This window comes from Bradyrhizobium sp. AUGA SZCCT0283 (assembly GCF_018130385.1).
GTDB lineage: Bacteria > Pseudomonadota > Alphaproteobacteria > Rhizobiales > Xanthobacteraceae > Bradyrhizobium.
Genome location: NZ_JAFCLU010000019.1, coordinates 1 through 57,671, shown reverse-complemented (window position 1 = coordinate 57,671; position 57,671 = coordinate 1). Strand labels below are relative to the sequence as shown.

Here is a 57,671-nt window from a genome sequence, read left to right as displayed (position 1 = left end):
AGGCCGTCGACCCCAGCCTGATTTTCGTGGTGCTCGCCAATTCCAAACTGGTGCAGGCCGGCGAAGCCGCCAATCTGCCGATGGTGCACGAGGTGTTTGCCGACCGCGCCTATGAGGACACTGGCTCGCTGGTGTCGCGCAAGAAGCCGGGCGCCGTGCTGCACGATGCGAAAGAAATCGCCGACCGCGTGGTGCGGATGGTGCAGGACGGGGCGGTCGTGTCGGTCTCCGGCAAGGTGATCAAGATGCGCACCGATACCGTATGCATTCACGGCGACACGCCGGGCGCGGTCGATATTGCGCGCGGCGTGCGTCAGGCGCTGAAGGATGCGGGGATTGCCGTCGCGCCGTTCAACGTGAGCCAACGCGTGAGTACATAAGTCCAGAAGCACGTCGGAAGTCCGCATCGACGCCTTACGGACCCATTTTGGAATCGCACATGATGCGAAAAGTCGCCGATAAGCGACATGTCGCGGCGCATCAAGTCCTCCAATAACGAGTTGGCTCAACCAAAGGGAGAGGATATCATTATCTGCTCCCTTGGACTAGCCGGCTTCCTTGGAGGGTCAAATGGTCTCCATGTATCTCCGCCGATTGGTATCGGCGACACCGGTCTTTGCACTAATTTTTTCAACAAATGCGACGCAAGCTCAGCAAACCAGCGGCGCGATAACGCTGTTCAACAATGTCAGGGTATTCGACGGCAAGGGCACATCATTGTCCGAACCAAACAACGTGTTGGTTCGAGGCAACCTGATCGAAAGAATTTCCCCGACTCCGATTCCAATCGATCGAAGCGCAACCACCACGATCGTCGATGGAGGCGGCCGCACGCTGATGCCCGGCCTGATCGACAATCATTGGCACGCGATGCTGGCGCGGGCGACGCCGTTACAGGCCTTCGGTGACGTCGGTTTCAACAATCTCAATGCTGGCGACGAAGCGACGGACACTTTGATGCGCGGCTTCACCACCGTTCGCGACGTGGGCGGGCCGGTGTTCGGTCTCAAGAGCGCCATTGATGAGGGTATCGTCAAAGGCCCGCGCATCTATCCCTCCGGCGCCATGATCACCGTCACGAGCGGGCACGGAGACTTCCGCCAGTTAACCGATCTGCCACGGACGATCGGCGGCATGCTGACCCGCATGGAGCAGGTCGGTGGCGCCATAGTTGCTGATAGCCCCGACGAGGTGCGCGTGCGCGCGCGCGAACAGCTCATGCAGGGCGCCTCCCAGGTCAAGTTGACGGCGGGCGGCGGCGTGTCGTCCCCCTTCAGTCCGATCGACGTGACCACCTTCACCGAGGTCGAACTGCGCGCCGCGGTTGAAGCGGCCGAGAATTGGGGCACGTACGTCGTCGCACATGCCTTTACACCGGCTGCGATTCGGGGGGCTATTGCGGCTGGCGTAAAGTGTATCGAACACGGCTTCCTGATGGACGAGGCAACCGCCAAACTGATCGCCGAGAAGGGCGTTTGGCTGAGCATGCAGCCGCTCCCCGAGGACTTGAGGCTGGGCTTTCCGGTGGGTTCCGTCCAGCGAGCCAAGGCGGATGAGGTCTGGCCCGGCATTGCCAGGTCCTACGAGTTGGCGAAGAAGCACAAGATCAAGACGGCGTGGGGCACCGATGTGCTGTTCTCCCGCGCGCTGGCGCAGCAACAAGGGGCAATTCTGGCCTCGCTTGCCCGTTGGTACACCCCCGCTGAAGCGCTGGTCATGGCGACATCGACAAACGCCGAACTGCTGGCGCTATCCGGCAAGCGCAATCCCTATCCGGGAAAACTCGGCGTGGTGGAACAGGGTGCACTCGCGGATTTGCTGCTCATCGACGGAAATCCGCTGGACAACATCAACCTGATTGCCGACCCCGCCAACAACTTCAAGATCATCATGAAGGACGGCAAAATCTACAAAAACACGCTGACCAAGTGAGGACTTGTCAACGCATCCGCACAGGCCAGCCGGCGAGCGCCCGGGGGGGCAATTTTAGAACGGATGAACCGAGAGCGTGCCGAACACGATGGCGGCGATGAGCGCGAAGGCACTGTAGAGCGCGGCGGTATGCAGGCCGGTGCCGGTACGGCGGGACACCGAGCGTGCGTAAAGGTGCAGGCGGGCTTCCGCCGATAATTCGCGCATGGTCGATCTCCAACGCAGCATGGACTGCATATGGAATATCGTTGGCGCTCCGATGCAAGATATCCGCCGAAATAGCGATACGGGCGCTCCGGCACCCTCCATTTCGAGGGGAAAATTCCCCTCCTCCCGACCAGAGCGAGAATTTTATTCGGGCCGATTTGAGCCAGTTGGAACCCGGAATTAGTAAACGTCCTGCTGGAACCGGCCTTTCTTCTTGAGTTCCGCAACGAAGCTGACGGCCTCGTCGGTAGTCCGGGCGCCGAACTGGGCGACGATATCGACCAGCGCGCGCTCGACGTCCTTGGCCATCCGCTTGGCGTCGCCGCAGACATAGATGTTGGCGCCCTCGGCGAGCCAGGTCCACAATTCGCGGCCGACCTCGCGCATGCGATCCTGCACGTAGAACTTCTTGTCGCCGTCGCGCGACCACGCCAGCGACAGCCGCGTCAGCAGGCCCGACGTCTTCAGCGCGTTGAGTTCGTCGGCGTAGAAGAAATCGCAGTCGCTGCGCTGATGGCCGAAGAACAGCCAGTTCTTGCCGGGCGCGCCGGTGGCGCGACGATCGAGCAGGAAGGCGCGGAACGGCGCCACGCCCGTGCCGGGCCCGATCATGATGATCGGCGTTTTGGGATCCTGCGGCAGCGCGAAGCCGTGGGCCTTCTGCACATAGACCTTGAGCTCATCGCCGGGATTGATGCGTTCGGCGAGGAAGGTCGAAGCTAACCCTAAGCGTTTGCGCTTGTTGATCACGTAGCGCACGCAGTCGACCGTCAGCGACAACTTTCCGGGCGTCGCATTGTGCGACGACGAGATCGAATAGAGCCGCGGCTGCAGCGGCTCGAGCGCTTCGACAAAGGCCTCGGGGTGCGGGCGCACGCCGGAGAATTTCTGCAGCACCGCCATCACGTCAAGCGTTGCCGCGTCGCCATCGGGGTCCTCGCCCTGCGCCAGCGCCCTCGCCTTCTCGCGCGTGGCGCCGCCGGTGATGAAGGAGATCAGCTCGAACAGCGAGTCCGGTGCCGGCGAGAGCGAGACGTCGTCGATCAGGACTTCGCGCAGCGTCTTGCCGTTCACCTTGGTGGTGTGGGAGGCGCCGAGCAGCGCGATGATCTGGTCCACCAGCCCGACATCGTTGCGCGCGAAAATGCCGAAGGAATCGCCCACGACGTAGTCAAGGCCGCAGCCGGACAGATCGAACTCGATATGCCAGGTTTCCTTTTCCGAACCCTTCTTGTTCAGGAGGCGACGTGACAGGAAGGTCGCAGCGATCGGATTGTCCCGCGAGCGTCCAGGCTCCGCCACGACCGCAGGCGCAGCCGGTGCCGGCGCCGATGACGGCGCGGCCGGCGTCTTGTCGATCTCCTCATAGAGCGATTTCAGCATCCGGGCGGTTTCCTTGCCGCCGGGGACGCAGAGGTTGAGCCGCGCTTCGCTCTTGCTCGCAATCGCTTCCGAATAATTGTGGCAATCGTAGCCGCACTGGCCGCAATCCTGCTGCGCCATCGCCGCCATAAAACGCCGCCGCAGCGGGCGGCCCTCCGCAAGCTTCATCCGATCGGCGATCGGCATCGTCTGGTCGTGCCACGGCGCTTCGCCGTCATCGCCATCGCCAGCTGCGCCTTGCATGACGGCCGCGCCCTGCTCCGCCGATAGCGGCGTCGGGGCATCCGACAGCAATCCGGCAAAGAACCCGTTCAGCCAGGAGCGCTGCGCCTCGGAGAACGGCGCGCTCGAGGGAATGATCTCGATCTTCGGCGGGGGCGTGATCTGGTTCATAAGGACACCTGAGTTTCAGCGACTTGGGCGTCGGCAAGCTTGCGCAGCGTCTCGCCGTCATGGCGGCGCGCAAACGTCAGGAAGGTTTCTTGCGGAGAGGAGCGATGCGCGAGATAGGCCTTCAGCAATCTCTCGACCGTCTGCGGCGCGTCTTCCGCCTTGAGGTCGTGATAGACCTCCTGCCCGACATCGGCGTCCGGACCAAAGCCGCCGCCGGTGAACAAGTGATAGCCCTCGACGGGATCGACATCCTCGCCGACATCCACCTTCGCGGCGATCAGCCCGATATCGCTGATGTAGTGCTGTGCGCAGGAATGATGGCAGCCGGTGACATGGATATTGAGCGGCGTGTCGATGTTGACGCGCGGCTCGCACCAGTCGCCGATCTCGGCGGCATGGCGCTTGGTATTCGACGCCGCAAACCGGCAGCCGGCATTGCCGGTGCAGGCGATCAGCCCAGCACGGATTTGCGAGGCTTCGACTGCAAGCCCGATCTTCCTGATCGCGGCGATCGCAAGTTCGACATTCGCGTCGCTCACGCCCGGGATCAGCAGGTTCTGCCAGACCGTCAGCCTGATATCGCCGTCGCCGAGATCCTGCGCGATCCTGGCCAGCCCGCGCATCTGATCGCAGGTTACTTTTCCGAGCGGCAATGAGACGCCGATCCAGTTCAACCCTTCCTGCTTCTGCTTGTGCACACCGATATGCGCCATGCGATCGAAGGCCGGCCGCGGGGACAGCGCTTCCGGCGGCACGCGGGTGAAGGGTTGGCCGAGCCGCTCTTCGACGAGGGCGAGGAACTTGTCGTGGCCCATCCCGTCGAGCACATATTTCAGCCGCGCCTTGTTGCGGTTGGTGCGGTCGCCGAGATCGATGAAGATGCGGACGATGGCGTCCGACACTTTGGTCGCATCGGCCGGCTTGACGATGATGTCGCCATATTTGGCGAAATCCTTATGCCCGGTGATGCCGCCGAGCCCCAGTCGAAACCAGACGCCGGGCTCGACACCAAAAGCGTCCTTCACCTCGACCGCGGAAAACGCGATGTCGTTGGTATCCTCCAGCACGGCGATCTTGCCGGCGCCGTCGAAGGCGACGTTGAACTTGCGCGGCAACCCATACAGAGAGCGATCATTGAGGATGTGATAGTGCCACTCCCGCGCATATTCGCGGGTGTCCAACAGTTCCTGCGGATCGATCCCGGCCGTCGGCGTGCCCGTGACGTTGCGGATGTTGTCGGCACCGGTACCGCGCGAGCACAGCCCGAGATCCTGGATGCCTTCAATCAACGCCACCGCGTGCTTCGGCGGAATCTCGCGCACCTGCAAGTTCGCCCGCGTGGTGACGTGGCAAAACGGTCCGCACAGTTTTTCGGCGAGATCGGCCAGGCCCGCAAACTGCCAGTGCTTCAGGATGCCGTTCGGGATCCGTAAGCGGCACATGTAGGAATCCTGCGCCGGCGCCACATAGAACAGGCCGTAATAGCGCCAGCGGAAATTGTCTGCAGGATTCGGCGGCGCATTGTCGAGCGCCTGCTGCTTCAGCCGCGGATAGGCATCGAACGGATGCTCCTCGCGCTTGAATTTTTCCTGGTCGGCGAGCTTCTTGCCGGCGGCTGTGACCTTGTCCTGCGCCTTGATGTGCGCGGCATCCGGTCCGATCGGTTCCGCATTCGCCTTGCCGGCGTTACCGCCGCCGAGGCCGCGCCCCACCCGGCTGATCTGCAGCCCGGTGGTAAAGCCTTCAAGGTAGCGCTTCTGCTCGTCGGTAAAATCGACTGTGAGCGTTTCGATCTTCATGGTGCGCGACGAAGCTCCTGCGGCCACGAGGGGTGGCGTCAACGAAGTTGCGGGCGACCGCCCTGAAACAAGCTTGCCCTTGTGGGCCGGGCCTGGATTGAGCGGTCCGACCAGCTTCGTTGCTGCGGAAATCCATCTTGGACATAGGCCAGCAGGCATCTACGACGACCGGCCGCACTGCAACATACAAGTTGCGTGCCACACCCAGTCATACTAAATATTGTTTTATTTCAAATAGTTCCGAACCTAGCTTCAAACTATGAAGCTTGCTTCACTGCTGCCCTTGAAGCAGATAGTCCAAAATTTAGGCACCGTGGATAGGTGCCTAATATTTCTTCAGTAAAGAGTCCTGTCAGGGCTTCCAGTGGCCGATCTGAAATGCCGCCAGATGGCCTGCGATGTCGGCGGGATCGAATGCAGGACCGGCAAAGGCGCCGATGGCGTCGGAAGCGCCGGGGGGCTTGCCCTGTTGCCCCATGGCGGCGTCGTAGAGGTCCGGCCTGAAGACCCCCATGGCGGTTTGGAGCGCGTCCGGCCGCATCGCCGTCTGGCCCCAGCGCACCATCTGCGCGTAAAGCCAGGCGGCCTGCGCGGGATCGGGACGGCCCGCGCCCTCGCGCCCGACCAGAAGGTAGCGGCCGCTCTCGCGCCGCTGGCCATCGGGTGAAATCTTCAGCCGGCCGTCGAGGGTGCGCTGGATCACCTCGGCGCCGACGCCGATCCGGTCGGGCCGCGCCAGGACATGCGCGGTCTCGGCGCGGTTACCGGGATCCTCGATGTATTCGGCGGCGCGGGAAGCCGCCCGGACCAGGGCAGCCAGCACGTCCGCATTCTTTTCCGACCAGCTTTGCCTGACCGCGAGAACCTTCTCTGCCGCGCGCACCAGGATGTCCGAGACGAAATGCAGGATGTGGCCGACGCCGAGATCGACCGCGACCGAGTTCCAGGGCGCGCCGACGCAGAACGCATCGACATGACCATTGGCGAGGCTGTCCACCATGTAGGGCGGCGGCAGCACCACCAGGCGAACGTCCTCGTCGGGATCGACCCCGCCTGCCGCCATCCAGAACCGAAGCTGGTAGTTGTGGGTGGAGAACGGGAACGTCATGCCAAACGTCAGCGGTTCCGCGCCACTCTTGCGCCTGCTGGCCACGACACGCGCGAGCGCCAGTGCGGTGGCCATGGGATCGACGGCATCGCCCTCGAGCTCGCCCATGATTGCCGCATGCAGCGCCGGCGATACCGTGATCGCGTTACCGTTGAGGCCCAGATTGAATGGCGCCACAATTGGCACCTTGACGTGTCCAAGCCCGAGACTCGACGCAATCGCTACCGGCGCCAGCAAATGCGCCGCGTCGAACAGGCCGATATTGAGCTTGTCGCGGACATTGGACCACGACACTTCCCGCACCAGCTTGACGTCGAGCCCTTCGGCCGCCGCAAAGCCCTTGTCGACGGCGATGATCAGTGCGGCGGCGTCAACCAGCGGTATGAAGCCGATATGCAGCGGTGTCGTCATTTCAGCAACTCCGAAGCGGTCAGGATCGACTGCGCGATCTCGCCGATCTTCTTTTTCTCGCGCATCGCCGTGGAGCGCATGAGTACATAGGCCTCGTCTTCGGTGAGGCCCTTCACCTTCATCAGGATTCCCTTGGCACGGTCAATCACCTTGCGTTCCTCAAGCGCGGACTTGGTGCGGTCGAGCTCGTCCTGCAGCTTCGAGAAGGCGTTGAAGCGGGAGATGCAGAGATCGAGGATCGGCTTGATCCGCTCCTTCTTCAGGCCATCGACGATATAGGCGGAAACGCCGGCATCGACGGAGGCCTGAATCGAGGCCGCATCGCTCTGGTCGACGAACATGGCAATCGGCCGCCGCACCGCGCGGCTGACCTGGAACATCTGTTCCAGCACGTCGCGGCTGGGGTTCTCCAGATCGATCAGGATGACATCGGGGTCGAGTGCATAGATCCGCGCCAGCAGGCTCTGCATTTCGCTGATATGCACGACGCCGGTAAAGCCCGCCTCCCGCAGCCCCTCTTCCAGGATTGCGGCCCGGATCGGGCTTTCGTCGACAATGACGATTTTCGGCGACGATTCAGCGCTCATCGATCAACTCTTAACCCGATCGGGCATCCATAGCACGGAAGAAGCCCGCGCAAAGCCTTGTAATTGTGGGCCATTGGGACTAGTTCGTGCGCATCAATCAGGCAGATTAAATATGCAACAGGCCGCCGCGCCCAAAGTCAGCTTTGTTTCGCTTGGGTGCCCCAAGGCGCTGGTGGATTCCGAGCGCATCATCACCCGGCTGCGCGCCGAAGGCTATGAGCTGGCCCGCAAGCATGACGGCGCCGACATCGTCATCGTCAACACCTGCGGCTTCCTCGACAGCGCCAAGCAGGAATCGCTCGGCGCCATCGGCGAGGCGATGGCCGAGAACGGCAAGGTCATCGTCACCGGCTGCATGGGCGCGGAACCGGAGCAGATTGAGGCGGCGTATCCCGGCGTGTTGTCGATCACGGGCCCGCAGCAATATGAGAGCGTGTTGGAAGCGGTGCACCGGGCCCTGCCGCCGGTTCACAATCCGCATCTCGATCTGGTGCCGCCGCAGGGCGTCAAGCTGACGCCGCGGCACTACGCTTATCTGAAGATTTCCGAAGGCTGCAACAATCGCTGCAGCTTCTGCATCATTCCAAAATTGCGCGGCGACCTGGTGTCGCGTCCGGCCAACGACGTGCTGCGCGAGGCGGAAAAGCTGGTCAGTGCCGGCGTCAAGGAATTGCTCGTCATCTCGCAGGACACGTCGGCCTATGGCGTCGATATCAAATATGCCGACAGCCCGTGGAAGGACCGCCAGGTCCGCGCCAGATTCTTCGACCTCGCGAAAGAACTCGGCGACCTCGGCGCCTGGGTGCGGCTGCAATATGTCTACCCCTACCCGCATGTCGACGAAGTCATCGGCCTGATGACCGAGGGCAAGATCCTGCCCTATCTCGATATTCCCTTTCAGCATGCAAGCCCGGACGTCCTCCGCGCCATGAAGCGTCCCGCCGCGCAGGAAAAGACGCTGGCGCGGATCCAGAAGTGGCGCGCGGAATGTCCTGACCTGACGCTGCGCTCGACCTTCATCGTCGGCTTTCCCGGCGAGACCGATTCCGATTTCGCCTATCTGCTCGACTGGCTCGAAGAGGCCGAGATCGATCGTCTCGGCGCCTTCAAATACGAGCCGGTGGCGGGTGCGGCTTCCAACGCCATCGGCAACGCCGTGCCCGACGAAATCAAGCAGGAGCGCTGGAACGCGCTGATGGCGCGGCAGCAGAAAATCTCTGCACGGCGTCTGAAGCGCAAGGTCGGCACCAGGCAGCAGATCATCATCGACGAGGTCGGGCCGACGGTCGCAAAGGGCCGCTCAAAGGCCGATGCGCCGCAGATCGACGGCGCGGTCTATCTCTCCAGCCGCCGCCCGCTGAAGGTCGGCGAGATCGTCACCGCGAAGATCGAACGCGCCGATCAATACGACCTGCACGGCAGCGTCGCCGGGTTCTGATGCATCCGCTCCATGTCCACGTCCGTCAGGACGATGCAGGCACCTTATGGACGATCGCCTCGTCGCGAACGCGATGAATTCCGGCACCGATGGATATTTGCCGCGATGGACCGGCTGCCCTTGGCGAACGATCGGTCCGGCCGGTTCAATTCGCCTCGCGGGATTTCCGAGGCATCCGTCGGGCTTTTGATCCAGCTCAATGCCCGCACGACATGTGCAGGGCAACGCTCGGCCGGTCGACGCCAGACCGACGAACTCGCGCCTCTGAAAATTCAGCGACGGTTGGCGCGACGCGCGGCGCAAGCCCATCAGACACCCGCCCCCTCATCATGACAACTTCATGTTGTCATGCCCCATTCATGGACTCGCCCTATGGCTGGCTCGCATTCAACCTGGAGAGGGAATGATGAGCCGTTTTTCTGAAACACTGCGATCGCAGCGGTGGGACGACTACCGCTACTACCATCAAAGCCGGATTAATCAGACGCTACACCTGATCAGCGCCATCATATTCCTTGGCTGCTATGTGCTGCTGTCCACCGATGCCGCGCTGGCCGGCCTCGTCGGCTGGCTCGCGATGTTGACGCGGCAGACCGGACACTTCTTCTTCGAGCCGAACGGCTACGACGACGTCAACGAGGTCACCAACGAATACAAGGAGGCGGTCAAGGTCGGTTACAATCAGCAGCGCAAGATCGTCTTGCTGGTCGTCTGGGGCCTTGCCCCCCTCACGCTGTTCGTGTTCCCGACCTTGTTCGGCGTGTTTGCGCCACCAACTGATCGGCTCGACTTTATTCGTCATGTCGGAGCGGTCTGGCTCGTGATTGGCATTGGAGGCGGGCTGTTTCGCATGATCCAGCTGTTCATCGTTCGCGATGTGCCGACGGGGCTGATATGGGGCTGGAAGGTCCTGACGGATCCGTTTCACAACGTTGCGCTGTACTACAAGTCGCCGCTCGCCTTGCTGCGCGGCGAACTGATCGATGCATCCATCGCCGACGCGCATTGGGGCGAGAAGGATTCCGAGGAGGTGCCGCGCGCGACCTGACGAGCCGGTAGGGGCGGTGCCGTCAAGCGTACCGTCTTGACATCCACTGCCATCAGGCTGTATGGGCCATCGCCATGAAACTGAACCGGACCAACCGCCGCGCCTGCCTGCGTCGTCGCTCCAGCGACGATGGGTTGCGCCGTGTCCGACGACAACGCTGATCAACTAGTTCAGCCACGTTTTCGAGAAGGCCGCACCCTCAAAAGTGCGGCCTTCTTGCGTTTCGGCCTGCCCTTTCATCCCAGCACCACCCAGAGGAGATCGACATGACTGACGCCACCCATCCGTTCGACGCGCTGATGGAGATTACCGCTCGCCCGCCGGTGGTATTCGTCCGCGGTGCGGGCTCCTACCTCTGGGACGACTCCCGCAAGCGCTATCTCGACTTCGTGCAGGGCTGGGCCGTCAACGCGCTCGGCCATTCGCCGCCTGCCGTTGCGGAAGCGCTTGCCGCACAGGCCAACCGGCTGCTGACGCCAAGTCCCGCCTTCTACAACGGTCCGAGCCTCAAGCTGGCGCAGGGGTTGGTCGAAAAAAGCTGCTTCGATCAGGTTTTCTTCGCCAATTCCGGTGCGGAGGCCAATGAGGGCGCCATCAAGCTCGCGCGGAAATACGGCGCGAAATACAAGAACGGCGCGTTCGAAATCATTACCTTCGAGGGCGGCTTTCACGGCCGCACGCTCGCCACCATGTCGGCATCGGGCAAAAAGGCGTTCGAGCCGCTGTTCGAGCCGAAAGTATCAGGCTTCCGGAAAGCGCGGCTCAACGACCTCGATTCCGTGAAGGCGCTGATCTCGGACAACACGGTCGCCGTGATGCTGGAGCCGATCCAGGGCGAAGCCGGCGTGTGGCCGGCGACCGATCAATTCTTGAAGGAGCTGCGCGCGCTGACCAAGGAGCACGGCCTGCTGCTGATCGTCGACGAGATCCAGACCGGCATGGGCCGGACCGGAAAACTGTTCCACTACGAACATGCCGGCATCGAGCCCGACATCATGACGCTCGGCAAGGGCATCGGCGGCGGCGTGCCGCTGGCTGCCCTGCTCGCGACCAAGCATGCGTCCTGCTTCGAACACGGCGATCAGGGCGGCACCTTCAACGGCAATCCGCTGATGTGCGCCGCAGGGCTTGCGGTGCTCGAGCAGGTTTCCAAGCCGGAATTTTTGAAAGCTGTGGCGAACGCCGGCCTGTTCCTGGAAAGCGAGTTGCAGAAACTGTCGGCGCGGCATGGTCTTGGCGAGGTGCGCGGCCGCGGCCTGTTGCTCGCGCTCGATCTCAAGCTGCCAATCGGCGCCACGATCGTGGCCGAGGCGCTGGCGGACGGCGTGCTCATCAACTCGCCGCAGCCCGATGCGCTGCGCTTCATGCCGGCGCTCAACGTCACGCGCGCGGAGATATCGCTGATGATCGATTGCCTTGATGCGATTTTGGTCAAGGCGGGTGCGGCACGAAGAGTAGCGTGACCATTTCGATCGTCGTTCCGGGGCACGCGTAGCGTGAACCTCAGATGCGCAATTGCGCATCGGGGAACCTCGAGATTCCGGGTTCGATGCTGCGCATCGCCCCGGAATGACGAAGGACCCTACGGCCTCAAAATCGCCGCTCCCGTGGTCGCCCTGCTCTCGAGCTCTGTATGCGCCTTGGCGGCATCCTTCAGCGCATAGGCGTGGTTGATCGGCACGTGGAGCTTGCCGTTGATGACGGCGGCGAACAGCGTGTCGGCGCCTTCGAGCAGTTCCTTGCGGGTAGAGACGTAGTCGTTGAGCTTCGGCCGGGTCGCAAACAGCGAGCCGTGATTGTTGAGCTCGGAGAGCGGAAATGGCGGCACCGGGCCGGAGGCGTTGCCAAAGCTCACGAACAGGCCGCGTGGCCGCAGGCACGACAGCGAGCCCGGGAACGTGGTCTTGCCGACGCCGTCATAGACGACGTCGCAGAGTTCGTTGCGGCTGATCTGTTTGACCCGTGCGACAAAATCTTCCTCATTGTAGAGGATGACGTGGTCGCAACCATTGGAGAGCGCGAGATCGGCCTTCGCCTTGGAGCCGACGGTGCCGATCACATGCGCGCCGAGCGCCTTTGCCCACTGGCAGGCGAGTAGCCCGATGCCGCCCGCGGCGGCATGGATCAGCACGCGGTGGCCGGGTTCGACCTTGAAGGTCTTGTGCAGGAGGTACCAGACCGTCAGCCCCTTGAGCATCAGGACGGCGCCCTGCTCGTAGGTGATGTGGTCGGGCAGCTTGACCAGCTTGTCCGCCGGGATCACCCGCTCGCTGGCGTAGCCGCCGAGCGTGAAGTAGTAGGCAACGCGGTCGCCGGGATGAAAATTGGTGACGCCCGGGCCGACGGCCACGACCTCGCCAGCGGCTTCGTTGCCCGCGATGAACGGCAGCCCCGGCGCCTTGTAGAGGCCAGTGCGGAAGTAGACGTCGATGAAATTCACGCCGACGGCATGCTGACGGATGCGGACCTCGCCCGGTCCCGGTGCCGGCACGTCCACGTCCTCATACACCAGGGCTTCCGGACCCCCCACTTTGTGCACGCGCACAGCCTTGGTCATGACAGTCTCTCCCTCGGTATTTACTCAGGCGCCCAACTTGGATGCGAAACGAAAGCCATCGCCGCCGCCTTGTCAACTGATCGGCCCAAACCGGCTATTCGGCGACCTTCCGGCGGTTGCGCCTGGCGAGCACATTGAACAGTTCGACGGCCGCCGAGAACGTAATGGCAAAGTAGATATAGCCGCGCGGGATGTGGAATTTGAATCCGTCCGCCACCAGCGCCACGCCGATCAGCACCAGGAACGCCAAGGCCAGCATCTTGGTGGTTGGATGATCAGCCACGAACTTCGCCACCGGCCCCGATGAAACGTACATGATCACGCAGGCGATCACCACCGCCGCGATCATGATTTCCAGATCCTGCGCCATGCCGATCGCCGTGATGATGGAATCCAGCGAAAACACCATGTCGATGACGATGATCTGCATGATCGCCCAGAAGAACACGCTGGCCTTGGATTCGGTGTCGGGCTCGCCATGGCTCGCCTCGACTTCGGCATGAATTTCATGCGTTGCCTTCGCGATCAGGAAGGCGCCGCCGCCTATCAGGATGATATCGCGCCATGACAGATCGACGCTTCGCACGGTAAAGACGGGCTCCGTCAGGCCGATCAGCCACACCAGCACGCTGAGCAGCACGATGCGGAACACCAGCGCCAGCAGCAGGCCGATCTGGCGCGCGCGCTTGGCCTGCGCGGGCGGGATGCGTGAGACAATCACCGAAATGAAAATGACATTGTCGATGCCGAGCACGATTTCCAGCGCCGTCAATGTCAGCAGCGCCGCCCAGGCTTCCGGGCTCGTCAATAATTCCATCATGCCTTGAACGACTTTATTCGCCGGATCACTGCGTCACTTCCAATTATGTAGGCCGCGATAGCGCACAACCCGGCGACGATCGGAGCGCCCACGTCGAAATCGCGGGCGAGCGTATATATCGCAAGCACTGCTCCGATGGCCATCAGCCAAAGGGTCAACCAGCGCAGACGCACCACCCGGATCGGGTGCAGCACATGAAACGGCGCGAATGTCAGCGCAATTAGGACCGCGATACCGAGGCTGGAAAGCGCCGGCGGCAAGTGCAGCAAGAACAAATAAAACGCTGCCACATTCCATAGCGCCGGAAAGCCGCGGAAATGATTGTCCGACGCCTTCATGCGCCGGTCCGCAAAATAGAGCGCGCCCGACACCACGATGCCGATGCCGAGCAGCGGCGCCGCCACCGGCAGCAGCATGCCGCTCGCGGTGATGGCATAGGCCGGCACGAAGACGTAGGTCACGAAATCGACGACGAGATCGAGCACCTCGCCCGACCAGTTCGGCTGCAGCCGTACGACATCCAGCCGGCGCGCCAGCGGGCCGTCGATCGCATCGATGATCAGGGCGACGCCAAGCCAGCCGAACATGTTGGCCCAGTGTTCACGCACGGCCTCCAGCATGGCCAGCAACGCAACGCCCGCGCCCATCGCCGTTAAGATATGCACGGCGAATGCTGCGGCCCGCGTTCGGCTGGTCGTGGGTGCGGAATCTGGTTCGGTGGTCTGGTCCATTGCTCAGGCAGTGCTATCAGGAATCGCTCCGATTTGCATATCGGCGCTTGCGGCGTTCCGCCGCGCGATTGGGCGGAAACATTTCGGCCAGTTGATGGCTTGAAAATGCCGGTCCGAACGTCAATTGTCCCAGTATGAATAATGCATCGCAAGTTTATGACGCCGCCGTGATCGGTGGCGGTCCGGCGGGGTTGACCGCGGCCATCGCGCTGGCCGCAACCGGCGCGAGAACCGCCCTGCTCGCCCGCCGCGTCCCCTATGCCGACAACCGCACCACGGCGCTGTTGGGGGCTTCCACCGATCTGCTCGAACGTCTGGACGTCTGGTCCCGCTGCCAGGACAAGGCCGCCGCCTTGCGGACCATGCGCCTCGTCGACGACACCGGCCGGCTGATCCGCGCGCCCGAGGTGCGCTTCACCTCGGACGAGATCGGTCTCGAACAGTTCGGCTACAACATCGACAACCGCTCGCTGATGGTCGCCCTCGAAGAGCGCGCCGCCGGGCTTTCGAACCTGACCCGATTTGACGATGAGGCGGCCACGATCGACCCGCAGGATGCAACCGTCATCATCCATACCAGCAAGGGCGAGCAGCTTGCCGCGCGGCTGGTGATCGGCGCCGACGGGCGGCAATCGCCGTCCCGCGAGGCGGCCGGAATCGGGATAAGCCGCCGCGACCTGCATCAGTCGGCGCTGACGTTCAACATCACCCATTCGCGGTCCCACAACGGCATCTCCACCGAATTTCACACCGCGCAAGGTCCGTGCGTATTCGTGCCCCTGCCCGGCAACCGCTGCAGCGTGGTGTGGGTCGCGGCGACCAGGGAAGCCGAGCGGCTGATGTCGCTCGGCGACGACGAATTGTCGGAGGCTGCGGAAAGGCAGTCGCACTCCATCCTCGGCCGCGTCCAGGTTGAAGCCGGGCGCAACCTGTTTCCGCTGACGATCGAGCGTCCCGACCAGTTCGCCAGTCATCGTGTCGCACTGGTCGGCGAATCCGCCCATGTGGTGCCGCCGATCGGCGCCCAGGGCCTCAACATGGGATTGCGCGATGCGGCCGATATCGCCGACATCGCAGGCAATGCAATCTCGCTCGGGGAGGATCCGGGATCGCCGGCGGTGCTGGCGCGTTATCAGTCCGCCCGCCGCGCCGACGTCGCGAGCCGGCTGATTGCCATCGATGTTGCCAACCGTTCCTTGCTCAGCGATTTCCTGGGCATGCAATCGCTGCGCGCGGCCGGCATGCACCTGCTTGGTTCGTTCGGCCCGTTGCGGCGGCTCGCGATGCGCGAGGGGCTGGCGCCGACCTGGAAGCGCGTCAGCTGACCGTACTACCGTAGCCCGGGCGAGCGAAGCGACCCCGGGGACCGGTCCCGCATATCGCTCCGCTCATGCGGGCTACGCTCATCGCGCCGTGACGTGATTTTCTACTTTGCATGGGGTTGTTTTCGAGATTTTGTATCTCGCGACCCGCGGCACGCCTTACGGAAACACCAGCCGCCCGCTCTGGATGAACCACATCACGCTGGTCAGCGTGACCACGGAGGCGAAGGTCCCGATCAGGACGGCCACCGAGGCCGGCTCGATCCAGGTATTGTTCTGCCGGGCGATCACGAACACGTTCAGCGCCGGCGGCAGCGCTGCCATCAGGACGGCGGTCGCCGCCCAGGGCTGCGCGAACGGGCCGAACAGCAGCATCAAGCCGAACACGATGAGCGGATGGACCAGCAGCTTGATCGCGATCACGCCCGGCACTTCCCAGGGCACGCGATCGAACGGGCGCAGCGCCACGGTGACGCCGAGCACGAACAGCGCGGTCGGCGCGGCCGCATTTTGCAGAAACAATAGCGTCTTGCCGATCGCGACCGGCAGTTGAATATGCAGCGCCGCCGCCAGCGCGCCTGCGACAGCCGACATGATCAGCGGGTTCAGCGCGATCTGCCGCACTGCTACGCCAATGGCGTGCAGCATCGAGGGATGCTCGCGATCGGTCAGTGCGATCAGGAGCGGTACGATCGAGAACAGGAATATGCTGTCGCAGCAGAAGATCAGGGCCGTCGGCGCCGCAGCCTTGCTGCCGAGCACCGCCAGCGCCAGCCCGGGTCCCATATAGCCGATATTGCCGTAAGCACCGGCAAGGCCCGCCATGGTGGCCTTGCGCAGCGACAATTCGCCGATGAAGCGGCCCGTCACCATCGCGATCACGAACGCGCTCATGGTCGCAAGCGTGGTCGCGATCAGGAATGGCGGGTTGTTGAGTTCGGAAAACGGCGTCTCGGACATGATGCCGAACAGCAACGCCGGCAGAGAAACGTAGAGCAGGAAGAAGTTCATCCAGGCGAGACCGGCTTCCGGCAGCCCCCTGGTCTTGCCGCAGGCAAAGCCGATGAAGATCAGGCCGAAATAGGGAAGCGCGAGGTTGAGGATATCGACCATCTCGAAAACGTCTTTTCGTCAGTAATTTCGGGGGCATGGCGCCGGACGTGGCCACCACACGTAAAGGTTAATTCGTCCTATTGCCCCTAGCATCGGCCACAATCATGGTCTATTCGACGGGACATGATCAAAGCGCGCACCGCCAAATTTCAGATCGGGCAGATTGTCCGCCACCGGGTGTTTTCATTCCGGGGCGTGATTTTCGATATCGATCCGGAATTCAACAATACCGAGGAGTGGTGGTTGTCGATCCCCGAGGAGGTTCGGCCTCACAAGGACCAGCCGTTCTATCACCTGCTCGCGGAAAATTCGGAGTCCGAATACGTCGCCTATGTCTCCGAACAAAACCTGCTGCCGGACGATTCCGACGAGCCAATCCGGCATTCGCAGGTGGCCGAGATCTTCGTGAAGGACAAGTCAGGCGGCTATCGCCCGCGCAATCCGTCGCTGAACTAGCCATCTTTGCCCGTTTGCCCGCAATAAAAAAGGCGCCCTGCCCGGGCGCCTTTTGTGTTGTGTCGAACGATGCGGCTCTTACTTCGCCGCCGGATTGGCGCCGCCGCCACCCGCTCCTTCGAGCTTCTTGCGCTGCTCTTCAGCCCGCTTCTGCAGCTCTTCCTGCAGCTTCTTCTGGTTTTCCTCGAACACCTTCGGGTCGGTCGGCGGACCGTCATAGGCCTTGGCGAATTCACCCGCGAGCGGTAGTGGCAGCGTCAGCGGCGCGCCGTTGGAATTGATCGCCTGAACAACGAGATTCTGGCCCTTCTTCAGGCTGGCGATCAGCTCGGGGGTTGCTTCGTAGTCGGACATGCAACCGTTCTGGAAGCAGATGACGTAGGGGCCCTGCAGCGGCGCATTGCTGTCGACGATGATCCGGGTTCCGTGCACGAGCTGCATGCCAAGCGGCAGGGTCACGCGCAGCAGCTTCTTCGGCTCGCCTTCCGGCTCGATGATGACGGCGGCGATGACAGGCTGGCCGGACTCGATGCGGCCGTCCTTGCCGGTGAAGCAAACCTGCTTGGCGCCGGCTTCCTGCCCCTTGAGGCAGAACTTGGTCCAGGGCGCGTAGATCAGCTGGACCTGCTGTTCCGGCGGCTGGGCAGCGGCGGCGGGCGGAGCGCCAGCCGGAGGGGCTTGTGCGGCCGGGGCGCCGGCGGGGCCCTTGGGAGCAGCCTTCGGAGCCGCTGGAGCCGCCTTCGGAGCAGCAGGCGCGGGCGCAGCCTTGGGCGCGCCGGGCGCCGGCGCGGGCTGCTGGGCTTGCGCACCCGAAGCGATCAACGTTGCCGACAATGCCGAGGCCGCCAACAGGGCTAAGATCTGCCCACGCGGCCGGATCGACCCGGCCAAGATACGGAAATTCATTGCGGAAAACCCTTTCTGAACCGCAGCGCCCGAAACCGCTACAGGCACCGACACCTAGCCGCGCTGAGGCGGCTGTCTCGTTGGCAATTGAGGCGGATACGTGACAGGTGTTCCCGCTATCATCAACTGCCCGCCTTCAATACAGCGGCAGACGAAAAGATCAATGCCGACAAGCATCTTTGGCATTCCCCGAAGGTCCATGCCGAAGCCTATGGTAAAACTTTCAAGTGCGCATTTTCGAATCAAATCCCTGCCCGCCTATGACCGTCTGCGGGCGTATCCGCCTGCGTGTGTTGGCGTGTGTCGCCCTCGCGCTGGGTGTAGCGCCGCTCGCGCCAGTCTGCGACGCAAAGGCGGCCGAAAGCCACGCGCTGGCGATGCACGGCGCACCGACCCTTCCGCCCGGCTTCACGCATATGCCCTACGCCAACCCCGATGCGCCGAAGGGCGGGCGGCTGGTCTGGGGCATCCTCGGAACCTTCGACAGCCTCAATCCCCTGATCGTTCGCGGCATCGCCGTTCAACAGATCAGGGGCTTTGTGGTCGAGAGCCTGATGGCGCGCGGCAATGACGAGGCCTTCACGCTCTATGGCTTGCTGGCCAAAAGCATCGAGACCGATGACGCGCGCAGCTATGTCACCTTCCACCTCGACCCCAGAGCGCGATTCGCCGATGGCAAGCCGGTCACGGCGGAGGACGTCCTGTTTTCGTGGGAGCTGCTGCGCGACAGGGGCCGCCCCAATCACCGCCAGTATTATTCCAAGGTCGCAAAGGCCGAAGCGCCCGACCCGCTCACGGTGCGGTTCGATTTCGGCGGCGCCAATGACCGCGAGCTGCCGCTGATCCTCGGCCTGATGCCGGTCCTGCCGCGGCACGCGGTCGATCCCGCGACGTTCGAGGAAACCACGATGACTGGACCGATCGGTTCCGGCCCCTATCGCGTCACCGCCGTCAAGCCGGGGGCCAGCGTCACGCTGACCCGCAATCCCGACTACTGGGGCCGCGACATGCCGGTAAATCGCGGGCTATGGAACTTCGACGAGATCAAGCTCGACTTCTATCGCGAGTCCAACGGCCAGTTCGAGGCGTTCAAGCGCGGCCTCTATGACTTTCGCGTCGAGTACGAACCGCTGCGCTGGCACGACGGCTACGATTTTCCGGCGGCCCGCAGCGGCGAAGTAATCCGCGACACCATCAAGACCGGGATGCCGCAGCCGTCGGAATTCCTGGTGTTCAACACGCGGCGTCCGGTGTTTTCGGACATCCGCGTGCGGCAGGCGCTGACGCTGCTGTTCGATTTCGAGTGGATCAACCGCAATTACTTCTTCGGACTCTACGCGCGCTCAGCGGGCTTCTTCGCAGGGTCCGAACTGTCCGCCTATGGCCGCCCCGCCGACGAGCGCGAGCGCGAGCTGGTGAAGCCGTTCGCCGAGCGCATCCGGCCGGATATCCTCGACGGCAGCTACCGCCTGCCCGTCACCGACGGATCGGGGCGCGACCGCACGACGCTGCGCAGCGCGCTCAAATTGCTGTCGGAAGCCGGTTACGAGCTCGATGGAGCCGTGTTGCGGCAGCACGCGACCAAAATCCCCTTCACCTTCGAAATCCTGGTGACGACGCGCGATCAGGAGCGGATCGCGCTGGCCTATCAGCGCGACCTCAAGCGTGCCGGCATCGAGGCCAGCGTGCGTGCGGTCGATCCCGTGCAGTTCGACCAGCGCCGGCTCGGCTACGAGTTCGACATGCTGCAGAACCGCTGGGATCAATCGCTGTCCCCCGGCAACGAGCAGTCCTTCTACTTTGGCAGCCAGGCCGCCGACATTCCCGGTACGCGGAATTACATGGGGGCGAAGGAGCCCGCTATCGACGCCCTGATTGCGGTGCTGCTCGAGGCGCGCGAGCGGGCGGCCTTCGTCTCCGCGGTGCGGGCGCTCGACCGCGCCCTGATATCTGGCTTCTACGCTATCCCCGTTATTAACGTGCAGGAGCAATGGATCGCGCGCTGGAATCGGATAGAACAGCCCGTAGCGACCGCGCTGACAGGCTATCTGCCGGAAACCTGGTGGCGGAAGCCAGAAGCGAAGTAAACTCACAAAGTGATGCAACCCCCGTGACAGAGCCGAAGTAACGCCGTGACCCAGCCCACCGCTTCGCCAACGCTCGACACGTTGTTCAAACGGAACCTGACGCGACAGCCGGATGCGCTGGCGCTGGTCGATCCCCTCAACAAGCAGCGCGTCACCGGCCAGCCGCCAAAGCGTCTTACCTTCGCGCAGGCCGACCGCATGATCTCGTCGCTGGCCGCGCACTTCATCGAATCCGGCTTGCCGTCCAATTCCGTCATCGCGGTTCAACTGCCCAACACCATCGAATTCGCGCTCACCGTGCTCGCCGCCTTCCGTGCCGGCCTCGTCGTCGCGGTGCTGCCGCTGCTCTGGCGGCAATCGGAATTGACCATGGCGCTCAACCGCACCGCCGCGCGGGGGATCGTGACCTCGGGCAAGGTCGACGGCGTGATCTATTCGGACATCGCCATGAACGCCGCGGCCGAAGCGTTCTCGATCCGCCATGTCTGCGGCTTCGGCAGCGACCTGCCCGAAGGCATGGCCTCGCTCGACAACGCGATTTTCCGGGAATCCCTGACCACGCGCGCCGTGATCCAGGACGGCCGCAAGGCGGCGCTGATTTCCTTCGACGTCACCGCGGACGGCTTCCGGCCGGTCCCGCGCGCCCATCTCGGCCTGATTGCCGGCGGCCTTGCGATGTCGCTCGAAAGCGACGTGCCGCAGGGCGCAACTATACTGTCGGCCTTCTCGCCGATGTCGTTTGCCGGCCTCGCCTCGTCGCTGGCGGTCTGGCTCTTGTCGGGCGGAACGCTGGTGCTGCACCATCCGTTCGACGAGGAGGCGCTGGAACAACAGATCAACGAACAGGCCTGCGATACGCTGATTGCACCGGCTCAACTGGCGCTGCGGCTGGACGAAATGGACCTCACCGCGCGGATGCCGAGCCTGCGCAATGTCATCGGCCTGTGGCGCACGCCGGAACAGGTCGGCTCCAGTGCGTGCTGGGCCGCGCAACAGGCGACGCTGACGGATGTCTATCTGTTCGGCGAGGCCGGATTGTTCGGCGCGCGCCGGATCGCGGAGGACGGCTCGCCGGCCCTGATCAAGCCCGGCCCCCACGGCGCGCCGCGCGAATTGCCGGGATCGTCGATCGCGGGCGAGATCCTGCTGACGCCGCGCGGCACGTTGGGATTGCGCGGGCCGATGGTGCCGGTCGCGGCCTATGCACCGCCTCCGCCACCGAGCGACACCCTGATCACCTCGCCGCCGCGCGACTATGTCGATACGGATTACGCGGCGCGGCTCGACCGCGTGACCGGCGCGATCAACATCACCGCGCCGCCGTCCGGCGTCATGGCCGTCGGCGGCTACCGGTTCCTGGCGCAGGACCTGCAGGAGTGGGCGCGGCGGCTCGGCCAGGGCGCGCTCTTGACCGCATTGCCCGACCGCCTCAGCGGCCACCGGCTTGCCGGCCGCGCGCTCGACAATGTGCGCGCCCGGGACGCGCTGACAGAACTCGGTCTTAACCCATTGATGGTGGAAGCATTTCGCGATCGGAACAGCGCGCTCTGAGAGCCTCCTTCAGCCCGGCGTTGACGCCGCATTAAGCGGCTCAAACTAGGTTTGCGGGTTCCAGATGCGCGCCTGACCCGAGTTCCAAAGATGTCCCAGCAAGGTCCGATCCTCGTCGTCTCGACCGCGAGACGGCCGTCCTTTGCCGCCACGCTCGACCTCGCGAGGCTGTTTCCGGTGGTCGAGACCGAGTGGGCGGACGCGGTGCGGGCCGTCGAACAGGTGCAACCGGCCGCCGTGCTGGCTGCAACCGCCGACGCCGATGCCGCCGGGCTGGCGGAACTGGCAGCGCGGGTTGCGGCACGCCAGCCTTATCTGCCGCTGATCGCGGTGGACCCGCGTGTCCCGCATCCGGACAACGTCATTCCCTTCTTTCAGGGCCAAATCTCGCAAACCCAAACCTCGCAAACCCAAGACGGCTCCGACCGCCTGGCGGCCCGCCTGCGTGCCGCGCTGCGCGTACGCTCGTTGCATGCGACCGTGATGCGCCGGGTGGTGCCGGCAACGCCGATAGCGCTGTCGCATGTCGATCCGGCGCGCGACGCTACCGTGCTGCTGATCGGCCGCGGCGGCGCCTATCCGACATTGTCGGTCGCGCTTGGCGAGCGCACCGGCGTGGTCGGCGCGCTCTCGATCGAGGCGGCTGCGAAGCATCTCAACGTCAGGGACATCGACGGCATCGTGCTCGGCGAAGGCTTCAGCCCGCGCGTGATCGACGCCTTCCTCACCGTGCTGACGGAGGACGCCCGTTTCCGCAACCTTCCCGTCGTCGTGACGGCAGGCGATCTGGCGCCGGCCTACGATCTGCCGAACCTCGAGGTCGTCTCCGACGACGCCGGCCAGGTGGTCGCGACGGTGCTGCCGCTGGTTCGCCAGCATGCCTTCGAAGCGCATCTGAGCCGGACGCTGAAGGCCATCGACGCCGACGGCCTGATCGACGCGCGGACCGGCCTGCTCACCCGGGAAGCCTTCGAGCGCGACTTTGCCAGCGCCATCTACCAGACGCAGCAACGCGGCGGCGGATTGTCGGTCGCACGCTTTGCGTTCGATCCCGAACATCCGCGCGCCCAGTTCGACGGCGCGCGGATCATCAGCCGCCTGATGCGGCGAATGGATTTCGGTGTCGCCGAGGAAGACGGCTCGGTCGTCGTGGTCTTTGCCGAAACCGACCTGAAGACGGCGCACACCGTAGCGCGGCGACTGTCGAGCGTGATGCGCCATACCAGCCACGGCCAACGCGACACGCGATCGGAGCCGGCCGTCACGGTCGCAACGCTGCTGCCGAACGATTCCGCAAAGTCATTGCGGTCGCGGCTCGAGGAAGTGGCGCATCGCGCGGCGTCGTGAAGCGGCCCAGGCGCCAATTATCCCGTCATTGCGAGCGTAGCGAAGCAATCCATCCCTCCGCCCGTGAGGAAGAATGGATTGCTTCGTCGCTTCGCTCCCTTGCGCAAACGCTTCGCGTTTGTCGCAGGCAATGACGTGGATAGAACTGCGCTACGCCGCCTTTTTGCTCTCCGCGAGATTGGCGAGTTGCCGCAAGATCTCGGTCGTGCCCATCAGACGCTCTTCCGGCGTCTTCCATGTCTGCAGGAACACCACCTTCATGTCGGGCCGCACCTTGGCGGCCTGGCCATGCTGGCGGATGAAGAACACCAGCCGGTCCGGCTGCGCGAACTTGTTCTCGCGGAAGGTGATGACCGCGCCCTTCGGTCCGGCATCGACCTTCTCGACATTGGCTCTGCGGCAATAGGCCTTGATGGCCGCGACCTTGAAGAGGTATCGGACTTCGTCCGGCAGCACGCCGAAGCGGTCGCGCATTTCGGCGGCGAAATTGTCGATCTCCTCGTCGGTCTCGAGATCGGCGAGCCGCCGGTACAGCGACAGCCGCACCGCGAGGTCGTTGACGTAATCCTCGGGGATCAGCACCGGCATGCCGATGGTGATCTGCGGCGACCAGCGATCGGCGGCAGGCTCCGCCACGCCGGCCTTGAGGTTGAGGATCGCCTCCTCCAGCATCGATTGATAGAGCTCGAAGCCGACTTCCTTGATATGGCCGGACTGCTCTTCGCCGAGCAGATTGCCGGCGCCACGGATGTCGAGGTCGTGCGAGGCGAGCTGGAAGCCCGCGCCCAGCGTTTCCAGCGACTGCAGCACCTTCAGCCGCCGCTCGGCCTGGGCGGTGATCTTCTGCTGCGCCGGCAGCGTGAACAGCGCATACGCCCGCAGTTTTGAGCGCCCCACCCGGCCGCGCAACTGATAGAGCTGCGCCAGCCCGAACATGTCGGCGCGGTGCACGATCAGCGTGTTGGCGGTGGGAATATCGAGGCCGGACTCAATGATCGTGGTCGAGAGCAGGATGTCGTATTTGCCGTCATAGAACGCCGACATGATGTCTTCGATCACGGTCGGTGGCATCTGGCCGTGGGCGACGGCGACCTTCATCTCCGGCACGTTCTTGTCGAGAAAATCCTTGACGCCGGCGAGGTCCTCGATCCGCGGCACGACGTAGAACGCCTGCCCGCCGCGGTAGCGTTCGCGCAGCAGCGCCTCACGGATCATCAGCGGATCATGCGGCGCCACGAAGGTGCGCACCGCGAGGCGATCGACCGGGGGCGAAGCGATGATCGAGAGATCGCGTACGCCGGTCAGCGCCAACTGCAGCGTACGCGGGATCGGCGTGGCGCTCAGCGTCAGCACATGCACCTGGGCACGAAGTTGCTTCAGCCGTTCCTTGTGGCTGACGCCAAAATGCTGTTCCTCGTCGACGATCAGAAGCCCCAGATCCCTGAACTTGATCGACTTGCCGAGCAGCGCGTGGGTGCCGACCACGATGTCGACATTCCCTTCGGCGAGCCCCTTCTTGACCTGCGTCAGCTCCTTGGCCGGGATCAGGCGGGAGGCTTGCGCGACATTGACGGGAAACCCGCGAAAACGTTCGGCAAAATTCTTGCTGTGCTGCCGTGCCAGCAGCGTGGTCGGCACCACGACGGCGACCTGCTTGCCGTCGAGCGCGACCGCAAACGCCGCGCGCAGCGCCACCTCGGTCTTGCCGAAGCCGACGTCGCCGCAGATCAGCCGGTCCATGGGCCGGCCGCTTTCGAGGTCCTTCAGCGTCGACGTGATGGCTCCTAACTGGTCCTCAGTCTCCTCATAGGGGAAGCGCGCGCAGAACTCGTCATAGACATGCGGCTGCACCGGCATTTTCGGCGCTTCGTGCAGGTGCCGCTCGGCCGCGATCTTGATCAGCTCGCCGGCAATCTCGCGGATGCGGTTCTTGAGCTTCGCCTTGCGCGCCTGCCAGCCGCCGCCGCCCAGCCGGTCGAGCTCGACATTGGCGTGATCGGAGCCGTAGCGCGACAGCAGTTCGATGTTCTCGACCGGCAGGAACAGTTTTGTTTCGGCGGCATAATGCAATTCGAGACAGTCATGCGGCGCGCCGCCGACCTCGATGGTCTGCAATCCGACAAAGCGTCCGATGCCGTGCTCGACATGGACGACGAGATCGCCGGTCGCGAGGCTCGTGACCTCAGAGATGAAGTTATCGAGCTTGCGGCTCGATTTGCGCGGCCGCACCAGGCGGTCGCCGAGGATATCCTGTTCGCTGATGACGGCGAATTCGTCGGTCTCGAAACCGCTCTCCATGCCGACAACCGCCAGCATGGCCTCGTTACGCGGCGTCGCCTGTACCGTGCGCCAGGCGTTGACGCTGGTGAGATTGGCGAGCTTGTGGTCGCGCAGCATGCTGCCCATGCGGTCGCGGGAGCCTTCGCTCCACAGCGTGATCACCACCTTCTTGCGTTGCGCCTGCAACGCCAGCACGTGCGCCACCACGGCTTCGAACACGTTGACCGAACCGTCGGCGCGCTCGGGCGTGAAATTGCGGCCCTGCCGCGCGCCGGCGTCGAACACGTCCCCGCCCCCGTCGGGGACCGCAAATGGCGTGAGCCGTGCCAAAGCAGTTTCGTTGAGCCGCGCCGTCCATTCCTGTTCAGTGAGATAGAGCCGATCCGGCGGCAACGGCTTGTAGATCGCGCCACCGCCCGGATGTTCCAGCGCCTCGCGCCTCGCCTCGTAATAGTCCGCGATCTGCTTGAACCGTTCGCGGGCGGCATCCTCGCCCTGCGGCTCGATCACAACCGGCGCGCCGTCGAGGTAGTCGAACAGTGTATCCATCCGCTCCTGGAACAGCGGCAGCCAATGCTCCATGCCGGGATGGCGGCGGCCTTCGCTAACGGCTTCATAGAGCAGATCGTCGCGCTGCGGCGCGCCGAAGGTCGCGACATAGCCCATGCGAAAGCGGCGGATGGTTTCGGTGACGAGCTGGAATTCCGAGACCGGAACCAGATCGAGCGCGCGCATGTCGAGCAGCGTGCGCTGGGTTTCCGCGTCGAAAGTGCGGATCGATTCAAGAGAGTCGCCGAAGAAGTCGAACCGCACGGGCTGGTCGAGACCGGCCGGAAACAGATCGAGGATACCGCCGCGCACGGCGTATTCGCCGGGTTCGCGCACGGTCGACGAGCGGTTGTAGCCATTGTGCTCCAGCCAGGCCACGATCGAGTCCATCGGCACGACATGGCCGGGCGCCACCGACAGCGCCTGCGCCGCCACCACCTCGCGGGCCGGCACGCGCTGCACGATGGCGTTGACGGTGGTGAGCACGATCAGCGGCTTGTCACTGCCCTGCAGGCGCGACAGCCGCGCCAGCGTGGTCAGGCGCTGCGCCAGGATGCCGCCATGCGGCGACACCCGGTCATAGGGCTGGCAGTCCCAGGCCGGAAACTGCATCACGGGCAAATCGGGGGCAAAGAATTCCAGCGCCCGCGCCAGCTGCTGCATGCGCGGACCGTCGCGGCAGACCACGGCAAGGCTCACCGCCGGCGGTTTTGGTCGTGCCGCCACCGCGCGGGCAAGATCGGATACGACCAGCCCCTCGGCGCCTTCGGCAACGTTGGCAAAGGTCAGCGCACGGCCGGGGGCCAGCAGCGCGGCAGGCGATTTGACAGGCGCCTTCATGCGTCGTGATCCACGGCGCGAAACGCCTTGATGCGGTCAAACAGCAGGCCGGCATATTCCGGCGCAAGCGGCGTGTCGCCGATCAGGGCGGCATAGAGATCGGGATCGGGCACCTCGATCAGGCGTTCGAGGTCCGACAGCTCGTCATCGCTCAAGCCCGATATCTCGGCATCCGCAAAGCGGCCGAGGATGAGATCCATCTCGCGGGTACCGCGATGCCAGCAGCGGAACAAAAGCCGCTTGCGGCGGTCGTCGAGGCCACCGCTTGATCGTGTCGTACCCGTCATTGTGGCAATCCCATCCAACGCCAAAAGCCCGGACGTGATGCCGGGCGGGGTTGATATAGCGGCGGGAATGACGAATGTCAGCCCTTGTTGTCTGCGCAAATGCTCGTCATGGCCGGGCACAGCCGTCCGAAGGACGGTGTCGCTTCCGCTCGCCTATGCCCGGCCATCCACGTCTTGACCTCAATACGGGATAAAAAAGGCGTGGATGCCCGGGACAAGCCCGGGCATGACGACCGAAAACGGATTTAAGTCTCCCGATGCGTCCCACCCTGCTCAATCCGCTGTTTGCGCTGGTCACGAGCCTTCCCGGCGTCGGGCCAAAGCAGGACAAATTGCTGCGCTATCTGCTGGGGCGCGATGAGACGCCGCGGCTGGTCGATCTGCTGCTACACCTGCCGGCCAGCGTGATCGACCGCCGGGCCCGGCCGAAGATTCGCGAGGCGGTCCAGGGAACCGTGGTGACGCTGGAAGTCACCGTGGACCGCCACCGGCCGCCGCCACCGCGCAATTCCCGCGCGCCCTATCTCGTCTATGCCTCGGACGATACCGGTGACGTGGTGCTGACGTTTTTCCGCGCCAAGCCCGGCTATGTCGAAAAGCTGCTGCCGGTCGGCGAGAAGCGCTACGTGTCCGGCACACTGCAGATGTATGACGGCATCCCGCAGATCGTGCATCCCGACCGCGTCGTGGACGAGGCCGGATTTGCAAAACTCAGCGGCATCGACCCGGTCTATCCCCTCACGGAAGGCCTCGCTTTGGGCTCACTGCGCCGCGCGATCGCGCAGGCGCTGCAAAAGCTGCCGGAATTACCGGAGTGGATCAGCCCGGAAGTCATTCGCCGCTGCAGCTTTCCGCCGATCAGCCAAGCGCTGAACCGCGTGCATGTGCCGCTCGAACTCACCGACATCCTGCCCGATGGCCGGTTCTGGTCGCGCCTTGCCTTCGACGAACTCTTGGCCGGCCAACTGGCGCTGGCGCTGGTGCGCGCGCAGTTGCGGCGTCCGGCCGGCGACCGCAATGCCGGCGACGGCCACCTGCGCCACAAGATCATCGACGCCCTTCCTTACGCGCTCACATCCTCGCAGCGCGAGGCGGTCGCCGCCATCGCCGAGGATCTGCGCCAGCCGGTTAGGATGCTGCGGCTGCTGCAGGGCGACGTCGGCTCCGGCAAGACGGTCGTGGCCCTGCTCGCCGCCGCTGCGGTCGTCGAGGCCGGCAAGCAGGCTGCGCTGATGGCGCCGACCGAAATCCTCGCCCGCCAGCATATCAAGACCATCGCGCCGCTGGCCGAACGCGCCGGCCTGCGCGTGGCGATCCTGACGGGCCGCGAGAAGGGCAAGGAGCGGCGCGAAATCTTAGGCCGGCTGGAAGCGGGCGAGGTCGACTTCCTGGTCGGCACCCATGCGCTGATCCAGGACGACGTGATCTTCAAGGCGCTGGCGCTCGCCGTGGTCGACGAGCAGCATCGCTTCGGCGTGCGCGAACGGCTCGCGCTCACCAACAAGGGCGAAGCGGTTGACGTGCTGGTGCTGAGCGCAACGCCGATCCCCCGCACGCTGGTGCTCACCTATTTCGGCGACATGGACGTCTCCGAGCTGCGCGAAAAACCGGCCGGCCGCCAGCCGATCGAAACCCGCACCATATCGATGAGCCGCCTCGACGAGGTGACCGATGGCGTCGGCCGCGCGCTGCAGGCCGGCAAGCTGGTCTACTGGATCTGCCCGCTGGTGGAGGAATCGGAAGCCGAAGGCACCGAGCACCTCACCAACGCGACGGAACGGTTTGAAAAGCTGCGGCAACGCTTCGGCGACAAGGTTGGTCTCGTCCACGGGCAGATGAAGGGCACGGAGAAGGACCGCGTGATGGCGCAATTCGCCGCCCACGAGATCGGGCTGCTGGTCGCGACCACGGTGGTCGAGGTCGGCGTCGACGTTCCGGCCGCGACCATCATGGTGATCGAGAACGCCGAGCGCTTCGGGCTCGCGCAATTGCACCAGTTGCGCGGCCGGATCGGGCGCGGCTCGGAGGCATCTACCTGCCTGCTGCTCTACAAGGAGCCGCTCGGCGAGATGTCGAAGGCGCGGCTGAAGGTGATCCGCGAGACCACCGATGGTTTTCGAATTGCCGAGGAGGATCTGAAACTGCGCGGCGAAGGCGACGTGCTCGGCATCCGCCAGAGCGGCCTGCCCGGCTATCGCATCGCCCGCTCCGACGTCCACGCGCAACTGATCACGCAGGCCCGCGACGAGGCGCTGCGTATCATGAAGGACAATCCAAAGCTCAAGGGCGAGCGCGGCGAGGCGCTGCGCTGCCTGCTTTATCTATATGAACGCGACGAAGCCGTGCCGCTGATCGGTGCGGGATAACTCGCCCGAGTGTAAGCAACGCGGCGCCGGTAGTGCTCGGTGCCCTCGACGATCTTGTCCAGCAACGCCTCCAGCGCCCAGAATTTTTCGTGGATATCGAAGATGACGGCACGGCTGTCGGTACAAGAGAACGTGCCAAGACGCTGGTGGTAGAGCTTTGCGAGCTTCGGATAGCCCATCGGCTCGGCCATCGCGGACAGTGCGAGGTAGACCGAGAGTTCGTCCGCCAGTGCCGGATGGCTGGCATGCTCCGTCATCAGCCACTTGTAGAGATCGGGATGAAAGTTCGTGAACACGCCGGTAAAGCCGCGCGAGCCGGCCTTCATCGCAGCATAGGCAATCGCCGCATTGGCGTTGACGATGGCAAGCGGCGTGCCCCTGGTCAGCGCCACCCGGCGCTTTACCGTTTCGAGGTCGCAGGATACGTCCTTGAGGATGACGAAGCGGCCGGTGCCCGCGCAGAACGTCAGTTCGTCGTCGGTCAGCAGCCGGCGATGGGGCGCCGGGCATTCGTAGAGCCCGAGGGGAATGTGCTTCGGCAGCCGGTCGAGCAGCCAGCTCAGATCGTCGATGAACTTGCTGCCGCCTTCCCTTTTGGCATCGAGACGGTTGGTGACGAGCACCATGCCGTCAACGCCGGTCGCGGCAATCGCGGTCAGTTCGGCAAGCTGGTCCTCCAGGCTTTCGCTGATGTGGCCGGAAGCGATCACCGGCACGCGGCCGGCGGCGGCTTTCCGGACGAAAGCGGCGAGTTCAACCCGTTCGTCGAGACTGAGATACTGCATCTCGCTGGACTGGCAGACCGCAAACAGCGCGTCCGAACCATGATCGATGTACCATTCCACCAGCCGGCCGAGACCCGGATAGTCGATCCCGCCGCTTTCCGTAAACGGCGTGATCATCACGGGAATGATTCCCTCGATTTTCTTCGTCATAAGTTCAGCCTGTCTATCCCGTCATTGCGAGCGCAGCGAAGCAATCCATTCTTTCTTTATGCCGCGAGATGGATTGCTTCGCTGCGCTCGCAATGAAGGCGGAGAAACGTCCCGCTTTACTCCACCTTCACCTTTGCGGGAGCCGGCTGCAGTGCGGCTGCCGAGTTGGCGACGCGCGCCGCGTTCGCCATGCCGGCCAATGCTGCGGCGTTGCGCTTCTGCGGATCGGAGCCGGGCTGCACCACGCCCGCCGACATGATCAGGGTCGCGGCGTCTTCGGTGCTCATGTCGACTTCGATGATCTTGCTCTTCGGCACGTAGAAGAAGAAACCCGTGGTCGGGTTCGGCGCGCAGGGCAGGAAAACCGAGATATGCTCCTCCTCGCCGGGAAGCTGGCTGGCGATGTTCACGCTCGGCGACTGCGAGATCAGGACGATCGACCACATCCCCGGCGAGGGAAACTCGACCAGGCCGACCTTGCGGAAGCTCGACCCCTTGCCCGAGAACAGCGTCTCGAACACCTGCTTCAGGCCGCGATAGATCGCGCGCACCACCGGCATGCGCCCGAGCAGGCGCTCGCCGAGATCGACCAGCGTCCGCCCGATCAGGTTGGCGGTGAGGAAACCGAGCAGCGTCAGCGCGACCACCGCGACGACCAGCCCCGAACCGGGCACGCTGAACGGCAGATAGGTTTCCGGCCGGTAGACCGTCGGCACGAACGGGCGGACCAGATTGTCGACCCAGTTCACGAACCACCAGGTCAGATAGAGCGTGATCGCGACCGGGCCTGCGACAATCAGTCCGGTCAGAAAATAGTTCCGGAAACGGGCCATTAGCCCGCGAGGGTGTTCCGGGGGGGATTCCTCAGGGGGCTCAATCGGGGGCAGTTCTTCGCGGTTCATCGGGGTTCCAGGTCAGGTCAGCCGGACTCGACATTTGGGCGCGATCGGACGCAAAACCGGGGTCCACTTTTGCTGATCGCGCCTATGCCAGCTAAACCATCCTAGCAGGTTTTTGAAGAGCCAGCGTGACAGCCGTTTGGCTTAACTATTCGACCGTTACCGATTTGGCGAGATTTCGCGGCTGATCGACGTCGGTGCCCATCACCACGGCGGTATGATAGGCCAAAAGCTGCACCGGGACGGCGTAGACCATCGGGGTGAACGCCGCCGCCATGTCGGGCAGCACGATGGTGACCAGGGATTCGATGGTGGCTTCCGCCGCCCCCTTGGCGTCGGTCATCAGGATGATGTTGCCGCCGCGGGCCGCCACTTCCTGCATGTTGGAGACGGTCTTCTCGAACACCCGGTCGTGCGGCGCGATCACGACAACCGGCATGTTCTCGTCGATCAGCGCGATCGGCCCATGCTTGAGTTCGCCGGCGGCATAGCCCTCGGCGTGGATGTAGGAAATTTCCTTCAGCTTCAGCGCGCCTTCCAGCGCCAAGGGATAGCTGGTGCCGCGGCCGAGATAGAGCACGTCCTTCGATTTCGAGATGTCGCGCGCCAGTTTTTCGATCTGCGGCTCTGATGTCAGCGCCGCCGCCATCAGGCGCGGAATCTCGACGAGGCCGTGGACGAGTTTTGTTTCATCCTCATCCGACAACTCGCCGCGCGCCTTGCCGGCGGCGACCGCGAGCAAGGCCAGCACCATCAACTGGCAGGTGAACGCCTTGGTCGAGGCGACGCCGATCTCGGGGCCGGCGAGCGTCTGCAGCACGGTTTCGCTTTCGCGCGCAATCGTCGAGGTCGGCACGTTCACGACAGACAAAGTGTGCACGCCCTCGCCCTTGGCGTAGCGCAGCGCGGCCAGCGTATCGGCGGTCTCGCCGGACTGCGAAATGAAGATCGCGAGATCGCCCTTGCGCAAGGGCGCCTCGCGGTAGCGGAATTCAGAGGCGACATCGACTTCGACCGGCACGCGCGCGAACCGCTCGAACCAGTATTTGGCGACATAGCCGGCATAGCTCGCGGTGCCGCAGGCCGTGATCGAAATGCGCTGGATATCCTTGAAGTCGAACGGCAGCTTGACCGGCAGCATGACGCGGTCGCTCGCCATGTCGACGTAGCGCGCCAGGGTATGCCCGACCACTTCCGGCTGCTCGTGAATTTCCTTGGCCATGAAGTGGCGGTAGTTCGCCTTGTCGACCAGCGAGGTCGAGGCCGAGTGCTTGACCGCCTCGCGGTGCACGATCGCGTTGTTCTTGTCGTAGATGACAGCGCCCTTGTGCGTCAGCACCACCCAGTCGCCGTCCTCGAGATAGCTGATCGTATCGGTGAAGGGACCTAGCGCAATCGCGTCCGACCCCAGATACATTTCGCCATCGCCGTGACCGATCGCCAGCGGCGGGCCGTTGCGGGCGCCGATCATCAAATCGTCGTCGCCGGCGAAGATGAACCCGAGCGCGAACGCGCCGCGCAATTCCGACAGCGCCGCCCTCACCGCCTCGACCGGCTTGATGCCCTGCTGCAGCAAATTGTCGACCAGGTGCAGAACGATCTCGGTATCGGTTTCGGTCTTGAACACCGTCCCCTTTTTCTCCAGCGCCTCGCGCAACTCGCGAAAGTTCTCGATGATGCCGTTGTGAACCACGGCGACGCGATCGGTCGCATGCGGATGCGCGTTGTTCTCGGTCGGCTTGCCGTGGGTTGCCCAGCGGGTGTGCCCGATCCCGGTGTGGCCCTGGAGCGGTTCGGCATCCAGCCGCTTTTCGAGGTTCTTCAGCTTGCCCTCGGCGCGGCGGCGCGCGAGGTGACCGCCTTCCAGCGTGGCGACGCCTGCGGAATCATAGCCGCGATATTCAAGCCGCTTGAGTGAATCCACCAGCTGCTCCGCGACCGGAGCTTTCCCAAGAATGCCGACAATGCCGCACATGCGGTTCAATACCCCAAATCGACGACAGTAGCGTCGCAACCCGCTAATCTCTTAACGAAATTCGCTATCTTACAGATACTCAATAATTATTGCGGATTGAGACAGTCTTAAGCGGAAAGCTTAATGGGTAGCCAAACCGGGTATTAGTCTTACTGGGTCACCAGTTCCTCATGGTGAGGAGCGCGTAGCGCGTCTCGAACCATGAGGCCCCGTCTGTGGCCTGCATCCTTCGAGACGCCCGCTCCGCGGGCTCCTCAGGATGAGGGTCAAATGGCCCTTTTCCCGCGAGGCCTGCAGATACAGCTCCGCGATCTCGCGGCATGACCTGCCCGAGCTTTGGCCTTGGTTCTCCCCAAAGAGAGGGAGCAGGGAATGCCGGATGCGCGCTGCACCCGCGGTCTCGCGTGCAATGGGTAGAAGGAAACGCACACGAGCATACAGGTTCAGCGGAGGCAATCCGGCATTCCCTGCGCAATGGCTTTACGGCTTACTTCGCGCTCTCCCCGGCGACGAATTCCTCTTGTCACCGTCACCAGCGGATTGAGATTTGTCTAAGCCCGGTCGGGCCGACGCGTCTCCGCTGGCTTGACATCAGCCACGGATGCCAGAACCACACGACTTCGCCGTACGCAGCGCCCTCAACCGTCCCTCCGATCGGCGAGATGCCGACCGAAATTCTGGCGAAGGCCTTGAAACGCCGGTCGTCTGCGCAACGTTGGATCGCTCACGGGAGACCCGCCCTGCGACCACGATCGCGCCCGACGCCGCTGCGTCCACCGCATCCAACCCCGCGTCCGTGACGATCGCGATACGCCCCTCTTGCCGGGGTGGACGGCCGGAGTGATAGCGGTGATTTGGCCTGAGGCGAAAGCGGTTTATTTTTTCGGATGAGGCTGGACGGGTAGCATCAGGTTGATTTGGTTCAAGAAATTAGCTTTAGCGCGCAGGACAAATCAACTCAATTCCCCCAAACGAGAACGTCAGATTAAATGTCACCGAAATTCCACGTACGTGAGGTTTGACGTTCGCGCCCGAACATTGGCGTTCGGTCGGGTCCGCTTCAGTAGCGGTCTCCCTTTTCTCGTCTGTTCCAAGCGGCGTCGAACTCCGAGAGGATCAGTCGATCCCGCTCGGGTAAGGTCTCGTCTGCAAGAAGGGATTTTATCTTGCCGCGGAAGAGTTCCACGTCCAGAATTTTTTCGATTCCGACGACGTTGGCCAGCGTGGTACGCTGCGCCACCCGATCGGCGATGCTTTGGCTCCAGCTTTGTGACGTGAAGGCGTTCGCGAACAAGACAACTTGGTCGTTCCGAGCTAGTTGCGCTTTCGTCCATCGCTTCACTTCCTTGCCGTCATCCTTCGCCAAGTCGTGCCATCTATATAATAGATAAGGCAGCTTAGAATTCGAGGATAACGCGCCGGATTTGGCGGCCGCGCGGAGGCTCTTTAGCGCCATCGCCTGCATTTTCTCGCAGTCCTGCTTGGTCGTGATAAGCCTGTCTTGGGTTTCAGGAGCCCTTCCTTCGCGCGAGTTGTGCGCGGCATTGGCGGAGTCCGCGATATCGACCATCCATCCGACGGGCGCCGTTTTGCAGGCCTCAAGCAGGATCGCCGACCTCTTGTCGATATCGAAGCGATCGAGAATGAGCCGGCGCAAAAGCCAATGGATCCTCAAGCGATTGTCGCCGATCGAAAAACCCTTTGCGGCATCCCGAGGTGTGTCCAGTTCATCGCCGATTTCGAATATCGCTATCAGTAGAGGTCGCACGTCTTCGTCTGCAATCGACTCCGCATGAAGATTGAGCTCGTCGAGGATGAGGGCCGCCTTGGTCGTTCCGCCGTACCGTAGTATTCCAAGCGCTTCTCTCAGCCTCTGCTGTACGAAGGATCGGTCGGCAGCATTTTCGACGAGAGTATCGATCTCGTCTTTTTTCAGCACATCGTCGCCGATAGATAGCCTGAAATACGTATCGAACCGGGAAGCGGCACATACACGTCGTTGGCGTTCCCAGCCAGCGAGCGAATCTTGGCCGTATGAAAGGTTGCCCCAGACGGAATCCAGCCTCGGAAAGAGACGCTTCAGGGCGCGTCGAAGTTGCTCTTGGTCCTTTTGCGCCACGCCTCCGAGCAGAATCTTGTCGTACTCGGTCTTCTGGTCGGTCGAATATCGGCTGGTGCCACTGTCGGCGCCTCCCACCAGCAGTTCCTTGCTGGACCGGATGGCGCGGTAGACCGTCGGTCGCAGGAGGCGGAAGGTCTCGATTCCGATGAAGTCCGCCCGATCGACTTCCCGTCCGATCGCGGGCCAGGTGACGGACAGGCTATTGGCCAACCTGATCACGTCGCGAGGCGTTCGTATCTCCGGAGCGATAACATCGTAGAACACGTTCATGAATTGCAGAAGTTCACTTTCGTTCGGCCTTCCACATATCTTTTCGATGTTCTCGAGCATCTGGTCCCGCAAGTCTTCCTTGCGCGGCTCCGGAATATCGAAGCTCGCCTGAATGATCTTCTCGAGATACTGGGGTCCCTCGGACGGATACTTTTCCTTCACGATCGCTTCTGCTAGTGCTCGATCAAAAACCAGAAGATAGATGACGTTGGGAAGTCGGCCGACCGACTTAATAAGACGGAAGATTAGCAGCGCCTCGTCGGGAGCAAGACGGTCGATGTCGTCGATCACGATGAGAAATCTTCGGTCTTGGTCGCTAAGCGCCTTCGAGATCTGCGCGTACAGCTTCTCGACGCTGTCATCGAGCTTAATTAGGCCGGACGCCCAACTCATCGCCCCGGAAGCGATCGTGCCGGCGCCGGCTGCTCCGGCCATATCGATCGCCGGGCCGACAAAACCGGCCGTTTTGAGCAACCGTGCGCCGAGCTTCGGCAGCGCCTTTTTAAACCGACTTCCGAGCGATGGTCCGAGACCCGCGTATAGCTCCCTGAAGAAGGCAAGCGCGAGTTCCTCCTCGCCCCTGAACCACCAACAAGCGAAATCGACGATGGTTATCTCTTCGGCCTCGACGGCGTCTGCGAGGTGATGACGGACGAGGTTCACCGCGCTGCTCTTCCCCGAACCCCAAGGGCCGTTCAGCGCGATCACCATCCCTTGGGGCGCCACCATCTGCAGGATGCCGAAGGCGAGCGTCATCGCGAACGGCTCGATCCCAAAGCGGTCTTCAGACGGCTCCGAAATGGAGTCGTCGTTATGCGAAGTCTTAGCAGCCATCGTCCATTCCCTAAACGGGAGTTACGCTTACAGCACTGTCACCGCAATTCCACGAGACGATAGCTATCTGACGGCGCGGTTTCATCAGAATGGTGCGGCCGCACTCACCAACTGCGGCATTTTCCCGTTGCGTCTCTGCCGGTGGATTATGTGAGAAACCCTGCGGTCAGATGAGTCTGTTTGGCTACGTCCGGCTTTGGTAACGCACGGATCTGTGCATAAGCCCGGTCGGGCATTTCGGCCACAGCTAATCTAAAAAATCGAACCCCCTCAAACAAGGGTTGTATTCGCCATATAGTTGTTATTCGATTTCATAGCGACAAAGGGGCGAAGCCATGAAAAAATGGGCGATTCCTCTTCTGACCACCATGTTGTCCGGCTGCGGTACTTATTTGCCGCAACTTACAAGCCGCGAGACGCTGCCGCTAGAAGTGCTGATCGCGAAAATCAATTGTGAATTCCAGGTGGCCGTCTGGACTCAAAGAAACTTGAAGGGACGCACCTTCCTTGCGGGCTGGCAAGGCCAATATGGCATCACGCTAAAAAGTAACGAAGCAGGAACCGTAAGATCGCTCAACAATACGTTCCCATTCTTGCCGGCAAAGAATTTGGGGGTCACTGGTATTGTTGGTGCAGGTGAATCAACGACCGCGAACAGAACCGCTTTAATGAAATTCAGCTTGGCATTTGATGATGTTAAGCAGGAGCCCGTATGCGCAAGAGTGCAAACGAACACGCTTCACCCTTTCATTACGGGACGGATTGGCTTTGAAGAGTGGATGGATAGGGTTTTTGATGCGGCCGAAGTCGGCGGCAAGCTCCAATTGCATAAGCCGCAGCGGATTTCTAGTGTTGGACATACCTTCCAGTTCACCATCGTTGTAAACGCTAATGCGGGAGCCGGCTTCGTTATTGGACCCGCCCCAACCATCGGTATCAACGCTAACGCGACCATCGAACGGCTGGATGATGGCAGCATAGACGTTGTGATTGCCAAACCAGCGGTCGATCCGTTACCGCAGTTGCTTGTGGGGTTGACGAATGCGGAAAGAGAGCTAATCGCCAAACTCGAGGAACTGATTAGCCAGAAGAGGGGCGATATCGCCAAGCGAACGCAGGAGATAAATTCGCAGAATGCTGCTCTTGTGGATCGTCTTTCAAGAATGGATTCGAAAACAATTCAAAATCTCTCACCGACCGATGATACTCAGTTGCGAACATTCAATCTGAATCGACCGGAAGCAGAGCAGTTGAAGTCGTTAAATGACCTTCGGGACGCCAACAGGACGGATGAGCAAGAAATCCTCGGGTTGAGAAAGCAGCTCGCGGACGTACGACCAAGAATAACCGGTGTCACCATCAAACCGCATGTCTTACCGCCTGATCGAAACCCGGAAATCATATACACGACCCAACAGCTAACTCTTGAAAGGCTGAACAATAGTCTGCGCGTCATTCCCTGATCAAATGATCGACGAGCCTATCGGGGGCCATCAATCTTCGATGCTTTAAGGGCTTAGATTACGGTGACAGTGCTGTCACCGTAATTCGCACGGTCGTCACCGTCGTCATTCTCGCCTGCTCGATCTGGATGCTCGTCGAAATTGGCTTCCTGCGCGGCACGAAGGGGGCGAACAGTTACGGCCCCGATCCGCTGTCCGCTGCCTGAAGGAACTCCGTTTCGAACCAAGTCTGCCCCCGTCCCGACCAATCAAAGCACCCAACAGGGACGCCCCTGCCGAGGATGCGATGAAACTTCAGAAGATCCTTTTCAGCTTCGAGGGCCGGATCGGCCGCGGCACCTATTGGCTGGCGATCCTCGCGCTGATCGTCGCGGTGCTGGTTTTGACCTTCGCGCCCTTTCTCCTCAACAGCGAAGCGGCGGCCGTCCTGTTGCTCGCCTTGACCTCGCAAGTCATATGGCTCCTGAGCCTGTGGCCGATACTGGCCGTGGGAGCCAAGCGATTGCACGACCGCAACAAGAACGGCTGGTGGCTGCTGGTTTTCTGGCTGCTCCCCTTCGCCCTGTTCTGTGTCGGCTTCAGCATCGTCTTGTTTGACGACCCCAGAACCGGCCGGAGCGGAGATTTCGCGACCGGCTCGATCCTGATTTTTGCGAGCCTTCCGCCCGCGCTATGGGGCATCGTCGAGCTCGGCATTCTGCCGGGCACCAAGGGGCCGAACCTGTACGGCGCCGACCCGGCGCAACAGCTGGCTTGAAAACCGCTATTAGTCCTGCGCCGGAACTACAATGCCGGTGGGGTGTGTGGCGATGGGTATCGCTGCGCTCCACCCATCCTACGGACCTGGCGGCGGTGACGGATTGCGGCATCAACGTGTCCCAGCGGCCTATCGCCGCCGCCGACACCTGGCCGGCGCACGCGGCGGCCGGGCAGAATTTCAATGACCTCAGCCCTCAGCGGCCGGTGGTCAGCCGCGGCGGGATCTGGGACATCATCCAGAGCTCGATCGCAGCCAGGATCGCGACCGCCGCACCGATGATCACATGCACCGTCATCGCCGTGGTTCCCTGGAAGCCCAAGACCCAGGGCGAAACCAGTGCCCACAAACCGACAACGAGGTTCAGCCACTCCTCCCACACCGCGAATGCCGCCAGCGCCGCGATCGCAAGGGCCGCGATGACGATACCGGTAACATAGGCGTTGTTGGAAACCGTTCCGGCGTCGAAGCTGAACATCCAGGGCGAAACGAACAGAACCGCGCCGAGGATCAGGTTTGCGACGTCGCACCATTTGGCGTTCGTCCAGTTCTCCATGACACCCTCCATTGGAGGTTTTCCACGCCAATTCAACCGTACGCTCGCCGCGTCGGTTCCATCGGCCGGGTGCGACACAAAAACGGGTCTACGCGGAAAGCCCTGCAAACCCGCGGCATTGTCACTTTTCGGGTGGGTTTCCAGCGGCATCAGGATCATCGAAAGCCTCGACATGGTCGATCGAGGCATCAGCGCGGCACGGGGTAGCGCTTCGGACGCCAGCGCACAGCCCCGGGACCACCGGGGCCGCGCAAAGACGCATCAGCGGGGCTCGGACTTTGGCGGCGGTGATGCTCATCGGGTTTTTACCGCCGCGCAGAACTGTTCGGTGACCGCCGTCGTTTCCTCGGTGACGTTCCAGCCGTTCGTCTCGGCGTTTTCCTTGGCCAACTTTTGCTCGTTCTGAAGCATCTTTTTGATGAGCGCGTACGGTTTCCAGTCGGCCTTGGACAGCTTGACGGGAGGCGCACCGCAGACGTTGTGGGCAATCGCTTTCTGCACACTGGTGCTGACGTCGCTCATGTGGCCCTCGACCACGGCGGTGAAGCGCGCCTTGGCGTATTGGCTGTTGGCTGCGATGAAGTCCTTGCAGAAGGCGACCCGTTGACCTCCGTCGCGGGCCTTGATGTAGGCCGTCTGCGTTTCGTAATGGACGCGGTAGGCGAGTTTGTTGGCGTTCGGGTCGGATTTCACCGCTTCGAGCATGGCGCGGTGGTCACCCGAGGTGGCGTCATTGATCCTGATGTCACATACTTTGGCGAGGGAGACGACCGGAACGTAGGCCCGCACCTTGGCTTCCAAGGCATCGTTGGCGTGCGCAACCGGTGCGAACAGGCTGGCGGCGATTGCGAAAGCAGCGAGACAGCGTTTCATTGGTGACATGCTCCAGATCACCGAACAGCAAGCGGCGGCGGGATTGGGATCGCGGCGGCCGACCGCACACACCAGCGCGGCGATCCAGCCGCGAAGCGTCCAGCCCAGAAAACGGTTGAGCAACTTGCTGCGCGAATTCCTTGGGCGGCTGTCGAGCGCCCATCTTGATCTGGATCATGGTTCCGCCGAAGCTAAGACAGGTCTTATTAACAACCCCCGCGCTTAACCCTCTTTCGGCGCTTTCGCCCCGCATCTTCATCTCGCGGTACCTTGCCGCCCCGCCCTCGCGGTTGCTCTGCGGGCTGCGCTCCACGGCCATCGCGTCGTCAGGCACGTCCTTGGTGATGACCGAGCCCGAGCCGATATAGGCGCCCTTGCCGATCTTCACCGGCGCCACCAGCAAGGAGTTGGTGCCGACGAAGGCGCCCTCGCCGATCGTGGTCTTGTGCTTGAAGAAGCCGTCATAGTTGCAGGTGATGGTGCCGGCGCCGAAATTGGCGTTGGCGCCGACATGGGCGTCGCCGGCATAGGACAAATCGTTGACCTTGGCGCCCGCCTCTAACGTCGCGGCCTTGGTCTCCACGAAATTGCCGAGCTTCGCCGCCGCCAAGCGAGGGCGCGCGGGCGTATGCGCGCAGCGATATGCGGGGGTAAACCACACCCCGGATGTCGCCGCGCTCATCCAGGCTGCGCTTGCTTGGATTGAGCCTCCGGCCAAGGTCCGCTTTTGACCCAGCGCACATTCAGGTTCCGCCTGTCTCATATCTGCCGCACTGCACCCGAACGTGACCGACCTGCCGCACTGTCGGCGTATTCGGACATTCATGCTCACGGCGCGGCTGAGGGGGGCGCGGCTGATTGCCCTGCTTTCTCTAACGTAAGAGGAAAACGTACTGTGATGAAGATCGTGATTGTAGCGGGTGCGACGCTTGCCCTGGTGACTGCGGCTGGCGCTGCCGACATCCCGCGCCCACAGCCCGTCTATCAGACGGCCCAGATCGGCAAGATGCCGATTGGCAAGACCCCAATCGGGAAGACCCCGGTCGGCAAGACGCCCGTCGCGCCGCGGCCCTATACGCGGTATTGAGCCGGATTCCCGTTGATCCTGACCTCTATCGTCGACAGTTGAAGGGCGAACCGTGGCAAACAGTTCGAAGCGATCAGGACGATGCTTGCTTGCGGGACTCGCTGCCCTGCTCCAATGCGAAATCCATCCAGCTTCGGCCCGCGAGATTGACATTCTCGCGGGCCTAGAACGTCTCATTTCCCCCAAACAGGAAGTCGACAAGCGTGCCGCCAACGCGGACGCGCTTGTTTCCGGTGACGCATCCACTGAATCGAAATCGGCGCCACTGTCGACCCGAAAGCCAGGATCGGGATCGGCAAAGGGCCCGTACTACGTCGATTTCAGAGCCAGAACGGCGGCGAGTTGGGGACATGCTTTCGTCTGGTTCGGAAAGACAAGCGAGCGAGCCGTCGAAGTCGCGGGCCTTACCCCTGCCGGAGACAACGTACCTTATGTGCTTGGTCATCTGATCTGGGTGCCGTCCGAGACCAAGGCAAGCTATGGCGATCTTGATCCGCAGTATCTGACCGCCAGTTATCGCGTCTACTTGAATGAGCCCGACGCAAAGAGGGTTTTCGCATACATCAAGAAACTGCAGGCGAGTTCACCGGTCTGGAACGCCGAAACAACCAATTGCACCGCGTTTATCGGCAGCATCGCGGAATTCATGGGATTGAAAGTTCCCCACCGCTGGCAGCGTCCCGAGAACTATGTCAACAATCTCAAGGAAATGAATGGCGGGCGCCAGATGATCCGCCTGTCGTCAGAGCAATAGCTCGCGGTCGTTACACTTCCCTGAAGGATGAGCTTCGCGTCGCCGTTTGAAGGCTCGCCTGGATTTTGATTGCCGGTGGGCTACTCGCGATCTCCGGCGTCGCCATTACACAGGCAAGACCGAGCGCTCGACCGGTTTGAACCCGGAAGAGCGTTGCGGCGACTTACGGGTTTGGCCGAAAGCAGACATCGCTTCGGGCTTGGGCTGATATCTGCTTTGACCGCCGCCTTCGCCCACGCGCTTTGGATGGGGATGAGATGCTCTGGCGTTGCCTTTTCCTGGCTCTGACGTTCCTGACCGTGCTCGCGCCGCCGGCCTGCGCGGCGGACAAGGCGTGGGAGGATTGCGGTCAAACCGCCGATCAGGATCGCAAGATCGCCGGATGCACGGCGGTGTTGGCGCGCGGCGCGGCAGAGAGCGAAACAAACCGCGCTAACGCCCATGTCAATCGCGGCTATGCCTACTCCAGGCGCGATTACGATCGCGCCATCATGGATTACGACGAAGCGATCCGCCTCGATCCGAAAGCTGTGCGTGCCTATAACGCGCGCGGCCGTGCGTACCACATGAAGGGCGACTACGATCGCGCCATCAAGGATCTCGACGAGGCGATCCGCCTCAATCCACGATATGCGCTTGCTTATGAGGGGCGCGGAAAGGTCTACCACAGCAAGGGCGATAACGACCGCGCCATCAAGGATTTCGACGAAGCTATCCGCCTCGATCCGAATTTTGCGGATGCCTATAGCAATCGCGGCAATGCCTACTCCGGCAAGGGCGACAACGACCGCGCCATCAGGGATCATGACGAGGCGATCCGCCTCGATCCGAATTTTGCGGACGCCTATTTCAATCGCGGGCTAGCCTACACCGGCAAGCGCGATCACGACCGCGCCATCAAGGATTACAGCGAGGCGCTCCGCCTCGATCCGAAAAATGCGAGCACCTATTTGCATCGTGGGGGTGCCTGGTTCTTCAAAGGCGATAACGACCGCGCCATCAAGGATTACGACGAGGCGATCCGGCTCGATCCGAAATATGCGCTTGCCTATGAGATTCGCGGGCGGGCCTATGAAACCAAGGGAGACTCCGCGCGGGCCAGGAAGGATTACGACGAGGCGGCGCTGATACGGCGGAGTCCGAGACAAGCCACGCCAGCGCCTTTTAACGATCGCGGCAAAGCCCACACCGAAAACGGCGATTACGACGCCGTCATCAAGGACTACGACGAAGCAATCCGGCTCGATCCGAAAGATGCGACGGCCTATTACTATCGCGCCAGCGCCTACGCCGGCAAAGGCGACAACGACCGCGCCATCAAGGATTACGACAAGGCAATCCGCCTCGATCCGAAATATGTGGTTGCCTATTTCGCCCGCGGCAATGCTCACAAGGGCAAGGGCGACAACGACCGCGCGATCAAGGATTACAGCGAGGCGATCCGCCTCGACCCGAAATATGGGGCTGCCTATTACAATCGCGGCGTTGCCTACTCCCACAAGGGCGATAGCGACCGCGCCATCAGGGAGTTCGACGAGGCGATCCGGCTCGATCCGAAAGATGCGATGGCCCATTACAGCCGCGGCAGCGCCTACGCCCACAAGGGCGATACCGACCGCGCCATCAGGGATTTCGACGAGGCCATCCGCCTCGATCCGAAATATCTGGTTGCCTATTACAATCGCGGCAATGCCCACAAGGACAAGGGCGACAACGACCGCGCCGTCGAGGATTACAGCGAGGCGATCCGCCTCGATCCGAAATACGTGGCTGCCTATTTCAATCGCGGGTCTGTTTACTTCTTCAAGGGCGATACCGACCGCGCCATCAAGGAGTTCGACGAGGCGATCCAACTCGATCCGAAAGATGCGAAGGCCTATTACAATCGCGGCAGCGTCTACGCCAGCAAGGGCGACAACGACCGCGCCATCAAGGATTACAGCGAGGCGATCCGCCTCGATCCGAAAAATGCGCGGGCATATGGCGTTCGAGGCGATGCCTACCGCGACAAGAACGATTTCGAACGCGCGGTGAAGGATTACGCCAAGGCGATCGAGTTGGCCGGCAAGCCGGAGAAGGCGCACTGGACCTATTGGCACCTTCGCGGCGTGAGCTACGAGCACCTCGGCAAATGGCCTCAGGCCGAAGCGGATTATCTCAAGGCGATGGAGCTCGATCCCGATCAGCCCTCGGTTCTCAATAATCTCGGCTTCAACTGGGTCGACCGGAATCTCAAGCTGAAGGAAGGCCTGGCGCTGATCGAGAAGGCCGTCAAGCTCAAGCCGGACGACGGCAATCTGCTCGACAGCCTCGGCTGGGCGCACTACCGCCTCGGCGACTATCAGGAGGCGATCAAGCTCATGGAGCGCGCGGCCGCTCTCGAACCAAAGAGCAGCGAAACAAGAGACCATCTCGGCGATGCGTATTGGCGGGCGGGACGCCAGGACGAGGCGCGTAAATCCTGGGAGCAGGCGTTGTCGCTCAAGCCCGACCCAACTGAGGCGGAGAAGATCAAGGGCAAGATTGCCCGAGGGCTGGAAAAATGAGGCGCCTGGCGGCGCAGTGCCGACACGATGCCGCGTCCGCTACGAGTCAGCCTTCCGGGAACGCCTAACAAGCCGAGCGCTTACCCCTCTTTTTTCGGCGCCTTCGCCCGCATCTTCATTTCGCGATACCGCTTCGCGCCGCCCTCGCGGTTGCTCTGCGGGCTGCGCTCCACCGCCATTGCATCATCAGGCACGTCCTTGGTGATGACCGAGCCTGAGCCGATATAAGCGCCGTTGCCGATCTTCACCGGCGCCACCAGCGAGGAGTTGGTGCCGACGAAGGCGCCCTCGCCGATCGTGGTTTTGTGCTTGAAGAAGCCGTCATAGTTGCAGGTGATGGTGCCGGCGCCGAGGTTGGCGTTGGCGCCGACATGGGCGTCGCCGACATAGGAGAGATGGTTGACCTTGGCGCCCGCCTCGATCGTCGCGGCCTTGGTCTCGACGAAATTGCCGATCCGCACCCCCTCGCCGAGCGAGGTGCCGGGGCGCAGGCGCGCATAGGGACCGACGGACGCTTTCTTTCCGATCGAAGCCTGCACGATGTGCGAGAACGAATGGATCACCGCGCCGTCGGCGATGCTGACGCCGGGGCCGATCACCACGAACGGCTCGATGGTGACGTCGCTGCCGAATTTGGTATCGGCGGCGAGATAGACCGTCTCCGGCGCGATCAGCGTCACGCCGGCGTCGAGGGCGGCCTTGCGCAGCCGCGCCTGCATCACCGCTTCCGCTTCGGCGAGCTGGCTCTTGTTGTTGATGCCGCGAACTTCGTCCTCGCTGGTTTCGATCACGACGGCCTCCAATCCCATTTCCCTGACAAGTGCGACGGCATCGACCAGATAATACTCGCCCTTGCTGTTGGCATTGCCGATCCGGTCGAGAATTTCCAGCGCGCGGCGGCCGTCGAACGCCATCACACCGGCATTGCACAGCGTCACCTTGCGCTCGTCTTCCGTCGCATCGGCATGTTCGCGGATCGCCATCAGGCGGCCGCCCTCGAGCAGCAGCCGGCCATAGCCGGTGGGGTCGGCGGCACGGAAGCCGAGCACGGCAAGGGCTGCGCCCTGCGCCAGCGGCGCGCGCAGCCGCGCAAATGTCTGGGCCGAAATCAGCGGCGTGTCGCCGAACGCCACCAGCAGATCGTCGGCGCCGCGCGCGATCGCGGCGCGGGCGGCCAGCACGGCATGCGCGGTGCCGAGGCGCTCGGCCTGCACGAAGGTCGCAGCATCCGCGCGGATGCGCTTGACCTCCTCAGTGACCGCCTTGTGGTCCGGCCCGATCACGACCGCGAGCGCCGCGCCCGTGCCGTGCGGTGCCGCGTCCAGCACATGCGCCAGCAGCGACTGGCCGGCTATGGGGTGCAACACCTTCGGCAGCGAGGATCGCATGCGCGTGCCCTCGCCGGCCGCAAGCACGACAGTCAGGCTGGATCGAGCGGTCATTCTATTCCCTAACCGACAATATGGATGGCGCCGGGCCGTCTTAATTGTTTTCCCCCGGAGATCAAACCGATTCGCCGCCCTGAAAAGGTCCGGATTCAAGTGGCCGGCGCTTTTCCTGTTAATGTTTGCCCTGTGATTCGGCGGGGCCTTGAGGAGGGCCAGGGGCGCTTGGCCAAAAAACCAGACCATCTCCCGGACTTCGAGGCGGATGACACCGATGGCGTGCTGGGCGGTTTGCTGGCCGAGGAAAACGAGCTCGACAGCCGCACGCTGTGGCGAATCGGATCCTGGGGCGCCGGCGCGACGGCTGCGGTGATTCTGGCCGTGATGGCCAACCAGTCGTCGCTCGGCTTGAAGCGCGAGCAGGTCGCCGCCGCCGATCTGACGCGGCAGGCGCAGCAGATCCAGTCGGTTGCCAGGGAAACCCAGAACGAGGCGCGGCGGCTTGCCGCCGCCATCGATACGCTCAACAGCGATCGCGACCGGCTGTATTTGCGGGTCACAGGCCTGGAACAGGGGCTCGATTCCGTCACCGGGGCCATCGCCCGGCAGGGTTCCGCTGCGGCTTTGCCGCCTATTGCACCTGCGGAGCCACAGGTCGCCCAAAACCCGCCGCCGTCGCCGGCCGTAGTACCGGTAGCGACCGCCCCGGCCACGGCGCCCGCCGCCGACAAATCCACTGCCGCCACCGCAGAGCCCGCTCCGACAGCGGTCTACTCCGCCGCCAAGGATGCCGCGAAGACCGACGCCGCCAAGGCGGAGAGCGCCAGGCTGGAAGCGGCAAAGGCGGAGATGGCAAAAGCGGACTTGGCAAAAGCGGACTTGGCAAAGGCAGAGTTGGCAAAGGTCGAGGCGAAGGCCGACTCCGCCAAGCCGGAGCCCGCCAAACCATCGCCCGCCACGCCGCTGATGGCTGCGCAGTCGATGATGGCCCCGCCCGATCCCGCCGCCGGCAAGCTGATCGAGCCGGGCAAGGCTCCAAACCCTGTCATCTCAAGCCCGATCCCTGACGTCGTGGCGTCGGCGCCATCGGCGATCGATGCGGAAGCCGACGATGACGCTGCGCCAAAAGTCTCCCTGCTGCGAACCGAGTTCGGGGTCGATCTTGGCAGCGCCAATTCGGTGAACGGCCTGCGCATGTTGTGGCGGGGCTTGCTGAAATCGAGGTCGAACGCGCCGCTAACGGCATTGCGTCCGATCATCGTCATCAAGGAGTCGACCGGCGGGCTGGGCATGCAGCTTCGCCTGGTTGCGGGTCCCTTGAACGACGCCGGCGCCGCCGCGAAGATCTGCGCCGTGCTCACCGAAAACAAGCGGCTTTGCGAGACCACGATCTTCGACGGCCAGCGGCTGTCGGTGAATTCGGATGATCCGCCGCCCACCACCGCCAAGCCAATGCCGCGCCGGCGCGGCATCGCCAAGCGGGCGGCGGTCGTCGAGGAGGTGTCGAAGAAGCCCGAAGCGCCGCCATCGACAACGCGGGCGACCCTGTCGTCCTTCTTCAACCGAAAAAATTCCCAATAATCTTTTGACACCAGCGCGTTACGACGTAGTAGCCGCTAATAACCCTCATCCTGAGGAGCGAATGCGGGCGTCTCGAAGGATGTAGGCCACAGACGGGCCTCATGGTTCGAGACGCGCTTCGCGCTCCTCACCATGAGGGATCTAGTGCCGGGCGAACGCTTGTCCCGGCAGCCAATCCCGACCATATTGGCCCCATGAAAAAATCTCCGTTCCGGCTCACGCCCTATCAAGTGCAATTCCTGTTGGTGGTCGGCTTCGTCACCGTCGGTTACGCGCTCTATCTGCGCTACCTCGCGGTCGAGTTCTCAACCGTCGCGCTGGCCTGCGACGCCGGCCTGCAAACCATGCTGTGCAAGTCGCGGACACTTGCCACCTATCTGTTCAAGAATTCGGTATTCGGCATCGTCGCGCTGATCATCGCGACGCTTCACGTCATGCGGCCGTCGATCGTGCTGTTGACCGGCGGGCTGATCGCGGCGGGATTCGGGATCGTGCTCTACAATATCGCGCTGTCGGGAATTGCGATCGGCCTGCTCATTTTGGGATTTGCACGGCCCGCGCCCGCCACAGCGTGAGCGCCAGCAAGAGATAGATCGCGCAGGTCCACATCGACTGCCAGTTCTGGTTGCCCTCGTTGAAACCGGTGAAGAGCGCGGTTGCGACCAGCAGGCCGGCAAAGGCGGATTCGGCGATCGGGCGCACGCCCTCTTTCGGCCGGTTGAGCAGCATCAAGGCCGCGAACGGCACCACCGCCATGGTCAATGAGGCGAACGGAAAATCGCGGTAGCGCGGATCGAAGGCAAAGCCGAGCGCGGTTGCCGCCGCGATCAGCGTGGTCACACCAAGCACGAAAGCCAGCAGCGCCGGCAGCACCGACTTGGTCCGGCCGTCGCGCGGTCCGAGCAGTTCGAGGAATGTCGGCAGTGGCCGTCCCGACATCGCAGCGTTCGCGCACAGCAACGGTGAAGCAATGGCGGCCGCCAGCAGCGCCCCCCATTGCAGCCAGCCGCCGGCCCCGTAGCTCTCGTAGTACATCTTGTCCGCGGCGACCCCGAGCAGCATGCCGGCGGTCGTCGCCGAGGTCCCGACCGCGATCCATGCCGCCAGCCGCGGCTTCCACGGCCGCCGCCGCAGCGTCAGCCAGCCCGCCAGGAAGACGAAGGCGCTGAGCGCCATGCCGCATCCCATCTGCCATTTCCAGAACGGATAATTGCTGATCGGCTCGCCGGGCGGATATTTCACCGCGCGGTGGGCGTCATCGATCAGGCCCCAATAGCCGCCGACGGTGCCCTCGAGCTGGCGCTTCCACGGCTGGTCATAGGCCTCGATCAAATTGACCCGAAACTTTTCGCGCTTGGCGAGGTCGAGGATTTCGGACACCACGCGCGCCTGGTTGGTGCGCGACGGCAGCGCGCCTTCGCGCATCCGCCCGGCACTCGGCCAGCCGGTTTCGCCGATCAGGATTTCCTTGCCCGGAAACGCCACCGCCATCCGCCTGCGGATGTCGTCGACATGGCCGGCGGCGAGTTTGGCGCGCACCGGCATGTCTTCCCAGTAGGGCAGGATATGGATCGTGACGAAGTCGACCGCGTCATAAACTTCGCGGTTGCGCAGCCAGAATTCCCAGACGTCGGCATAGGTCACGGGCACCGTGACCCGCGACTTGACCGAGCGGATATGGGCCGCGAGATCCGATGTCGTCATCTCGCCGCGCAGCAGCACCTCGTTGCCCACGACCAGCGCGGTGATGACATTCGGGTGTTCCTTGGTCAGTTCGATCGCAACCGAAATCTGGGCCAGATTCTTGATCCGGTTGCTCGAGAGCCAGATACCCTGGATCACCTTCAGCCCCACCTTGGCGGCCAGCGCCGGGACCTGGTCGAGCCCGTTCTCGATCGAATAGGTCCGCACGCAGTCGGTGATCTTGGCGAGCTGCGCCAGATCCTGCGCGATCTGTTCAGGCGGGATTTGCGTGGTCGGCATCAGGGGTGTCTGCGAGTTGCGGAACGGCGCGTAGGAAACGCATTGCAGCTTTGCGTTGGGATCGATCGGCGCGCGCGCAAGCGTAATCGGCGTGGCCAGCCACCACCAAAGGGCCGCGATCATACCTAGCGATGAAAGGAGAAGCGCCAGCGGCGTACGAAGAGAAATCGGTTCCATCCTCCGGGCGGGGACCGTCGATTACCCGTTCATTGGCGTCCTGCCAAGATGCACGATAGCCCTATTCCCCGCTCGTCCCCTGCGGCAGTTTCACCACCGCCGTGATAAAGTTGTGACTTTGCTGGACAAAATCTGAAATACCCGTCATTTGAATCGCTGAATGTGTCCGCCGCATTGGGGACCTATTTGGGCGGCAACAAGCCAGACCACCACACCAGCCCTTTGCGCGGCCGGAAACTAATCGGGGAATGTATGCGTCGACGGGTGCTTGATCCAAGAGTTGCGGTTTTGAGGCGCTTCGCCGCCGCCGGCCTGGTCCTCCTGATCGGATCGGCTGGCGCGTTTGCCCAGAGCGGCGCCCCGAATCCCCAGGATCAGTCCGGCAAGCCGCCGGCCGCCAGTGCCGCCGACGCCAACAAGGACAACCAGCGCAAGGCCGACGAATTCGTCGAGGCCGCCCAGGCCATCAACGGCCCCGGCGGAAACCCCGAATGCGTCTGGCTCGGCCGCCGGGTGGTTCGCCTGATGTGGCGGGACGACCTCGATACCGCGTTCCGGCACCTCGATCTCTATGACCGGTTCGGCTGCCCCGGCGGCCATGTCCAGGCAGCCTTCCGCTGCCTGACCCGGTTTGGCGGACAGATCGATCCCAAAGTGGCCGAAACCCTCGACAGCCGCATCCACGTCTGCTGGATCAACCCGGGCGCCCAGCCCCAGGCTGCCGCGGCGGCAAGCCCCTCGCCTGCGACCGCCGGCAACGCGGCGCCAGCGCCGGCCGCTTCGCCCGCGCCGGCCCCGAGCGCCAGCCCTGCCGCGCCGGCAAAATAGCCGCCCGCCGTTCAGGATACGTTCAGCGGAACGATCCTATTTATCCGGCGTTTGGATTGGCCGCGGCCTTGAAACGCGGTCCTTAAAAAAGCGGTCCTTAAAAAAGGCGTCCTTAAAAAAGTCATGGCGTCATACCAGTTGTGAAATCGCAGGGCAGGACTATCCTGATGATGTCGCCGTGCCGGTCGAGCCTAGGGGACAGGTTCGCTTCCTATAAATTGCAGCCCCGTATGGTTTAGCCCCCGATGCGTGCCGTCGTCGCCGTTCTGCTGTTTGTGACCGCAGCTCACGCCGGGCTGTGGGGCCTGTTCCAGCAAAAGCAGGCGGCACCCGACTTCAGGGGCATTCTGCCAAGCGTCTCCTACGCGCCATTCGACGGAAATGCTCATCCCGACGTCGACAATATTCCGCAGACCGAAAAGATTCGCGCCGACCTGAAGAAGCTGTCCACGATCACGCGCGCGATCCGTCTCTATTCCTCGACCGGTGGCGTCGAACTGGTGCCGCCGATTGCCGCCGAGTTCGGCCTGAAGGTCACCGTCGGCGCCTGGATCGACAAGAATTCCGATCGCAACAAGCGCGAGATCGAGGCGGCGATCACGCTCGCCAAGCGCAACAGCAACGTCAACGGCATCGTCGTCGGCAACGAAACCATTTTCCGCGGCGAGCAGAAGATCGACGACCTGATCGAGCTGATCAAGCAGGTGAAGAAGTCCGTCAACGTCCCCGTGACGACCGGCGAGATCTGGAACATCTGGCGCGACAATCCGGAACTTGCCTCGTCCGTCGATTTCATCGCAGCGCACGTGCTGCCCTATTGGGAAAACTTCACCGACAAGCAGGCCGTCGATCAGGCGGTGGCCATGTTCCAGCTGCTGCGCGACCAGTTTCCGGGAAAACGGATCGTCATCGCCGAATTCGGCTGGCCGAGCGCCGGCTATAATTTGCGGAACGCCGAACCCGGACCGTTCGAACAGGCCTCGGTGCTGCGCAATTTCGTCACCCGCGCCGAAGCCATAGGCATGGACTACAACATCGTCGAGGCGATCGATCAGCCCTGGAAATTCTTCGAAGGCGGCGTCGGCCCCTATTGGGGCATTCTCGATGCTTCCCGCGAACCGAAATTCGCGTGGACCGGTCCGATCGTGAACGAGAACTACTGGAAGCTGGCGGCGATCGCGCTCCTGGTCGGCATCCTGATGTCGCTGCCGATCCTGCGGATCGAGCAGCCGACCATCATGCAGGCCCTGGTGCTTTCGGCGGCGGCAAACGGCGTCGGCGCCTGGGCTTCCACCGTGTTCGCCTACTGGGCCGGGCACTATTTCGTGCTCGGCTCGGCGTTCGCGCTGACGCTTGGCCTGATCCTGCTGGTGCCGCTGGTCCTGATCGCGATGGCGCGCATCGACGAAATCGCGGCGATTGCCTTCGGCCGCGGTCCGCGCCGCCTGATCGCCAAGAGCGCGGAGCCGATGCCGCCGGCCACGATCGGGGATGCCATAGCCTTTCCGAAGGTCTCGATCCACATTCCCGCCTATTTCGAGCCGGTCGAGATGCTCAAGCAGACGCTGGATGCGGTCTCAAGGCTCGACTATCCGAACTTCGAATGCGTGGTCATCATCAACAACACGCCCGACCCCGAGTTCTGGCAGCCCATTCAAGACCACTGCCGCACGCTCGGCGAACGCTTCAAGTTCATCAATGCCGAGAAGGTCAAGGGCTTCAAGGCCGGTGCGCTCCGCATCGCCATGGACCGCACGGCAGCGGATGCCGAGATCATCGGCATCATCGACGCCGACTATGTGGTGGAGCCCGATTGGCTGAAGGATCTGGTGCCGGTGTTCGCCGATCCCCGCGTCGGCCTGGTGCAGGCGCCGCAGGAGCATCGCGACGGCGACCGTTCGCTGATGCACTACATCATGAACGGCGAGTATGCCGGGTTCTTCGACATCGGCATGGTTCAGCGCAACGAACACAACGCCATCATCGTGCACGGCACGATGTGCCTGATCCGCCGCGCGGCGATGGACATGGCGGGCGGCTGGGCCGGCGACACCATCTGCGAGGATACCGATCTGGGCCTGGCCATCATCGAGCACGGCTGGCTCACGCACTACACCAACCACCGCTACGGCCATGGCCTGCTGCCCGACACCTATGAGGCCTTCAAGAAGCAGCGCCACCGCTGGGCCTATGGCGGCTTCCAGATCGTCAAGAAGCACTGGCGGCGCTTCCTGCCCGGCGCGAGCCGGCTGACGCCGGATCAGCGCCGCGAATTCTCGCTCGGCTGGCTGAACTGGCTCGGGGCCGAAAGCCTCGGCGTGCTGGTGGCGATCCTCAATCTGATCTGGGTGCCGATCGTGGCGTTTGCCGACATCGCCATTCCCGACAAGATCCTCACGCTGCCGATCATCGCCTCCTTTGTCGTTTCGCTGGTGCACTTCGTGGCGCTGTATCGGCTCCGCGTGCATGTCAAAGCCGGGCAAATGCTCGGCGCCATGATCGCGGCGATGAGCGTGCAATGGACGGTGTCGCGCGCGGTCGCGCAAGGGTTGATCACCGAGCATCTACCGTTCGCCCGCACCTCCAAGGGCGGCCTGTCGGTGATGTCGATCGAGTTCCAGGCGTTCTGGGAGGCCGTGCTCGGCGTGCTGCTTTTGGTCGGCGCCGCCGTGCTGGTCGTCACGAATGGCTACAAGCAGGTGCGCGAGATCTACATCTTTGCGGGTGTGCTGGTGCTGCAGAGCCTGCCGTTCCTGGCCGCGGTCTCAATCGCGCTGTTGGAGAATTCCCGCGCCAATTCCTTCGCCTTCTGGCGCAACAGCGCGGTGCGGACGGCGGAACTGATCGGGCTGCGCCCGGTCAGCCTGCCGGCCGTCGGCAGCCAGTCCCAGCCGGTTGCGTCGGAAATCCGCCGCGAGGCGAACTGACCGTGGATGAACAGGCCCCTGTACGCTTCAACAAGCCTTGCTAAGCGTCACGGGCACAAAGAAAATTTGGGTTGCGCGAGTGCCGCTTTTGTCGCGCCGGCACTATTGACCCGCAGGGGCCCGCCCCCTACACAGCGCGGCAAGTGAGCGCGTAGCTCAGGCGGTAGAGCACGTGACTTTTAATCATGGGGTCGAGGGTTCGAGTCCCTCCGCGCTCACCAAACAAATCACGTACTTACTGGCTTTTCGGGATTCGGCAAATCTGCCAGTGTGGGCACTGTGTTGGCAAATCGATTGGGCAACTCGGGGGCCCTCTTGGATGACACCGACACGATCGGCCTTTTCGTCACGCTCGCAGGCCTGGCGGCGTTATTCGTCGCGGCGAGGTGGCAACGGCGCGCAGGCCGGCCCGATACCGGATCCCACCAACGGCCCCACCATGACTCAGGGAACGCCGCTGATGCGCCCGCCCCTCGCAGGCTGCCATGTGCCGGTCGATCAGCGCCAACGCATGGGCGAGTCTCGCTCTTCGGCGATTGATCAACTTGCTCGCGGCAATCCGCGGCGGTTTGTCCACATTTTTGAAGAACGGTGCATAGCGGAGCAGTTTTGCTCCTGTCCCGACGAATCGCGTGTCAGGCTTCGGGCGCTCGGTGAAAAAGCAGAAGGCCGGCGTCGTTACCGCCGGCCCTCCAGGCTCGCTGAGATGGCTCCCCGCGAGGTGGGCTCGGGTTTGCGCCCGGGTCCACCTCAGGAGCTTGCACCATCGTTACCAATCCGGCAACGGCAGGGAGCCATGTATGACGGTGGAAAGAGGCCGCCAACTGAGGCGGCCTTACTTTTTTTAGCCCATCCAGCGCGCAATTGTGCGCTGGAGCAGCTTGTCCCTCTACTTCTTCTTCATGCCGGAGTCGCGTTGATTTTTCTCATATAGCTCGCGGTCAGCGACACTAACCTGGCCCAACATGAGCGGAGCTGCGCCAACCGTGGTCGTGGCGGCGGCAGGTGCCTTTGGCTTCGTCGTTTTCTTGGCTGCCAAAGCGCCAGAAGTGGAGACAGCGAAGATCGCAAGACCGACAAGAATTATTTTCTTCATGCTCAGCTCTCCCTTAACTTGGAAAAAGGACGCGCCGCCAGTCGAACATAAAGCTCGCATCACGGCAAGCTGGAGTGGCACGCTCTAGGCATGACACGTTCCCATGCGAAAGGCCCGCCAGCGCGAACCGGCGAACGCAGGACCTCTCGACCCGGTGAACTGACTTCACCACCTCGGTTCCGAAGAAACGATCCCGCAACCATTTTCTCTTTTGAGTGAAGACGGCCGGAAACAATCTACTGTCAATCTGCGAATGCGACGAGCTCAAGAGGCGCTTTGCTTCTGGGCGCGTTCCTCCCAAGACTTGGGCCGCCGAACGCCGGCGGCCCTTTTTTGCGGAGCTGTCGTTCAGCGGGCGGCGCCAAGCCTGTGCGATCGGCGCCGGCGCTTCACCGGCTGCGCTCGGCCAGAAACAGATCGACCACGGCCTCGATCTTCCGTTGCTCAGCCTCGGGCAGCGTCTGTACCAGCGCCGCCAGTTCGGCGGCGCTCCTGATTGAGTTCGGTGCGATCGGGCCGTTTTTGAAGATGCTCCCCTTGCCCTCTAGCAGCCACTCCAGGTTCACGCCGTGCTTCTCGGTGAACTTGGCGATCTCGTGATGCTTGAGCGTCAACGCCGGCTTGATCTCGTCGACGGAAAGATCCCGGAACAGAGCGATGTTCCGGATACGCCGCCGCATAGCTTCCCCAAAATCTCGGCGTCGCGCCATCGCCTGGCTGTTGGTGCGGCGAGGCCTGCCCGTTAGGAACGGCTTCGCAGCGCGGGAGAGCTCGTCGGCCAGCTCCTGGGCCGCTGCCACGCCCCTACGTATCTTTTCGATTTCGTCGGGCGTATGCCGATTCTCGGTCTTGTTGACCTCAACCATCGCCATTTCCGCCGTGTACCACAGTCGCCGAAACGGGCTGTTACGTTTTCTTTTCTGGTAGGACGTGCGCGGGCTCGGCGCGGTGCTGACGTTCTCAGTTGAACGACGCGTACCGGGAAATTCGAGGACATTGCTCATGCCTGCACTCCCCAAATGTTCCGGAGCGACCCAGCGAAGCTCTCGATCAGGTCGAGCGCAGTGCCCTCGCGTTCATCGAGCATCCATGCTTCCCGAGCCGCAATCTCGCTCAGGTAATCGATCTTTGCGAACAGGCCCGCGACCGTTGTAGCTGCCGTTCCAACCAGAAGACTGAACGCGACGTTCTCGTCGCGGCACGGCTTTTCCGCGATGCTGCCGTCTGCCTCGTCGCCAAGGATCCTCTCCAGGCGTGCCAGTTCATCGATAGAAGCCTGATGTGCCGCATTGGCCTTTTTGTGCTTGTCGATTGCAACGAAGATCGGGTCGGCAGGCGCTGCCGGCAGAACAGTGACGGGGATTGCGGCGGTAACGACGCCGCCGGTAGCAATGGTAAGTAGGGGCCGCCGTGTCGGATCGACGGGAAATGCAGACGTGTTTGTGGGTGGCGTGCTATGCACGCTGTCAGCCTCGGTCATTTGAAATGCCCTTTCGTGATGAGGTTAGAGCCGGGGTGAAGCAGGCACTTCCCCTCGGCTCGTATTTTCTGTAAACTGAAATTATGAAGAAATCAATTTCCGTAAACAGAAAATCGCGAGGGCGCCCAAAGAAGAAGGGCGGCGTCTATCCGGTCACTGCCCTGAGATTACCACCGGCGCTAGGCGCTGCAGTAGACGTCTGGGCTAGTGGCCAACCGGACGGTCCCACTCGTTCGGAAGCCATCCGCCGCTTGGTCGAGCTCGGGCTGACCGTGAAGACGAAATCGGCGCCTTCGGAGCGACAGCGCGCTGCCCTCGCGGATCTCGCATCAAAGGCGATCGACAGCTTGACGGCCGAGACGGCTGATAACGATGAAAAGGCCAGCCGGAAGCGGCGCTTGATCAAGGGTCCTGAGGAATTCCAGCAAGTTCGGGTCGACCGGCCAAAGCCGAAGAGTAAGGCCTGATTGTAAAAATCCATCCCCTTTCGGGGCGGTTTCGCGCGCTCGCCCTTGCCCTCGCCCTGCGGTTGCGGGACACTTCGACCGAGGGATCGAGTGGGGCAAGATGAATATTTTCGAAACAGCCGACGGCTCAGCTCATTGGCCGTCGATCATCACCATGTTGGGTTGGCTTATCGGCTCGATGGTGACAGGCGGGGTTCTACTTGCAACGCTGCATTATAACCGAAATGAGAGGGTTAGGGTCGCGGAAGAAAAGGCGCCATGGAGACTGTCGCCGCAGCAGCAGCAGGTTATTATTGAAAGAATTGCCGCCGGTCCGAAGGGAAAGGTCGCGCTTGAATTTAGCGCTGCTGACCGCATACGCGTTCGAGACTTTGCGCACACACTGAGCGCCCTTTTTGGGTCCGCAGGCTTGGAGGTGTGGGGCTACATTCCCGCATTCCAAGAGGCCGCTGGACCACCTATCGTGGGCCTTCGGATTGGAGTGAAACCCGGCGTAGCGGAAAGCGTGGGACTTTCCCTCCGAGACGCGTTGGCCGCAGCAGGACTCGTCGCGACGGTCTACCCCATAAACAATAACAACTACGCGGATGACTTCGCCGTCGTCCTTGTCGGTGTGAAGCCGTAGAGCCCAATCACCGACTGGCAGTATTTACCCGGCGTTCCGATCCCCAAGGGATTGATAATTTGCGCCTCGTCGTCAGCCGCGGAATCATTGCGGACGGCTTCGCAACGAAAACAATGGACAGGCAAATACCCACCCGGCGGCCCGGCGCAGGAACGACCAGTACCCCCGGTCGCGAGAATAAGGCCGAGTCCCAATTGTCGCCGACAAGCTGTCAGAGATTCATCACCCGCAGGACTAATTGTTGCCTTAACCCGAATGGACCCTACCCAAGTTGATTGGGGTCGGCGTCATGGACCTGTTTCAGGCCGAGAGAATTGCCACTGTCAACGACCAATCCGCCGAGACCTGCCCTCTCTGCGGTGCCAAGCTCGTTCTCGTCAGAATGATCGTTGATTCCGACACAGGGTCTACCTATCGAATGTTCGAATGCGACTGCGGAGAGCGCATTTGGAAGGACTAGTGGTTCATCACAGTGATTTTGAGTCTTTGGCGGTGGCTGGATAAGCACGGCCGAGTTTGGCGCGGGCTTTGTC

Annotated in this window: 45 protein-coding genes, 1 tRNA gene and 1 pseudogene (1 of these 47 running past the window's edge); 23 read left to right on the top strand and 24 right to left on the bottom strand. The window is 62.7% G+C overall.

What is annotated here, in order from left to right; translation table 11 throughout:
- A protein-coding gene (locus JQ624_RS24175) for a LamB/YcsF family protein (RefSeq protein WP_212421416.1) crosses the window boundary here: on the top strand, positions 1-380 show its final stretch. The gene continues 403 nt to the left of window position 1, outside the view; 380 of the gene's 783 nt are visible here — the last part of the coding sequence; its start codon lies beyond the left edge, outside the window; the stop codon is at positions 378-380.
- Between the two features lie 190 nt (positions 381-570).
- The gene (locus tag JQ624_RS24170) at positions 571-1,932 is read left to right on the top strand and encodes an amidohydrolase family protein (protein ID WP_212421415.1); all 1,362 of its coding nucleotides are present in this window, start codon (positions 571-573) and stop codon (positions 1,930-1,932) included.
- Positions 1,933-1,986: 54 nt separating this feature from the next.
- On the opposite strand, the gene JQ624_RS24165 is transcribed toward JQ624_RS24170, so the two are convergent.
- From JQ624_RS24165 to JQ624_RS24145, 5 genes are all read right to left on the bottom strand, one after another.
- Entirely contained in the window at positions 1,987-2,139 is a 153-nt protein-coding gene (locus JQ624_RS24165; protein ID WP_212421414.1) for a hypothetical protein, read from the bottom strand.
- A gap of 180 nt (positions 2,140-2,319) precedes the next feature.
- On the bottom strand, positions 2,320-3,915 hold the full coding sequence (locus JQ624_RS24160; RefSeq protein ID WP_212421413.1) for a sulfite reductase subunit alpha: 1,596 nt from the start codon (positions 3,913-3,915) through the stop codon (positions 2,320-2,322).
- The gene (locus tag JQ624_RS24155) at positions 3,912-5,714 is read right to left on the bottom strand and encodes a NirA family protein (protein ID WP_212421412.1); all 1,803 of its coding nucleotides are present in this window, start codon (positions 5,712-5,714) and stop codon (positions 3,912-3,914) included. Before JQ624_RS24155 ends, JQ624_RS24160 begins: the two co-directional genes overlap by 4 nt.
- Before the next feature lie 352 nt (positions 5,715-6,066).
- A complete protein-coding gene (locus JQ624_RS24150; protein WP_212421411.1) occupies positions 6,067-7,233 on the bottom strand; it encodes a CmpA/NrtA family ABC transporter substrate-binding protein in 1,167 nt (388 codons plus the stop codon).
- A complete protein-coding gene (locus JQ624_RS24145; protein ID WP_057852587.1) occupies positions 7,230-7,820 on the bottom strand; it encodes an ANTAR domain-containing response regulator in 591 nt (196 codons plus the stop codon). Before JQ624_RS24145 ends, JQ624_RS24150 begins: the two co-directional genes overlap by 4 nt.
- 112 nt (positions 7,821-7,932) lie before the next feature.
- On the opposite strand from JQ624_RS24145, the gene rimO reads away from it, so the two are divergent.
- The 3 genes from rimO (at position 7,933) to JQ624_RS24130 (ending at position 11,769) form a co-directional block, all read left to right on the top strand.
- The gene (rimO, locus tag JQ624_RS24140; protein WP_212421410.1) at positions 7,933-9,258 is read left to right on the top strand and encodes a 30S ribosomal protein S12 methylthiotransferase RimO; all 1,326 of its coding nucleotides are present in this window, start codon (positions 7,933-7,935) and stop codon (positions 9,256-9,258) included.
- 406 nt (positions 9,259-9,664) lie between these two features.
- On the top strand, positions 9,665-10,306 hold the full coding sequence (locus JQ624_RS24135) for a hypothetical protein (protein ID WP_212421409.1): 642 nt from the start codon (positions 9,665-9,667) through the stop codon (positions 10,304-10,306).
- A gap of 266 nt (positions 10,307-10,572) precedes the next feature.
- Positions 10,573-11,769 (top strand): acetylornithine transaminase, encoded by a 1,197-nt coding sequence (locus JQ624_RS24130; protein WP_212421408.1) that lies wholly within the window; start codon positions 10,573-10,575, stop codon positions 11,767-11,769.
- A 119-nt stretch (positions 11,770-11,888) separates the two neighbouring features.
- Here JQ624_RS24130 and JQ624_RS24125 read toward each other — a convergent pair whose 3' ends face one another.
- The 3 genes from JQ624_RS24125 to pcsA all read right to left on the bottom strand — a co-directional run bounded on the left by JQ624_RS24125 (position 11,889) and on the right by pcsA (position 14,414).
- A complete protein-coding gene (locus JQ624_RS24125) occupies positions 11,889-12,863 on the bottom strand; it encodes a quinone oxidoreductase (RefSeq protein ID WP_212421407.1) in 975 nt (324 codons plus the stop codon).
- Positions 12,864-12,957: 94 nt separating this feature from the next.
- Positions 12,958-13,683: a TerC family protein gene (locus JQ624_RS24120; protein WP_212421406.1), complete on the bottom strand. Its 726-nt coding sequence runs from the start codon at positions 13,681-13,683 to the stop codon at positions 12,958-12,960.
- Positions 13,680-14,414 carry a phosphatidylcholine synthase gene (gene pcsA / locus JQ624_RS24115; protein WP_212421405.1) on the bottom strand — a complete coding sequence of 245 codons (735 nt, stop codon included), beginning with the start codon at positions 14,412-14,414 and terminating at the stop codon, positions 13,680-13,682. Before pcsA ends, JQ624_RS24120 begins: the two co-directional genes overlap by 4 nt.
- A gap of 134 nt (positions 14,415-14,548) precedes the next feature.
- Here pcsA and JQ624_RS24110 point away from each other — a divergent pair, with 134 nt between their 5' ends.
- Positions 14,549-15,739, top strand: a complete 1,191-nt coding sequence (locus JQ624_RS24110) for a UbiH/UbiF family hydroxylase (RefSeq protein WP_212421404.1) — start codon at positions 14,549-14,551, stop codon at positions 15,737-15,739.
- A 156-nt stretch (positions 15,740-15,895) separates the two neighbouring features.
- On the opposite strand, the gene JQ624_RS24105 is transcribed toward JQ624_RS24110, so the two are convergent.
- Entirely contained in the window at positions 15,896-16,849 is a 954-nt protein-coding gene (locus tag JQ624_RS24105; RefSeq protein WP_212421403.1) for an AEC family transporter, read from the bottom strand.
- Between the two features lie 123 nt (positions 16,850-16,972).
- Here JQ624_RS24105 and hspQ point away from each other — a divergent pair, with 123 nt between their 5' ends.
- Positions 16,973-17,305, top strand: coding sequence for a heat shock protein HspQ (gene hspQ, locus JQ624_RS24100; protein ID WP_212421402.1), 333 nt, complete (start codon positions 16,973-16,975; stop codon positions 17,303-17,305).
- A gap of 78 nt (positions 17,306-17,383) precedes the next feature.
- Here hspQ and JQ624_RS24095 read toward each other — a convergent pair whose 3' ends face one another.
- Positions 17,384-18,211, bottom strand: coding sequence for an invasion associated locus B family protein (locus JQ624_RS24095; protein WP_212421401.1), 828 nt, complete (start codon positions 18,209-18,211; stop codon positions 17,384-17,386).
- Between the two features lie 260 nt (positions 18,212-18,471).
- Here JQ624_RS24095 and JQ624_RS24090 point away from each other — a divergent pair, with 260 nt between their 5' ends.
- The 3 genes from JQ624_RS24090 to JQ624_RS24080 all read left to right on the top strand — a co-directional run bounded on the left by JQ624_RS24090 (position 18,472) and on the right by JQ624_RS24080 (position 23,196).
- Positions 18,472-20,298, top strand: a complete 1,827-nt coding sequence (locus tag JQ624_RS24090; RefSeq protein WP_212421400.1) for an extracellular solute-binding protein — start codon at positions 18,472-18,474, stop codon at positions 20,296-20,298.
- A 45-nt stretch (positions 20,299-20,343) separates the two neighbouring features.
- The gene (locus tag JQ624_RS24085) at positions 20,344-21,849 is read left to right on the top strand and encodes a class I adenylate-forming enzyme family protein (protein ID WP_212421399.1); all 1,506 of its coding nucleotides are present in this window, start codon (positions 20,344-20,346) and stop codon (positions 21,847-21,849) included.
- Positions 21,850-21,939: 90 nt separating this feature from the next.
- Positions 21,940-23,196, top strand: a complete 1,257-nt coding sequence (locus JQ624_RS24080; RefSeq protein ID WP_212421398.1) for a GGDEF domain-containing protein — start codon at positions 21,940-21,942, stop codon at positions 23,194-23,196.
- Positions 23,197-23,346: 150 nt separating this feature from the next.
- On the opposite strand, the gene mfd is transcribed toward JQ624_RS24080, so the two are convergent.
- Both mfd and JQ624_RS24070 read right to left on the bottom strand, forming a co-directional pair.
- The gene (gene mfd, locus JQ624_RS24075) at positions 23,347-26,865 is read right to left on the bottom strand and encodes a transcription-repair coupling factor (RefSeq protein WP_212421397.1); all 3,519 of its coding nucleotides are present in this window, start codon (positions 26,863-26,865) and stop codon (positions 23,347-23,349) included.
- Complete coding sequence (locus JQ624_RS24070) at positions 26,862-27,152, bottom strand: succinate dehydrogenase assembly factor 2 (RefSeq protein WP_212421396.1); 291 nt, start codon at positions 27,150-27,152, stop codon at positions 26,862-26,864. Before JQ624_RS24070 ends, mfd begins: the two co-directional genes overlap by 4 nt.
- Positions 27,153-27,409: 257 nt before the next feature.
- Here JQ624_RS24070 and recG point away from each other — a divergent pair, with 257 nt between their 5' ends.
- On the top strand, positions 27,410-29,518 hold the full coding sequence (gene recG, locus JQ624_RS24065; RefSeq protein WP_212421395.1) for an ATP-dependent DNA helicase RecG: 2,109 nt from the start codon (positions 27,410-27,412) through the stop codon (positions 29,516-29,518).
- Here the strand turns inward: recG and JQ624_RS24060 are convergent.
- The 4 genes from JQ624_RS24060 to JQ624_RS24045 form a co-directional block, all read right to left on the bottom strand.
- Positions 29,470-30,453, bottom strand: coding sequence for a dihydrodipicolinate synthase family protein (locus JQ624_RS24060; RefSeq protein ID WP_212421394.1), 984 nt, complete (start codon positions 30,451-30,453; stop codon positions 29,470-29,472). The two genes, recG and JQ624_RS24060, sit on opposite strands and share 49 nt — an antisense overlap.
- A gap of 116 nt (positions 30,454-30,569) precedes the next feature.
- Positions 30,570-31,355: a DUF502 domain-containing protein gene (locus JQ624_RS24055; RefSeq protein ID WP_212421393.1), complete on the bottom strand. Its 786-nt coding sequence runs from the start codon at positions 31,353-31,355 to the stop codon at positions 30,570-30,572.
- A 145-nt stretch (positions 31,356-31,500) separates the two neighbouring features.
- Positions 31,501-33,327 (bottom strand): glutamine--fructose-6-phosphate transaminase (isomerizing), encoded by a 1,827-nt coding sequence (gene glmS / locus JQ624_RS24050; protein ID WP_212421392.1) that lies wholly within the window; start codon positions 33,325-33,327, stop codon positions 31,501-31,503.
- A 1,060-nt stretch (positions 33,328-34,387) separates the two neighbouring features.
- On the bottom strand, positions 34,388-36,553 hold the full coding sequence (locus JQ624_RS24045) for a P-loop NTPase fold protein (protein WP_212421391.1): 2,166 nt from the start codon (positions 36,551-36,553) through the stop codon (positions 34,388-34,390).
- Positions 36,554-36,888: 335 nt separating this feature from the next.
- Between JQ624_RS24045 and JQ624_RS24040 the strand changes: the two genes are divergently transcribed.
- Entirely contained in the window at positions 36,889-38,016 is a 1,128-nt protein-coding gene (locus JQ624_RS24040) for a hypothetical protein (protein ID WP_212421390.1), read from the top strand.
- Positions 38,017-38,302: 286 nt separating this feature from the next.
- Complete coding sequence (locus JQ624_RS24035) at positions 38,303-38,773, top strand: DUF805 domain-containing protein (protein ID WP_212421389.1); 471 nt, start codon at positions 38,303-38,305, stop codon at positions 38,771-38,773.
- Positions 38,774-38,969: 196 nt separating this feature from the next.
- Here JQ624_RS24035 and JQ624_RS24030 read toward each other — a convergent pair whose 3' ends face one another.
- From JQ624_RS24030 to JQ624_RS24020, 3 genes and pseudogenes are all read right to left on the bottom strand, one after another.
- Positions 38,970-39,329: an SPW repeat protein gene (locus JQ624_RS24030; RefSeq protein ID WP_212421512.1), complete on the bottom strand. Its 360-nt coding sequence runs from the start codon at positions 39,327-39,329 to the stop codon at positions 38,970-38,972.
- A gap of 294 nt (positions 39,330-39,623) precedes the next feature.
- On the bottom strand, positions 39,624-40,130 hold the full coding sequence (locus tag JQ624_RS24025; RefSeq protein ID WP_212421388.1) for a hypothetical protein: 507 nt from the start codon (positions 40,128-40,130) through the stop codon (positions 39,624-39,626).
- Between the two features lie 301 nt (positions 40,131-40,431).
- Positions 40,432-40,803 (bottom strand): annotated as a pseudogene (locus JQ624_RS24020) (DapH/DapD/GlmU-related protein); the annotation flags it as partial.
- A 297-nt stretch (positions 40,804-41,100) separates the two neighbouring features.
- Here JQ624_RS24020 and JQ624_RS24015 point away from each other — a divergent pair.
- From JQ624_RS24015 to JQ624_RS24005, 3 genes are all read left to right on the top strand, one after another.
- Positions 41,101-41,289: a hypothetical protein gene (locus JQ624_RS24015; protein ID WP_249130039.1), complete on the top strand. Its 189-nt coding sequence runs from the start codon at positions 41,101-41,103 to the stop codon at positions 41,287-41,289.
- Between the two features lie 52 nt (positions 41,290-41,341).
- The gene (locus JQ624_RS24010) at positions 41,342-42,043 is read left to right on the top strand and encodes a hypothetical protein (RefSeq protein WP_212421386.1); all 702 of its coding nucleotides are present in this window, start codon (positions 41,342-41,344) and stop codon (positions 42,041-42,043) included.
- Between the two features lie 257 nt (positions 42,044-42,300).
- The gene (locus JQ624_RS24005; protein ID WP_212421385.1) at positions 42,301-44,589 is read left to right on the top strand and encodes a tetratricopeptide repeat protein; all 2,289 of its coding nucleotides are present in this window, start codon (positions 42,301-42,303) and stop codon (positions 44,587-44,589) included.
- An 80-nt stretch (positions 44,590-44,669) separates the two neighbouring features.
- Here JQ624_RS24005 and glmU read toward each other — a convergent pair whose 3' ends face one another.
- Positions 44,670-46,031, bottom strand: coding sequence for a bifunctional UDP-N-acetylglucosamine diphosphorylase/glucosamine-1-phosphate N-acetyltransferase GlmU (glmU, locus tag JQ624_RS24000; RefSeq protein WP_212421384.1), 1,362 nt, complete (start codon positions 46,029-46,031; stop codon positions 44,670-44,672).
- Between the two features lie 168 nt (positions 46,032-46,199).
- On the opposite strand from glmU, the gene JQ624_RS23995 reads away from it, so the two are divergent.
- Both JQ624_RS23995 and JQ624_RS23990 read left to right on the top strand, forming a co-directional pair.
- Complete coding sequence (locus JQ624_RS23995) at positions 46,200-47,555, top strand: hypothetical protein (protein ID WP_212421383.1); 1,356 nt, start codon at positions 46,200-46,202, stop codon at positions 47,553-47,555.
- Positions 47,556-47,749: 194 nt separating this feature from the next.
- Positions 47,750-48,130 carry a hypothetical protein gene (locus JQ624_RS23990; protein WP_212421382.1) on the top strand — a complete coding sequence of 127 codons (381 nt, stop codon included), beginning with the start codon at positions 47,750-47,752 and terminating at the stop codon, positions 48,128-48,130.
- Here JQ624_RS23990 and JQ624_RS23985 read toward each other — a convergent pair.
- On the bottom strand, positions 48,090-49,715 hold the full coding sequence (locus JQ624_RS23985) for a beta-(1-6) glucans synthase (protein WP_212421381.1): 1,626 nt from the start codon (positions 49,713-49,715) through the stop codon (positions 48,090-48,092). The genes JQ624_RS23990 and JQ624_RS23985 overlap by 41 nt on opposite strands.
- Before the next feature lie 252 nt (positions 49,716-49,967).
- Between JQ624_RS23985 and JQ624_RS23980 the strand changes: the two genes are divergently transcribed.
- From JQ624_RS23980 to JQ624_RS23970, 3 genes are all read left to right on the top strand, one after another.
- Complete coding sequence (locus JQ624_RS23980; protein ID WP_212421380.1) at positions 49,968-50,543, top strand: beta-1-3, beta-1-6-glucan biosynthesis protein; 576 nt, start codon at positions 49,968-49,970, stop codon at positions 50,541-50,543.
- 245 nt (positions 50,544-50,788) lie between these two features.
- Positions 50,789-53,470: a glycosyltransferase gene (locus JQ624_RS23975; protein WP_212421379.1), complete on the top strand. Its 2,682-nt coding sequence runs from the start codon at positions 50,789-50,791 to the stop codon at positions 53,468-53,470.
- A 145-nt stretch (positions 53,471-53,615) separates the two neighbouring features.
- Positions 53,616-53,691, top strand: a tRNA-Lys gene (locus JQ624_RS23970).
- Between the two features lie 668 nt (positions 53,692-54,359).
- Here the strand turns inward: JQ624_RS23970 and JQ624_RS23965 are convergent.
- The 3 genes from JQ624_RS23965 to JQ624_RS23955 all read right to left on the bottom strand — a co-directional run bounded on the left by JQ624_RS23965 (position 54,360) and on the right by JQ624_RS23955 (position 56,046).
- Complete coding sequence (locus JQ624_RS23965) at positions 54,360-54,566, bottom strand: hypothetical protein (RefSeq protein ID WP_212421378.1); 207 nt, start codon at positions 54,564-54,566, stop codon at positions 54,360-54,362.
- A 389-nt stretch (positions 54,567-54,955) separates the two neighbouring features.
- Positions 54,956-55,570 carry a hypothetical protein gene (locus tag JQ624_RS23960; protein ID WP_212421377.1) on the bottom strand — a complete coding sequence of 205 codons (615 nt, stop codon included), beginning with the start codon at positions 55,568-55,570 and terminating at the stop codon, positions 54,956-54,958.
- On the bottom strand, positions 55,567-56,046 hold the full coding sequence (locus tag JQ624_RS23955; protein WP_212421376.1) for a hypothetical protein: 480 nt from the start codon (positions 56,044-56,046) through the stop codon (positions 55,567-55,569). The genes JQ624_RS23960 and JQ624_RS23955 overlap by 4 nt, the downstream gene beginning before the upstream one ends.
- Positions 56,047-56,129: 83 nt before the next feature.
- Between JQ624_RS23955 and JQ624_RS23950 the strand changes: the two genes are divergently transcribed.
- Together JQ624_RS23950 and JQ624_RS23945 are read left to right on the top strand one after the other, a co-directional pair.
- The gene (locus JQ624_RS23950) at positions 56,130-56,513 is read left to right on the top strand and encodes a hypothetical protein (protein ID WP_212421375.1); all 384 of its coding nucleotides are present in this window, start codon (positions 56,130-56,132) and stop codon (positions 56,511-56,513) included.
- Positions 56,514-56,613: 100 nt separating this feature from the next.
- Positions 56,614-57,138 (top strand): hypothetical protein, encoded by a 525-nt coding sequence (locus JQ624_RS23945; protein WP_212421374.1) that lies wholly within the window; start codon positions 56,614-56,616, stop codon positions 57,136-57,138.
- Positions 57,139-57,671: the final 533 nt, after the last annotated feature.

Excerpts from the sequence above, each read along its gene's own strand:
- glmU (WP_212421384.1), bottom strand. The coding sequence starts at position 46,031 with ATGACCGCTCGATCCAGCCTGACTGTCGTGCTTGCGGCCGGCGAGGGC.
- JQ624_RS24155 (WP_212421412.1), bottom strand. The coding sequence starts at position 5,714 with ATGAAGATCGAAACGCTCACAGTCGATTTTACCGACGAGCAGAAGCGC.
- JQ624_RS24135 (WP_212421409.1), top strand. The coding sequence starts at position 9,665 with ATGAGCCGTTTTTCTGAAACACTGCGATCGCAGCGGTGGGACGACTAC.
- JQ624_RS24150 (WP_212421411.1), bottom strand. The coding sequence starts at position 7,233 with ATGACGACACCGCTGCATATCGGCTTCATACCGCTGGTTGACGCCGCC.
- pcsA (WP_212421405.1), bottom strand. The coding sequence starts at position 14,414 with ATGGACCAGACCACCGAACCAGATTCCGCACCCACGACCAGCCGAACG.
- JQ624_RS24070 (WP_212421396.1), bottom strand. The coding sequence starts at position 27,152 with ATGACGGGTACGACACGATCAAGCGGTGGCCTCGACGACCGCCGCAAG.
- JQ624_RS24040 (WP_212421390.1), top strand. The coding sequence starts at position 36,889 with ATGAAAAAATGGGCGATTCCTCTTCTGACCACCATGTTGTCCGGCTGC.
- JQ624_RS24125 (WP_212421407.1), bottom strand. The coding sequence starts at position 12,863 with ATGACCAAGGCTGTGCGCGTGCACAAAGTGGGGGGTCCGGAAGCCCTG.
- JQ624_RS24015 (WP_249130039.1), top strand. The coding sequence starts at position 41,101 with ATGAAGATCGTGATTGTAGCGGGTGCGACGCTTGCCCTGGTGACTGCG.
- JQ624_RS24120 (WP_212421406.1), bottom strand. The coding sequence starts at position 13,683 with ATGATGGAATTATTGACGAGCCCGGAAGCCTGGGCGGCGCTGCTGACA.
- JQ624_RS24110 (WP_212421404.1), top strand. The coding sequence starts at position 14,549 with ATGAATAATGCATCGCAAGTTTATGACGCCGCCGTGATCGGTGGCGGT.
- mfd (WP_212421397.1), bottom strand. The coding sequence starts at position 26,865 with ATGAAGGCGCCTGTCAAATCGCCTGCCGCGCTGCTGGCCCCCGGCCGT.
- JQ624_RS23945 (WP_212421374.1), top strand. The coding sequence starts at position 56,614 with ATGAATATTTTCGAAACAGCCGACGGCTCAGCTCATTGGCCGTCGATC.
- JQ624_RS24105 (WP_212421403.1), bottom strand. The coding sequence starts at position 16,849 with ATGGTCGATATCCTCAACCTCGCGCTTCCCTATTTCGGCCTGATCTTC.
- rimO (WP_212421410.1), top strand. The coding sequence starts at position 7,933 with ATGCAACAGGCCGCCGCGCCCAAAGTCAGCTTTGTTTCGCTTGGGTGC.
- JQ624_RS24145 (WP_057852587.1), bottom strand. The coding sequence starts at position 7,820 with ATGAGCGCTGAATCGTCGCCGAAAATCGTCATTGTCGACGAAAGCCCG.
- JQ624_RS24060 (WP_212421394.1), bottom strand. The coding sequence starts at position 30,453 with ATGACGAAGAAAATCGAGGGAATCATTCCCGTGATGATCACGCCGTTT.
- JQ624_RS24035 (WP_212421389.1), top strand. The coding sequence starts at position 38,303 with ATGAAACTTCAGAAGATCCTTTTCAGCTTCGAGGGCCGGATCGGCCGC.
- JQ624_RS23955 (WP_212421376.1), bottom strand. The coding sequence starts at position 56,046 with ATGACCGAGGCTGACAGCGTGCATAGCACGCCACCCACAAACACGTCT.
- JQ624_RS24165 (WP_212421414.1), bottom strand. The coding sequence starts at position 2,139 with ATGCGCGAATTATCGGCGGAAGCCCGCCTGCACCTTTACGCACGCTCG.
- JQ624_RS23980 (WP_212421380.1), top strand. The coding sequence starts at position 49,968 with ATGCGTCGACGGGTGCTTGATCCAAGAGTTGCGGTTTTGAGGCGCTTC.
- JQ624_RS23990 (WP_212421382.1), top strand. The coding sequence starts at position 47,750 with ATGAAAAAATCTCCGTTCCGGCTCACGCCCTATCAAGTGCAATTCCTG.
- JQ624_RS24170 (WP_212421415.1), top strand. The coding sequence starts at position 571 with ATGGTCTCCATGTATCTCCGCCGATTGGTATCGGCGACACCGGTCTTT.
- JQ624_RS24055 (WP_212421393.1), bottom strand. The coding sequence starts at position 31,355 with ATGAACCGCGAAGAACTGCCCCCGATTGAGCCCCCTGAGGAATCCCCC.
- JQ624_RS24030 (WP_212421512.1), bottom strand. The coding sequence starts at position 39,329 with ATGGAGAACTGGACGAACGCCAAATGGTGCGACGTCGCAAACCTGATC.
- JQ624_RS23950 (WP_212421375.1), top strand. The coding sequence starts at position 56,130 with ATGAAGAAATCAATTTCCGTAAACAGAAAATCGCGAGGGCGCCCAAAG.
- hspQ (WP_212421402.1), top strand. The coding sequence starts at position 16,973 with ATGATCAAAGCGCGCACCGCCAAATTTCAGATCGGGCAGATTGTCCGC.
- JQ624_RS23975 (WP_212421379.1), top strand. The coding sequence starts at position 50,789 with ATGCGTGCCGTCGTCGCCGTTCTGCTGTTTGTGACCGCAGCTCACGCC.
- recG (WP_212421395.1), top strand. The coding sequence starts at position 27,410 with ATGCGTCCCACCCTGCTCAATCCGCTGTTTGCGCTGGTCACGAGCCTT.
- JQ624_RS24090 (WP_212421400.1), top strand. The coding sequence starts at position 18,472 with ATGACCGTCTGCGGGCGTATCCGCCTGCGTGTGTTGGCGTGTGTCGCC.
- JQ624_RS24005 (WP_212421385.1), top strand. The coding sequence starts at position 42,301 with ATGCTCTGGCGTTGCCTTTTCCTGGCTCTGACGTTCCTGACCGTGCTC.
- JQ624_RS24130 (WP_212421408.1), top strand. The coding sequence starts at position 10,573 with ATGACTGACGCCACCCATCCGTTCGACGCGCTGATGGAGATTACCGCT.
- JQ624_RS24045 (WP_212421391.1), bottom strand. The coding sequence starts at position 36,553 with ATGGCTGCTAAGACTTCGCATAACGACGACTCCATTTCGGAGCCGTCT.
- JQ624_RS23960 (WP_212421377.1), bottom strand. The coding sequence starts at position 55,570 with ATGAGCAATGTCCTCGAATTTCCCGGTACGCGTCGTTCAACTGAGAAC.
- JQ624_RS24160 (WP_212421413.1), bottom strand. The coding sequence starts at position 3,915 with ATGAACCAGATCACGCCCCCGCCGAAGATCGAGATCATTCCCTCGAGC.
- JQ624_RS23985 (WP_212421381.1), bottom strand. The coding sequence starts at position 49,715 with ATGGAACCGATTTCTCTTCGTACGCCGCTGGCGCTTCTCCTTTCATCG.
- glmS (WP_212421392.1), bottom strand. The coding sequence starts at position 33,327 with ATGTGCGGCATTGTCGGCATTCTTGGGAAAGCTCCGGTCGCGGAGCAG.
- JQ624_RS24080 (WP_212421398.1), top strand. The coding sequence starts at position 21,940 with ATGTCCCAGCAAGGTCCGATCCTCGTCGTCTCGACCGCGAGACGGCCG.
- JQ624_RS24095 (WP_212421401.1), bottom strand. The coding sequence starts at position 18,211 with ATGAATTTCCGTATCTTGGCCGGGTCGATCCGGCCGCGTGGGCAGATC.
- JQ624_RS23965 (WP_212421378.1), bottom strand. The coding sequence starts at position 54,566 with ATGAAGAAAATAATTCTTGTCGGTCTTGCGATCTTCGCTGTCTCCACT.